The organism is Synechococcus sp. WC10meta, assembly GCF_047461475.1.
In genome coordinates this window covers 42,449-98,473 of sequence record NZ_JANSHF010000008.1, presented here as the reverse complement: position 1 = coordinate 98,473, position 56,025 = coordinate 42,449, and the positions used below count along the sequence as shown (strand labels likewise).

Sequence of the window (56,025 nt, the reverse complement as noted above, 5' to 3'; positions counted from 1 at the left end):
AAAGGTGGGGGAGGGAGATAGGCTGGGCGGGGGCACCATGACTTGGGAACAACGAAGGGACTGGCTGCAAGAGGGAGCGGAGCTCTACTTAGTGTCAACAGCGGCTATGGAGACGCTGAAGTCAGAGGAGCTGGGTTCTCCCCTTGAGCCGATAACAAGCCCTGCCTCTAGCTTGCCAGGGGGCCCAGCCGGGGATCCCTTGCCAGAGCCGCCTCCCGAGGATCCCAAAGAGAACAGCCCAACGGAGAAGCTAGAACAGGCGGATCCCCCTTTCTCAGGGACAGGCCTGGGAAACTTCGCGGCTGTGCTGGGCCGACGCAATTTCCTGCTGCTGTGGATGGGGCAGGTGTTTTCCCAGCTGGCCGACAAGGTGTTGTTGGTGCTGCTGATTGGGGTGACCTCCAAGCGGTTTCAGCCAGAGGGGGCTTCCATCAGCGGCTGGGTAGCGGCGGTTATGCTGGCCTTTACCCTGCCGGCAGTGTTGTTGGGCAGCTTGGCAGGGGTATTCGTGGATCGCTGGCCTAAGAAGGCCGTGCTGGTGCTCTCCAACGTGGTGCGCGGCATCCTAGTGCTGCTGCTGCCGCTGCTGCTCTGGCTGACGGCGGGGCGTGACCTTTGGCCAGGGATCCCTTTGGGCTTTGGCGGGCTGCTGCTGATTAGCTTTGCCGTCTCTGTCTTGACCCAGTTTTTTGCCCCTGCCGAACAGGCCACTCTGCCGCTAATCCTGCCCAGGCGGGAGCTGTTGGCGGCCAACTCCCTCTACACTACGACGATGATGGCTTCGCTGGTTGTCGGCTTTGCCATTGGCGAGCCGCTGTTGACGCTGGCGGATCGTTGGGTGCGCGCCTGGTTGCCTGGCTGGGAGGTGGGGCCAGAGCTGTTGGTGGGGGGAGCCTACCTTTTGGCGGGATCCCTGCTGCTGCTGTTGCAACCGCACGAGAAGCTAGACTCCCGCTCCTGGGAAGCTCCCCATCTCTGGGAAGATCTCAAGCTGGGCCTACAGTACATCGGGCAAATGCCCCTGGTCCGCGCAGCCCTGCTGCAGATGGTGGTGCTCTACTCGCTGTTTGCAGCGCTGGCGGTCTTGGCAGTGCGGATGGCGGAGGTGATGGCGGAGCTGGAAGCCGATCAGTTTGGAGTGTTGCTGGCTGCTGCCGGTCTAGGCATGGGGATTGGCGCCTTTTGGGTAGGGCACATAGGCCGAGGAGTAAGCCGTCGGGCCTGGAGCGGGCTGGGATCCCTCCTGCTGTCTCTGGCGCTGGTGGCTTTGTCGTGGACAGAGAGGAAGCTGTTTCCCAGCTTAGCCTGGATTGCCCTGCTGGGCTGTGGAGGGGCTTTGGTGGCGGTGCCGATGCAAACTCTGCTCCAGGAGGAAACTCCTGAACATCTGCGGGGCAAGGTGTTTGGGTTGCTCAACAATGCCGTTAACATTGCCCTCAGCTTGCCGCTGGTGTTGACAGGGGTAGCGGAAACCTATCTGGGCCTTTCCTGGACGTTTCTTGCCCTGGCAGTCTTAAATGCGTCGGCAGGAATGTACTTCTGGAGTTTGTTGAATAGAGAGGCTTGACTTCTTCGCCAGCTCTAGCTATGTTGCTCCTTCCCAGCAGCGGTGCCGGCCTCCCCAAGCCCTCCGCGCCGCTGACGGCAGTGCAAGGCAGAGCTTAGGAGCAGCCCCATAGCTACGCGCCGTCCTGCTGTCGGGCTGCTGCTAGCTTTCCCCCGCCAGGCAGCAAGCAAAGCGAGGATCCGCGTCTGCTAACCTTATGGGAGGTTTAACCGTTCTAGCAGCGTAGGGATCCACCCATGCACATTGCCTGGATAGGCAAGAAAACACCCTTTTGTGGCAACGTCACCTACAGCCGCGAGGTAACCAACGGCCTTTTGGAGCGGGGCCATCAGGTGAGCTTTTTCCACTTCACCAACGAAGAGGCCGCCGCTGAGGGGGGATCCCGTCCGGGGAGCAACTGGCGTGCCGAGCTGGAGGGGCGGGATGTCTCTCTGCCCTGTCTCTACAAGTCGCAGATCTACACGATCCCGGCTCCCAACGCCCGGCGGTTGCTGGAGCAAGCCCTGCGGGAATTGCAGCCGGATTTGGTGCATGCTTCTTTGACCATTTCGCCCATTGATTTTGCGTTGCCGGAGATCTGTGCTGAGCTCAACCAGCCCCTAGTGGCCACTTTCCACCCAGCTTTTGACCGACGGCGGCGCAACATCGCCTCCCGCACCCAATACTTGGCCTATCAGCTCTATGCCCCCTGTTTGGCCCACTACGATCGCACCATCGTCTTCTCGGAAACGCAGCGCCAGGTCCTGGTCAAACTGGGGGTGGGCAGCGAGCAGGTGGTGGTCATTCCCAATGGCGTCGATGTTGACAAGTATTCGCCGGGGCCCTCCACCCTCAAGCAACGGCTAGGGCTAGAGCGGGTCTTCGTCTACCAAGGGCGGATCTCGCCGGAAAAGAATGTCGAGGCCCTGCTCAAAGCCTGGAAGCAGGCTCAAATGGGGGAAAAGTGCGGCCTGCTCATTGTGGGGGATGGACCCCTGCTCAATACCCTCAAGCCCTTCTACACCCGCCAGCACGGGATCTACTGGCTGGGCTATGTTGCCGACGAGCAGGAGCGCATTGAGATCTTGCGGGGATCCGACGTGTTCATTCTCCCCTCCTTGATCGAGGGGCTGTCTTTGTCGCTGTTGGAGGCGATGGCCTGTGGGGTAGCGGCGGTGGCCACTGACGTCGGCGCCGATGGCGAGGTTCTGGCAGACGGAGCCGGGATCCTGTTGGATCCAAGCCGAGTGACGGTGGAGCTGCAAACGCTATTGCCCCTCTTGCGGGATCAGCGGGAGTTTACCCAACTGCTGGGAATGAAAGCCCGCCAACGGGTTCTGGAGCGCTACACCCTCAGCCACAACCTCAGCCTCCTAGAACAGCTCTACCGAGAGGTGTGTCAGGGATCCCGTCAGCCCAAAAGGGCGTAGCCGCCAATAACCTCGACAACATCTCGACAACATTAACTCAAGCAGAGCTCTTGGGAGAAGACGGGGTAGAGCCTGTGCTATCTTTGCTAGACTGCATCGTTATGTTTCTGAGGGATTGGCTCTACCTTCCCCATGGAGGAGCACAGCCCGCAAAAAGCTTTACCGGCCCAGCCGCCCGCCGGGCGGGCAGGTTTGTCCTGGTCGGACTCCTTGCTTCCTCCCAAAGTTCTGCCTGCCTCGCTGCCGTCCACAACCGACCCGAGCACTCCCAGCTCAGGGCAGGAGGATCCCCGCTCTAGGCTTGGCACTGCCAAGGAGAAGGAGCCGCCAGCCCTCTTGCCCAGTCGGGCCAACAAAGCTGAAGTGGGGGCAGACCAGCAGTCGATGCTGTACTTGTTGGGAGGATTGGCTTTTGCCCTGCGCTCCTTCAATAACCTCAACCAGATCCTGGAGTTCACGGCTTTTGTGGCCAGCCAACTCACTGGGGCTGAGGGGGGAGCGCTGGTGTTGTTTAACCCCAACGGCACTATTCAACTGGATCAACTGCACTGTTTCGATCTCGAGCGCCGCGAGCAGATTCGCGCCGAGATGGAGCAGATTGCCCAGGCCCTATCGGCTCAGGAGCCTCTTCTCAAACTAGAGGGATCCCTGGCGGTGAAGATCCCAGCTCTTGAACATCTTCTGGACGAGCGTCTGCGCCAGAGCCTGGGGCCGGATGGGCGCCTATTTGGCACGCCGCTGTTGATCCGTAACTCTGTCCAGGGTCGCTTGTACGTCTTCAGCCGCCAGCCCAACTACCACTGGACCGAGCCTCGCCAGCAACTTTTGCGCCTAGTGGCTGACCAAGCGGGTGTAGCCATCGAGAATGAGCGCCTGCGGACAGCCTTGCGCCGCAGAATGGCCCTGGAAAAAGAAATGGAGATCGGCTCCTACATCCAGACCCAACTGTTGCCCCGCCAATACCCCCAAGTTCGGGGCATTCGACTGGCAGCCCGCTGCCGCGTAGCCAGCAAAGTGGGGGGCGACTACTACGATTTCATCAAGATCCCGAAGGGGCCTGCCTCTGCAGAGCCGGCCAGCAACCGGGTGGAACCGCCTGAGCCCTCCGCAGACTCTCGCCTAGCGATTGTCATTGGGGATGTCATGGGCAAAGGTGTACCTGCCGGGCTGCTAATGAGCATGACCCGCGCCATGGTGCGGGCAGAAGCTCTTAACGGCCACTCGCCGGCCCGCGTTCTCCAACATCTCAATCGGGCCATGTACAGCGATCTCAAAAACTCCAGTCGCTTTATCAGCCTGTTTTACTCGGAGTACGATCCCTGCTCCCGTCGCCTGTGCTTTGGCAACGCCGCCCACAACCCTCCCCTCTGGTGGCAGGCCCGCACCCGTGAGATTCAGCCTTTGGATACAGAAGGGGCGCTGATTGGCTTGGAGGAGCACAGCCAATACTCAGAAAGCTGTGTGCAACTGCAGCCAGGAGATGTTGTAGTCTACTACACCGATGGCTATATTGAGGTTGCCAATACCCGCGGGGAGCGGCTGGAGACTGCCGGTCTAATGGATGCTATCCAGCGGGCTGCCAGCTGCTACGAGTCGCCAGAGGAGATCCTGGAAAGTCTCTTTGCGCAGATGGATGCTTTCCGAGGCCGCCAGGGAGTCCACTTTGTTGTCCCAGAGCCAGCGGTGGAGCTAGAGCTCCTGTTCCGGGAGGAAATTTCCCTGCGACCTATGCCGGTGGACGATACCACCCTGGTGGTGCTGAAGGTGTTGCCGGAGCCTGAGGCCGCCTAGCTCCAGAAGGTCTGTAGTTGGATGGCCAAGGGTAGGGCTACCGTTTGCGCTAGTGGGACGGAACCTCACCTGCCCTAGTGTGATGTGCAGAGTTTACAGTACTCTCTACCTAGGGGAATTTGTCCGTCTTTACTTGAGCTTTACCGGAGGTATGGGCATGAACTTCACTTCCTCTTACCTGCCAGCTCCGCCCGCCTTGCAGACAAAGGCCATCGTTGCCCAGGTGTTCCGCCAAGATGTGCTGGGCGATATCCGCAAAGGTTGGAACAACTTTGTGGAATCAGGCCAAATTTGGGCGCTTCTGATAGGGCTGGTGGCGGGCTACATGCTCAAGAGCATCACCAGCTCCCACTAAGGCTAGGTGGGCTTTGGCAGGGGTCTTCTAGCCGTTGCAAGGCAGGCTTTTGTTTCCACGGCAGTCATCTGGTTCCTATGCCTGAGCCAACCTCACCTTCCACCCCCCGTCCCTGGAGCAGCCGCTTCGAGGGATCCCTACACCCCCAAATTGCCCGCTTCAACGCCAGCATAGGCTTTGACATTCGCCTTTTGCCCTACGATGTGGCCGGATCCCTGGCCCACGTGCAGATGCTGGGGGCATGCGGCATCCTGAGCCGGGAAGAGGCGGAGCAAATCCGGCAAGGGCTGGAGCAGATCCAGAAAGAGGCAGCCGAGGGGAGTTTTCAGCCTGACCCAGAGGCTGAAGATGTCCACTACGCCGTCGAGCGCCGGCTGGTAGCGTTGGTAGGGGAGGTGGGGAAAAAGCTGCACACCGGCCGCTCCCGCAACGACCAAGTGGCCACCGACTTGCGCCTTTACCTGCGGGATCAAATTGACGTCATCCGCCATTCTCTCTGGGAGCTGCGAGGGGTTTTGCTGGAGTTGGCTAGCCAGCACGTGGAGACAATCCTGCCCGGCTACACTCACCTGCAGCGGGCCCAGCCCGTTAGCCTAGCCCATCACCTTTTGGCCTACGAAGAGATGTTCTGGCGGGACTGGCAAAGGCTGGGGCGAGTGCGGGAGGAGGTCAACGTCTGTCCCCTGGGATCCGGGGCGCTAGCCGGTACTTCCCTGCCCATCGACCGGCAGTTTGTTGCTCATCTGCTGGGGTTTGAGCGCATCAGTGCCAACAGCCTGGATGCAGTGAGCGACCGCGACTTCCTCGTAGAGTTCCACGCCGCCGCCAGCTTGATCATGGTTCACCTTAGCCGCCTCTCCGAAGAGATCGTCCTCTGGGCCTCGCAGGAGTTTGGCTTTGTCACCCTCACTGATACCTGTGCTACCGGCTCTAGCCTTATGCCCCAGAAGAAAAACCCCGACGTGGCAGAACTGGTGCGGGGCAAAGCCGGGCGGGTGTTTGGGCATCTGCAAGCCCTCCTGGTTACCCTCAAAGGGCTGCCCCTGGCCTACAACAAAGACTTGCAGGAGGACAAGGAGGGGCTTTTTGATACTGTCGATACTGTCAAAGCCTGCCTAGAGGCGATGCGGATCCTCCTGCGAGAAGGGATCCAGTTCCAAACCCAACGCCTGGAGGCCGCGGTGCAGGCAGACTTTTCCAATGCCACCGATGTAGCCGACTACCTGGTGCGCAAAGGAGTGCCTTTTCGCACTGCTCACGACCTGGTGGGGCGGATTGTGCGCACCTGTCTTGCGGAAGGGATCCTGTTAAAGGATTTGCCCCTGGAGCGCTGGAAAAGCTTTCACCCGGCCTTTGAGGAGGATATCTTTACGGCCATCGATCCCCGTCAGGTTGTGGCTGCGCGGCTTAGCCCCGGGGGAACCGGTTTTGCCGCAGTGCGGCAGGCCCTGCAGCGAGCCCATGCCCGCCACCAGCAACCAGACTAGCGTAAACTCTGGCTCAGCCCACCCTAGGAAGAGCTCCATATTGGAGGCAGGATGCAATTCTAAGCCACCTCCCTGCCCCCCTTTGCTCTGGGGGAAGTGGTAGAAGCCAACACCGCCACCTTTGTGGCCCAGGTCCTTGAGCTGGAACGCCTGGCCTTCCCGACCCTGCCTGCTCTATCTACGGAGTGGTTTGCTATGCAGCCATCACGCCTGTTGACCCAGTTCACCGACCCAGAGCTTTGGGTCTTTCCCCCAACAGCTGCGGGAGCAGCAACCCCAAGTTTTAGCGACTTCCGCGCCGCCATCGCCGGCTTTGTCAGTATCTGCCGCCGCGCCCGTCCCTATTCCTGCTCTGAGGGCAAGATGTGGGAGTAGTTTCTGTACACCCTGCTGCGCCTCAACGGCATTCCCAACAAGGAGTTGGTGGTTGCTGTCATCCGCCAGCCCTAGAGATCGCCACTGGTTAGTGCAGGCAGGGCGGCAGTTGAGCTGGCTGCGGCGGGAGGGTTACGAGCGCCTGAGTGCAATTTTACGAAAGATTGAAGCCTAGGCGAAGAAATATTGAGAACAGCTCTGAATCATGCCGAAATAGCCTCTGAGGATGGTAGCCTGAAACAGACTCTGGGAAACACTCTTTACCTTCTCTTGGGTTGAAATGTCTAACAAGTTTAACCCCTTTGACAAACCCTCCAAGGGTAATTGGGCAGGCCGCACTTTTTCTGCTGCTGTTGGCGCCTCCTTGGCTGCTGGGGTTTGCATAGCTCACGGCAAGCCCCTTCTCTTCTCGCTGCTGGTGGCCACTTGCGCAACGGTGTTTACTCTCATCTGTGACGAAATGGAGTGGATTTAAGCCTAGCAGTAGCTTTGCCTTCTCCCACAGCCAACATTTCTACTATCATTTTGTGCGATAAAAGCTGAAAGAAGATCGTTAAAACCCAACCTAAAGAGAGGGATTCTTGTTCCTCCGCTTCGACTTCGGGGGCTGCAGGATCCCTCTTCATCTGTTCTAGTGGGCGTGTGGAGGTGGAGCTGCCACCAGGTTGCCTGTTGACAGAGCTAAAGTGGGGCAGGTCTTCACGACAAGGGCGGCTATAGTCTCTGTTGAGAACCCTGCCGACCAAAGGCCCTCCGGAGCAGATTAGTCCATTGCCCTTGATCCCATGGCTTCCCCTCCTCTGGTTTCTGTAATCTTGGGTACGCGGCCCGAGGCCATTAAGCTGGCTCCAGTGATCCAGGCCCTGCGGGCCAGTCCCTACCTGCGCACCGAGGTCGTCCTGACGGGGCAACACCGAGAGATGGTGGATCAGGTGATGCGGCTTTTTGGCCTCCAGGCGGACTGGGACTTGGGGATCATGCGGCCTCGCCAAAGCCTAGCTGATATTACCGAAGCCACCCTGCGCGGCCTAGAACCCTACTTGCAGGGGAAACAGCCCCAACTGGTTTTGGTTCAGGGTGACACCACCACAGCCTTTGCTGCCGCCCTGGCTGCTTTTTACCAACGCATTCCCGTGGGGCATGTGGAAGCCGGTCTGCGCACCGACGATCTTTACCACCCTTTTCCCGAGGAGGCCAACCGCCGCCTCATCTCCCAGTTGGCTACCCTCCACTTTGCCCCCACGCCGCAGGCCGTGGAAAACCTCAAGCGCAGCCACGTGGTGGGATCCATCTACTGCACGGGCAACACCGTCATCGATGCCCTACAGCAGGTGGCTTCCCTTGGGATCCCTTGTCCTATCCCCGGCCTAGACTGGGAGCGCTATCGCGTTTTGCTGGTTACCATACACCGGCGGGAAAACTGGGGGGATCCCCTTCAAGCCATTGCCAAGGCTCTCCTGCGACTTTTGGCTGAGTTCCCTGATACGGCTATTCTTTTACCTCTCCACCCCAACCCAGTCGTGCGGGAGCCCCTGCAAGCGCTTTTGGGATCCCAGGAGCGGGTCTTTCTCACTGATCCCTTGGACTATCCCTGCTGGGTAAGCGCCATGCAGCGCTGTACTTTCATTCTCACTGATTCGGGTGGCATTCAGGAAGAGGCCCCTGCCCTGGGCAAGCCGGTGCTGGTGCTGCGGCAAACCACTGAACGCCCCGAGGCGATTGCTGCTGGCACCGCCCGCCTGGTCGGCACCCACCCCGAAAAAATCCTGGAGGCGGCTCGGGAGTTGCTTACCGACCCTCAAGCCTACGCCCGCATGGCACAAGCCAAAAACCCCTTCGGTGACGGCACAGCCGCCCAGCAAATTTGCCGCCTCATCGAGAGTCAGTTCACCTCAAGAGCTAGTATTCTAAGCGGAGATTAGCTTACAGGAAGACACCAGCCTGTTTTAAGGGCAACAGTCTATCTCCTTCAGCTCTATGTACTGTAGAGCATATGGGTTCGTAGGCAAGTTAGCATTCCTAGAAAGCTCAACTTCAAGGGGGGATGCGTAAGTAAAGTAGCGAACATAAAAGAGCCTAGACTATCCCAGTGAGGCCTTTTGGAAGCTGTTACCTGGCAAAAAACGTTTTTAACATTGGCAAAGAAGGGGAGTTGCCTTAGGATCGGCTAGGATGTTTAGCATTGGCTAGGATAATAAAGATATCCTGAGGGCTGATATGCCATCCAGTTGGTCTTATACCTCCTCCCCTCGTCCTGATCAGGGTCTGGAGCAGGCCCACTCAGCTTCCTCCTACTCCAGCAAGCCCTCCACGGGCGAAGGGCTGGCAGCCAACTTTGAAGGGAACGGGGCTCAGACTAAGGCGGCAGGTTATCCAGAGGAAAGCATGCTGAGCAATGCCGCAAAAATCAAGGTCGTGGGGGTGGGGGGAGGAGGTGGCAACGCAGTCAACCGGATGGCAGCTAGTAATCTCAAGGGCGTCGAGTTTTGGAGCATCAACACCGATGCCCAGGCGCTTGCCCAATCCTCAGCGCCAACAGTAAACCGTCTGCAAATCGGGCAAAAGCTAACTCGTGGACTAGGGGCAGGCGGCAATCCGGCCATTGGTCAAAAAGCGGCCGAGGAGTCCAGCGAGGAAATTGCCGCCATTCTCAAAGGGGCAGATCTGGTCTTCATTGCTGCTGGCATGGGAGGGGGCACAGGAACAGGGGGAGCGCCGGTGGTGGCCCAGATTGCCAAGGCTAGCGGCGCCCTGACCGTGGGAGTGGTGACGCGGCCTTTTTCTTTTGAGGGCAAGCGGCGCGCCAAGCAAGCTGAAGAAGGGATCCAAGCCCTGCAGGAGGCAGTGGATACCTTGATTGTAATCCCCAACGACAAGTTGCTCTCGGTAATCTCTGAGCAAACCCCCGTGCACGAAGCCTTTCGCGTCGCCGATGATGTCCTCCGCCAGGGAGTGCAAGGTATCTCGGACATCATTCTCATCCCCGGCATGATCAACGTGGATTTTGCCGATGTGCGCAGCGTCATGGCCGACGCCGGGACTGCCCTGATGGGCATTGGGATGGGATCCGGTAAGTCCCGTGCCCGCGAAGCCGCCATTACTGCTGTGTCCTCTCCCCTTTTGGAAACCTCCATCGAGGGGGCCAAGGGCGTACTCTTCAACATCACGGGCGGACTGGATCTGTCGTTGCACGAGGTAACGGTAGCAGCGGAGATCATCGCCGAGGCTGTAGATCCAGAGGCCAACATTATCTTTGGCACGGTGCAAGACGAGCGCATGCAAGGCGAGGTGCGCATCACCGTTATCGCCACAGGTTTTGACCGCTCGCGATCGGCTGCTAGCCCTCCCGCGGCGAAGACCTCCACCGCTAACTTAGGGGGAACGCGCAAGCCCTCCTCAGAGCCAACCCCTCGGCAGCCCCCTGAGCCTGAGCCCCCGACTTCTGGGGGGTTGGACATCCCCGAGTTTTTACGCCGCCGCCGTCCCACCCTCTAGCCAGGGGAGGGGACAATGCTGCGGAAAGCTTTGGAGGTGGGGAGGAGTCATGAACATTGTTGTACTAGCGGGAGGCCGTTCGGCAGAACGGCAGATCTCCTGGGTAACAGGGAGAGCCTGTAAGCGGGCTCTGGAGGACTTGGGTCATCGGGTCAAGCTCATCGACCCGGAGGAAGATTTGCCCCTGCGTCTCTGGCAGGAACGGCAATCTGGCTGCGACTTCGTCTGGATTGCCCTGCATGGTCCGGGTGGCGAGGATGGTGTGGTGCAGGGGATGCTGGACTGGCTGGGCCTGCCCTACCAGGGATCCGGGCCGCTGGCCAGCGCCCTAGCTATGGACAAGCTGGTCTCCAAGCAGATCTTTCGTGCCGAAGGGGTCCCTACCCCTGACTGGTTGGTCTGGGATGAGGCACAGCCGCTCTCCTGGGCTGAGTGTGCGGCGCGCTTGGGATCGCCGCTGGTGGTAAAGCCCAGCAACAGTGGCTCGACGCTGGGGATCAGCATTGTGCAGGATGAGGAGTCGTTTGCCCAGGGGCTGGAGTTGGCCCGCTCGATCTCAGCGCGGGTTTTCCTGGAGCGCTACATTCCTGGCAAGGAGATTACCCTTGCTATTCTCTCCGGCCAAGTTCTGCCGGCCATTGAGATCATCCCGGCGCGGGGGGATTTCTACGACTACGAAGCCAAGTACGCCCCCGGCGGCTCGCGGCACTTGATCCCCTGTTCCCTCAGCTCGTCAGGATTAGCCCGCTGTGAGGCCGTGGGCCTCGAGGCCTATCGGGTGCTGGGGTGCGAGGGTTTGGCGCGGGTGGATCTGCGGGTGGACGCCGACGAGAACCCCTGGGTGCTGGAGGTGAATACCTTGCCTGGCATGACTCCTACCTCCCTCTGTCCTGAGGCAGCGGCGGCTCTGGGCTGGACGTTTACAGAGCTGGTAGACCGGATCTTGCAAGATGCCCTGCAGAGAGCGGCTGCAACTCGCTCAGCCTTGCCTGCATCTCGGTCTTCTCCGCTGGGTTCGCCAGCCTGATAGGAACGCTGGCTTTCTGGTAGCAGCGCCTCCAAAAGTGGCGGCAGCGGCTTCGGGGTAAAATTGGGCAGAAAGGCCCCCGGCAGAGGGGGTTTCCCTGCAAAGGCAGGGCAGCGGTGGGTTCTATGCAAGAAAAAACCATTGTCCGCAATTATTTCAACACCGTTGGCTTCGAGCGCTGGCGCCGCATCTACGGCGAAGAGGAAGTCAACTTCGTCCAAAAGGACATCCGACTGGGCCATGCCCGCACGATTGAAACGGTGTTGCAGTGGCTGGGGGATCCCTCCGGTTTGCGCATTTGCGATGCCGGGTGTGGGGTGGGCAGCCTTAGCCTGCCTCTGGCTGCTCGTGGGGCGCAGGTGTTTGCCAGCGACATTTCCGAACAAATGGTCAACGAAGCACGTCGCCGGCAGCAGATCGAGCTGGGATCCCTGGACAACCCCCAGTTTCAGGTCTTGGATCTGGAGGAGCTAACGGGGCAGTACGATGTTGTCATCTGCCTGGACGTGATGATCCACTACCCCGAAGCCGACGCCCTGCGCATGCTTAAGCACTTGACCAGCCTGGCCAAGTCCCGCCTGATCTTCAGCTTTGCTCCCAAAAGCCCCTGGCTGACGCTGCTCAAGAAAGTAGGGGAGTTCTTCCCTGGATCCACCAAAACCACCCGTGCCTACCTCCACCGCGAGGCCACCTTGGTCAGCCACCTTGTCGGGTGGGGCTGGAAAGTCCAGCAACGACAAGCCATTCAAACCCGCTTCTACTTCGCCCGTCTGCTCGATCTGGTGCGCTAAATCCGGCGGAGGGGAGCCGATAACTTTTGCAGGACAAGCCGCGCCTTGTCCTACACTTCCCAATCGGGTGTTGGCAACTGGAAACGGCGGCCTCTTGGCCAGGGAACGGTCGGGATCCCTAGTTTGCAGCTGGCTTTGGACTTCCCGGCACCCGCAGCAGCTCCGCCCCTTCGAGTACCCGCGCCGAGCGGATGACATCTCCCACCTGGATGCGCTCCACCCACTCCATGCCACTGGTGACATAGCCAAACACGGCATAGCGCCCATCCAAAATTGGCAGAGCAGAGAGGGCGATATAGAACTGGGAAGAGGCCGAATCCAGAGGGCTGGAGCGGGCCATGCCCACCGCCCCTAAGCGATGGGGCAGAACCAGCTTGCTCAGGGTTACGGGATCCTCGATCAGGGTGTTGTAGCGGGGGTAGGGTTCTCCGCGCACCTGGATTTCCAAAGGGATAGTGCGCAGGCGGTTGCTGCCTGGCTCGGTGGCGCCACCGGTGCCATCCCCTCGGGGATCTCCTCCCTGCACCACAAACGGTTGGGGATCTTTCTCCACCCGATGGAAAGTCAAGCCGTTGTAGAAGCCCCGCTGCACTAAGTCGACAAACTGGCCAGCCGTAAGAGGCGCCGCATCGCCGCGGATCTCCAGAAGCACCCGCCCTAGGCCTTCAGCGGTCTCGATTTCCAGTTCCACCACTGCCTTGCCCTGCAGCTGCGGGCGATCGGCATAGGCTGCCGGGATCCCCTTTGAGGCTTCCGGTGCAGGAGGCATGCTGCGGCAGGCCAGCAGACTGAGACAAACATATCCCAACACGCAGGCAATCCCCGCCCTGCGACGGCTTCCTTTCCCCAGCCTGCCCACTGCCATCTGTGCGCTTCCCTCCTAAATTGACTGAGGTAACCCCAACTGCAGGGTAACGCTGCGGACACCATTGCTCACGGCCACCCCGTGGGCGCTGATGGAGGTGACCCGCCACTCGCCTTTCACCCTCTGGCCAACCGGCACCTGCCGCATCACTTTGTCCACCAAGATCAAGGCCTTGGGAGCGCCTGGATCGTGGATCAACCCCACCAATTTCATCTGCGGCGGTGCTGGAGGCGGAATCCGTGCGGGCGGATTAGACACGCGAGCGGAAGGGGGAGGGCCGGCTGCCAGGGCAACCGGGGGACTGGTGGCCGCTGTCAACCTTGCCGAGGGCGCCTCTGGCTTCTTCCCTCTTGGCTCTTGAGACGGAACCTTTTCAGGCAACTTAGGAGGGTTTTCATCCTTCAAAGCCAAGGAGAGCTCTTGGGCTGGTAGGGAAGCAGAGTAGACAGGCTCAGGCCTCTCGTGGCCGGGATCCCTCGTCGGTACAGAAGCAGCTGGGGAGAAAACCCGTGGCCGAGAGTCCAGGGTCATCCAAAAGGCCAGACCTGCCACCAGCGCGGCTGCCGAAGCCAAGCCCAGCAGCAGTCCACCTCTCGCTGAAGAACGGCGGGGAAGCAAAGGGGGGCGTGTACCCCAATAGGGATACTCCTCCGCCCCCTCTTCCTCTAGGCTTTGCTCCAACTCCTCCAAGAGCTCATCCAGTAGAGAGTCTGCTTGAGTTGTGTAGCTGGACAAGGCCCACGGAGAACAACGGCTCCTGGCTGCTGAAGCATCAAACCCAGACACGGAAACAGGCCCTCCCTACCTTGGACGTCAAGGAGCCCGTGGCTTGAAACACCCCAGCCGCCGACCGCCGTCTCCCTAGCCCAGCGACCTTAGAGGAGCCGCATTTCTGGGTACTCGGTCAACAGCGCCTCTGCCGACAGGGTGTCTCCTTCTAGCTGCGGCGTCCACAGCACCTCGATGGCCACAATCCGCTCGGCAGGGATGGAGGCCAACTGCATCAGCCACTGCCGCAGCTCTGCCACGGACTTAACTACAGGTAGTGTACCTAAGTTACCGCGATACGCAACCAGTAGAGTGACGACCAGGTACTCGCCAACCTCGGGGATCCCGGCAGCCGCCCGCCGCAGAGCTGCTTGAGGAAGCTGCTGGATCTGGTTGTTGCGGTTGGTGAGGGTTTCGGCGCTAAACTTGCTCCGCTCTTGCAAAGAGGCTTGATAGAACAGGGATTCGGCGCGGGAGAGGGGCAGCTTCTCCGCCTCGGCATAGCCATAGGCCCAGTAGTCGCTGTAGCGCATCAAGCCAAGGCTAACCTCTTGCAACAATTGGCTCAGCCCCTCTGGCGACTGGGTATCCGCTTCCAGAGCCAGCGCATTGATCTCCTTTTGCAGTTGGCGGGCGCTGGCCAGTAGGCCCACCTTCACTTGGGCAACGGTTACCTGCGGGTCGCCAACTTCCTCTTCTTCGGCAACAGCCGAGCGCAAGCTGCGCACTAGAAAGCTACCGGCCCCAATCAAGAGCAGCAACGCCAGCAGGCTGCCACCGCCTCCCCAAAACAAGGGCACCACCAGCGGAAAGCCAAACCCCCCGCCATAGCTGGGGTACACGGGAGCCGAGCGAGGGCCGACAGAGCGGGGAGCCGAGAAGGTCGGGGAGCGGAAAGAGCCGCCGCCAATGCGGCCACCGCTGCGCGCCCAGACAGCGCTCACAGGGGCCAAAGCCAGGATCAAAGCCAGGGCAAGAGCCAACAGAGAGCGGCAGGTGCGACCAATTTGTTTCAGCATGTTCACAGTTTATCCATCACAGGGCTAGTCCTTACTCAATTGTAGGCTTTCTCCTCAGGCGCTAGAGGCCAAGGACGCGCTCCGCTTAACCAGCAGCTTGGAGCATTACAGACCATTACAATCTGTAGCGAGCCCCCTAGAGGTGGGCACTAGACCCCTAACCCATGGGCAAATAGGGGCCGGCAGGCGGTCAAGAGGAGGAGCAATGCAAGTGGAAGTGCCAGTTCAAGAGCGATCTCTTCAGCCCTTGGCCCAGAGGAAGATTCGGCTATTGGTGTTGGACATCGATGGCACGCTGGCGGGGCCTTCCAACCAGGTTTCGGAGCCAGTGCGGCAAGCCATTCAAAGGGCCAAAGCCGCAGGCGTGCGGGTGGCCATTGCCACCGGTCGGATGCATTGTTCTGCCGAGCGATTTCACTATGAGATTGGAGCCGATATGCCGCTCTGCAGCTACCAGGGGGCACTCATTCGCGATCCCGATAGCCAAAAGACGTTAAAGCACTGGTGCTTGGACTGGTCGCTGACTGAAGAGTTGTTGCAGCTGCTGCAGGATCTGCCGGTGGGGGTGCACCTCTACATCGACGACCAGCTCTACTTGCGGGAGCTCAACCCCTTGAGCCGCGCCTATGCCGAGCGCTCGCAGGTGCCGTTTCAGATCTTTTCTCCTGCCCAACATGGGCAAAGACCCACCAAGATCCTGGTGGTTTCGGAAGATACGGAGTTTTTGCAGGAACTCCAGAGATCCCTGCGGCAGCGGTATTCTCCCGAGCAGCTCTACCTCACGCGGTCAGAGCCCATTTTCTTGGAAGCCACCCACCCGGCAGTCAACAAGGGCAATGCAGTGCGCTTTTTGGCAGAAGAGGTGTTGGGGGTGTCGGCAGAGCAGGTCATGGCCATTGGCGATGGCGACAACGACATCGAGATGCTGCGGTATGCAGGGATCGGGGTGGCCATGGGGAATGCCTCGCCGGCCTTGCTGCCCTATGCCGATTGGGTTGCCCCTCCTGTTACTGAAGATGGGGTGGCGGTGGCCATCGAGACCTTTATCCTCAACTAGACAGGGAGGCAGGGCGTGGCAGCTTCTCCTTTCCCCCAGCTCATCCTGCGCCCGGAGCAGCAACAGGTCTTGGCCTATCAATCGGGGCAGCTGGGGATTGCTGCTGTTCCGGGAAGCGGCAAGACGTTTATCCTGGAGCTGCTAATTGTCGATCTCATCCTCAAGCGCGGCGTCCCACCGGAGCGCATCGGGGTGTTTACCTACATGCGTTCGGCTCGGGTTAACTTGCTGCGCCGTATCAACCAACGCCTACAGGAGGCGGGCTACCCAGATCGCTTTACCCAAGCCTTTACCTTGCATTCGCTGGCACTGCGGGTGTTGCGGGAGGCCCCAGGCCCTTGGGAAGAGCTGTCCATCTTGGAGGGGTATGAGCAGGAGCGCCTCCTCACCCGCCTTTGCCGCGCCTGGCTCAACTCCCACACCCACCTCTGGGAGCCCTTGATCCCTACGGATGAGAATTTCCCCCAAAAGGTAGCCCAAAACCGGCGGCGGTTCCGGCGCAGCTTCCAGGAGATGGTGCAGGCGGTAATTAGCACGGCCAAGAATCTCCGCCTAGGGCCGGAGGCGCTCCCTCGCGAGGGCTACCTAGGCTGGGCGGCTCCTGTGTACGATGCCTACCAAGCGGAGCTGCGCCGCCGCGGCCAGCTGGACTACGACGACCTGGGCTGGCAGGCCATGGATCTGCTGGAGCGCGACGCGGAGCTGCGGCAGCAGGTGCAAAGCTGGTACGACTACCTGTTCGAGGACGAGGCCCAGGACAGCTCCCCCCTGCAGGAAGAGCTGCTGCGGCTGCTCAGCCAGCGCACGGGCAACCTGGTGCGGGTAGGGGATCCCAACCAGAGCATCATGGGCACCTTCACCACGGCTGAGCCACGGCTGTTTCGCGCCTTTTGTCAGGCCAGCCCCCAGATCATCTCCCTGCAGGAGTCCAGCCGCAGCGCTCCCCAGATCCTGGAGCTAGCCAACCGTCTGGTGGACTGGGTTACTCGGGAACACCCAATCCCAGCCCTGCGCACTGCCCTGGCCCCCCAGCCCATTCGCCCAGCCAGTGCCGGCAGCCCAAATCCCCCAGCCAGCGAAGGACAGGTGGAGTTTCGCTGCGTCAGCGGCACCCCCGAGCGGGAGCTGCAGGAGGTGGCCCAGTGGGCTCTGGCAGCCGCCCAAACCTTCCCCGACCAGACAGTGGCTATTCTGGTGACCACCAACGAGCTGGGGGGCAAGGCCCTCGACTACCTGCGGGAAATGGGAGGGGAGCGGGTTGTCGACCTGTTGCGGGGCAGCCCCAGCCAGCGACGGGTGCTGCTGCAGCTCAAGGGGGTAATTGACTGGTTGGCCGAGCCCACTTCCTCTGCTCGGCTGGCTGCGGCAGTGGATCGCCTGGCCGATTGGGCCGGGATCTCGCGAACTGAGCTGGAGCCAATGCTGGGCTGGATCCGCGCCTCGCTGCCGGAGCGGCTGCTCTTTCCCCAGTTTGATCCAGCCCCCGTGCTGCCTGAGAGCCCCTCTTGGCAGAGCTTGGGCCGCTTGCTGCGCACCCTGGCCAGTTGGCTGCGGGCCGGGCGGTCTCCCTGGCCGGAGGTGCTGAATGTCATTGTCCAAAGCCTCTACCGCAAGCCGGAAGAGCTGTTTGTGGGCTGCTATGTCCTTAGCCAGCTGGAGCAGGTGCTGGGATCCCTGCCCGAGACCGATTGGCAAGAAGTTGCCCAGGAGTTTCAGGTAATTCTGGATCGCCGCCTCCACAACCTGCCCTCGGAGATCTTGGCCTTCAACCCCGAGCCGGGCACGATCACGGTTGCCACTCTGCACCGGGCCAAGGGTTTGGAGTGGGATCAGGTTTTCATCCCCCAGGTGTCGGCCTACGAGTTTCCTACCCACTACGAGGAGCGACCGGTGGGGCTGAGGTTTTTGGAAGACGTCGATATGAAGGCAGAAGCCCTAGCCCAGTTGCGGCAGCTCAGCCCCAGAAGCTACTGGGATCTGCAGGCCAACTCTCCTACCGAACAGGCCTTTTTGGACTTGGCTGCCGAGCGGTTGCGGCTGCTGTATGTGGGCATCACCCGCAGCAAACGGCGGCTGACCCTCTCGGTCTCTACCCAATCTTCCTATGGCAAAGAGCAGAGCCCAGCTTTGGCCTTTCGCGTGCTCAGGCACAGTTTCGGGCTCAATTAGCCCCAGTCCAGCCCTCCCACGGCCTGCTAACATAGCTAAGCCCACGGGGGCAGTCGTTACAGGCCATGGGTGTTTTGCCATGCAACCTCGGCGTGTTGCCCGCGAACTGGCCTTGCTGGGGGTCAGCCAACTGCCGACCACGGCGGCCAAACTCAGCGAAAAACAATTGGAAGATTTGCTGTTGGCAGCTATCCGCACCTTGCAGGAAGAAACCCATGAAACCCTTGCAACCGCAGCAGCGGAGATCCAGCGCAGCGACCGCCTGTTGCAGGAGAGCGATCCCCTGTTGTTGGCCGTTTCTGAGGCGAAGGAGGAGAGCGGATCCCGTTCCCTGGCTCTCCGTCTTCAGCAGGCCCAGCGGCAGCTGCAGCGTCTGGAAAGGGCTTTGCAGGAGGTCGCTGTGCCAAAGGAGTTGCCGGAGCTGGTCTACCAGGCCCAGGTGGCCCTCGGCAACGCGGGTCAAGCCCTAGAGCACCTGGAGCAGCGGCTGCAGAGCGTCCGCCACATTCTGGAGGAAGTTGTTCAGTTGTCCCAAAAGGCCGTCAACCGCCTGGGGGCTGCCCTCTCCATGCCGGAGCTGTTGCACATTGTCCAAGCGCCGGAGGTGCGCGCCTATGCCCTGCAACTGTTGACTGCCCTGCACACCCACAAGGAAGCTATCGATGCGCGCCTGCAGGGGGTCTTGGTGGGCTGGCAACTGCAGCGGGTGGGGCGGATCGAGCGCGATATCCTGCGCCTGGCGGTGGTGGAGATGGAAATACTGGCCAGCAGCCCCGTTAAGGTCGCCATCAACGAAGCTGTAGAGTTGGCCAAAAAGTATGGGGATCCGGAGGCTGCCGCTTTCGTCAACGGCGTGCTGCGACGAGTGGTGGACAGCCAGGAGGCACTTGCTGACAGTTCCCCCGGCTAAAGCCGGGATCCCAAGATCTGCCTTGGACAATGGCAGGGGATCCCCCCCAAGAAACCTCTTGCACGGCTGCTGCTTATTCGCCTCTAACCTGTTCTTGCCGGGCCTGCTCCCGCTCTTGCTTGAGGTGGGCTACCTCGGCTTCCAGCTCTTGAATGCGGTGCAGCAACTGCTCAATTGCCCGTCCTACCGGGTCGGGCATGAGGTGGTGGTCGAGGTCAATGCCGTGGGCGGGGATGCGGCGCTGATGGGGTGGGAGGACTGCCCGGCCTGGGATCCCAACCACCGTCATCCCAGGGGGCACATCGTGAATCACGACGGCGTTGGCTCCAATGCGGGCTCTAGCGCCAATGCGGACTGGGCCAAGGATTTTCGCTCCTGTGCCTACGATTACCCCGTCTTCCAGGGTAGGATGCCGTTTGCCCTTTGTCCAAGAGGTGCCCCCCAAGGTAACGCCGTGATAGATGGTAACATCGTCGCCAATTTCCGCAGTCTCGCCGATGACCACGCCGCAGCCATGGTCGATGAAAAAGCGCCGTCCAATCCGGGCTGCTGGGTGAATTTCAATCAAGGTGAGGGAGCGGGAAATAGAACTAATCAACCGGGCCAGCAAGAAGCAGCGCCGCTGCCACAGCCAATGGGCGATGCGGTGCAGAAACAAAGCGTGGACGCCTGGGTAGGTGAGGAGGACCTCCCAGCGGTTGCGAGCTGCCGGATCCCGCTCAAAGACACAGTCGACATCTTCCCAAAATTGCTGCCAGAACCCCAGCTTTGGCTTTGGCTGGCTGGAGGGGGGAGCCTCACCTCTGTCTAGTTGGGAGCTTTCTGCCGCCGACTGCTTGGCCTCAGTCAGCATGAACGGTCTCCGATAGGGAACCTCCACTTCTCCCCTTCTAGCACTTTTTGTTGCCAGTGGGAGGGATCCCTGGCAGCCTACACCTGTTGACCAAGAAAACTGGGTTCAAGCCCCGCCCTTAAGGCCTCCGGCCCGAAGAGCGCGAGAGGGCGGCTTTTGCTAGAATGCGAGAACTGCTCCACCCATTCATAGGAGGGTGCAGCGCACGGCTAAACGTATCTGGGCTTAGGCCCAGTAGTTGGGGCTATGGCATCCCCCATAGGGTTGAGGTTTAAGCCTCATGCTCTTTCGCCTACGGCGGCGCGGAGCGCTTTGTAGCTCAGCCAGTAGGAGGCATCCTGCTGTCTGAGAAAGAATCCCTGCCCTTTAGGGCAGGGAGAATGTCAAGCCACCTAGAAGTGAACGAAAATGAGATCACGGCTAGTGCTTAACTTGCAGGCGGCTATGCTAGACCCTCTTTTGGAAGAGAAAATCCGCGAGCAAATTCGCACCCACAAGGTGCTGATTTACATGAAGGGCACCCCGGAAATGCCCATGTGTGGGTTTTCCTACACAGCTGTGCGCATTTTGGACAGCTTGGGCTTCCCCTACACAGCTATTAACGTGCTCGAGGATCCGGAAATTCGGCAAGGGATCAAAGAGTTTTCCAACTGGCCAACCTTCCCACAAATCTATATCAACGGGGAGTTCATTGGCGGCTGTGACATTCTCCAGGAGATGCATGCCCGCAACGAGCTGCGCCCCCTGGTGGAAGCCGCCTTTGCCAAGGCTGATCCTTAACCTTGAGGGATCCCATGCTCACCTTGGATGGCCTGCGGCAGCTCCTGGCTGAAAAGCTGCAAGCTCTCTACGTCCACGTGGAGGACGAGTCGCACCGCCATGCTGGCCATAGGGGACGGCACCAGGGAGCGGGAGGACACTACCGCGTACAGGTGGTGTCGCCTCTTTTTACTGGCAAAACGCTTTTGCAGCGCCATCGCCTAGTGTACGCCGCCCTAGCCGAGCAGATGGGGCAGAGCATCCATGCCTTGGCCCTGCAAACGTACAGTCCCGAGGAGCTGCCGGCCTCCGAGATGTCTCACATTGAAATAGCATAGAGGGCGAAACGGCTACCCCAGCGAGGGAAGGGAGAAGGTATGGCAGCTCTTTTAGCCACCTGGCTGATGTCGGCCTTGAGCGTGATGATCTTGGCTTGGCTTTTGCCTGGGATCCACGTCTCCGGGTTTGGAGGCGCCTTGGTAGCGGCGCTAGCCATTGGTTTGGTGAATAGCTTGGTGAAGCCACTCCTGCAGTTGATTACCCTACCGCTTACGATCTTCACTTTTGGTCTGTTTTCCCTAATTTTGAACGCCATTTGCTTGCTCATTGCCGACAAGCTTGCCGGTGACGCCTTCAAGGTTGACAACTTCGGCTGGGCACTGGTTGGGGCAATTGCCCTCTCCATCATTAGCAGCTTGGTTCGGAGCATTTTTGAACAAGCTGCTTAGTTTCCTTGCAGAACAAGCCGAGTTAGCCAGCAAGTTGCCCCTACCCCCACCGCTCAAGCCCGAGCTTTGGAGACAGCCTCCAGCAGGGTGGGATGGGATTGTTGCTTCTGGGGAGCAGCTTCAGCCTTCTTGGCCCGCTTGGCCGCCGCTGGTCGGCTGGCTTTTGCCTGGCCCTTGCCCTCTTTTTCCGCCAGCAGTTCCAGAGCCATCTCCAGGGTCACGGCTGCAGGGGAGAGATCTTTGGGCAGCGAGGCGTTGACTTTGCCGTGCTTGACGTAGAGCCCATAGGGGCCGTCGTGGAGAGTTACGGGCTTGCCATCCTCGGGGTGGGATCCCAGCTCGCCTAGGGGTTTGGCCGAGGCGCGACTGCGGCTCTTTTTGGGCTGGGCCAACAGCTCCAGGGCCCGCTCCAAGCTAATGGTCAGGACATTCTCATCGGGGGGCAGCGAGCGAAACTCCCCGTCGCAAGCCACGTAGGGGCCGAAGCGGCCAATACCGGCCTGCACCTTTTTCCCCGATTTGGGGTGTTCGCCCAACGTACGGGGTAGGCTGAGCAACCCCAGGGCAATCTCTGGAGTGACGTCCTCCGGCTTTAGCCCTTTGGGCAGGGAGACGCGCTTAGGCTTTTGGTTTTCCTCAGAAATTTCCCCCAACTGGACATAGGGTCCGTAGGGGCCCTGCGGGATCACGTAGATTGGCTCTTGGGTCTCTGGGTGGAAGGCGATGGGCTTGGGGCCTTCCTGCTTGCGCCGGATAAGCTCCTCGATGTGTTCAAGGGTCAAGTCGGCAGGGGGAATATCCTCAGGTAGGTTGGCACGTACCTCTCCTGCTTCGGTTTCGACCACCACATAGGGTCCGTAGGGGCCAATACCAATCTTGGCGGGCAGGTTTTCTAGGTGAATGGAGCGAGCCAGGTTGGGGTCAATTTCTAGCTCCCGTGCCTTCACTTGCCCCTCAAGGCCCTGCTCACCCAGGAAGAAGTGGCGCAAATAGGGCAGCCACTCTGCCTGGCCAGAGGCGATGTCGTCCAGGGTTTGCTCCATCTCGGCAGTGAAGTGGACGTTGACGAGGTTGGGGAAGTATTTTTCCAGCAGCTCGGTAACGGCAAAGGCCGTGTAGGTGGGCACAAGGGCGCTTCCCATCAACCTCACGTAGCCCCGACTCTGGATGGTACTCAGGATGGTGGCATAGGTGCTGGGCCGGCCAATCCCCTCCTTTTCCAACACCTTCACCAGGGAGGCTTCGGTGTAGCGGGGCGGAGGTTGGGTTTCATGAACCACCGGCTCCAGCCGCAGGCAGTCCACTTGCTCCCCTACCTGCAGCAGGGGCAGGTGCACCTCTTGATCTTCCAAAGCCGCCTCTGGGTCGTCGGATCCCTCTACGTAGGCGCGGAAGAAGCCGGGGAAGTCAATGCGCTTGCCGCTGGCCCGGAAAACCGCCTCGTCGACCGTAATGAGCACAACCGTGTGGGTTTGCCGCGCCTCAGCCATTTGACTAGCGACGGTACGCTTCCAGATGAGGTCGTAGAGGGCCAGCTCCTGCCCCGTGAGCGGGGTTTGGCTGGGCAGGCGAAACTCCGAGCCAGCAGGGCGAATGGCCTCGTGGGCTTCTTGGGCCCCTTTGGTTGTAGTGGTGTACTGCCGCGGCTCAGGGCTGAGGTACTCCCTGCCGTACATCGCCTCCACGCAGGCGCGGGCAGCACGGATGGCCTGCTCTGACAAATGCACCGAGTCGGTGCGCATGTAGGTGATGTAGCCCTCCTCGTAGAGCTTTTGGGCAATGCGCATCGTCTGCTGGGCTGACAGGCGCAGCTTGCGGTTGGCCTCTTGTTGCAGCGTGGAGGTGGTGAAGGGAGGGGCGGGCTTGCGGATGGAGGGGCGCTCTTCTACAGAGCTGACCACCCAGACTTTCCCTACTAAGTGCTCTCGCAGGGACTCCGCCTGGGCCTGATCCAAGAGCACTACCTCTCGCCCGGCTATCAGCTGCCCCGTGCTGGGATCGAAGTCTTGTCCACTGGCTAGCCGCTTGCCACCCAGGCTCACCAGCTCTGCCGGGAAAACCGTCGCCGAGCCAGCGCCCTTTGACTGCAGCTCTGCTCGGAGATCCCAGTAGAAGGCTTTCTTGAAGGCCCGCCGCTCCCGCTCCCGATCCACCAAGAGCTTAACCGCCACCGACTGCACCCGCCCGGCTGAGAGTTTGGGGCCAATCTTTTTCCACAGCAGCGGCGACAGAGTGTAGCCCACCAGGCGATCCAGGATGCGGCGGGTCTCTTGGGCCCGCACCAGCTGCTCGTTCACCTCGCGACAATTTTGCAGGGCCTCCTGAATGGCCTCGCGGGTGATTTCGTGGAACACCATGCGGCGGGTAGGCACCTTGGGCTGCAACACCTGTTGCAGGTGCCAACTGATGCTTTCTCCCTCCCGGTCTTCGTCGGTGGCCAGGATCAGCTCATCTGCTTTCTTGAGCGCCTCCTTCAGCTCCTTGACCACCTTTCTTTTGTCTTTGGGGATCACGTAGAGAGGCTCGAAGTTAGCGTGGACATTGACCCCTAGGCGGCTCCACTCTTGGTCTTTCACCTCCTCGGGAATGTCGGCAGCCGACTCGGGCAGATCGCGCACATGCCCCATTGAGGCCTGCACCTCATAGTCGGCGGGCAAGAAGCTGCGGATGGTACGAGCTTTGGTAGGAGATTCAACAATGACCAGCTTGGGCATGATGAGGTCTAAAAAGACTGACTGCAGCTATCGCGCCCCCCACTTTTGGCGGGCTAGGGCGTGCTGTAAGAGTTGCTCAAGAATCAGGGACTCTTCTCTGGAGCGTAGCAAGTCTGCCTGCGCTTGACTAGGCAGCTTTCGCTAGGCCTCCTCCTAAGACTCCAGTTTCCAGATCTGGGGACACTCCTGACCATGCACCACTTTTCGATTCGCACTGCCGATATCTTCCGCTCCATGGCCTTCTACGAGAGGCTGGGCTTTAAGGTGGAAGAACGGTTCACTGCCGGGATCACTTTGGCCTGCTGGATGCGCGGTCCCTGGGGCCGCCTGGAGCTGATTCAGGTACCCCAGCCTCACCCTGCCCCCGATCCCTTTGGGGATCCCCACTATGTGGGCTACTACCACCCCTCTTTTGAGGTGGGCCCCGAATGGGGATCCCTGGCCACCTACCTAGAGCATTTACAAGCGCAAGGGCCCCTAACCGTGGTGTTGCCGCCTCAATGCCAGAAAATTGGGTCTCAAACCTACGAGGTGGCTTTCATTGCCGATCCCGATGGCCTGCCGATCGAGCTTATCCGTCTGCAGGGATCCCTAGCGTCAAAAGCGGAGCCGGCTTAACCAAGGCTGCCGCCAGCTAAGGCCCAGGGCCCAAGGAGCGCAAGCAGGCTTCAGCGCCATAGAGGAGGTGTTGCCCAGCGCACCCTTGAAAGCATCCCCGCCCTTGGGGGCTGGGGGGAACGTCAATTGGGTTTATCCTGGACGTAGGTTGTGTTGCCCTTGGAGAGGATAAGGCTTATGGAGATGGATCTCCGTCCCCTGCTCATTCTGGCTCCTGTTGTTTTAGCTGTAAGCTGGGCCGCTTACAACATCATCAAGGCTGCCATCAAGGGGGAAGCCAAGCTCTTTGGCGAGAGGGGTAACAACCCCTTTGGCAAGAGCAACAGCTAGGATCCGTTGGCAGCTCCTAGACTCCCTGTATGTCGGACGCAAATCCCCCAGAGGCAGGGCCGTCGCCTGCGCTGGCTGACCGGAAGTCAGCGGATGTCATTGTTGTCGGAGCAGGGGTGGCCGGCTTAACCTGCGCACGGCAACTGTTGCGGGCAGGGCTGCAGGTTCTGGTACTGGAGAAATCGGCAGGCCTTGGCGGGCGCATGGCCACTCGACGGGTTCAGCACGCTGGACAGACAGTGCCCGTAGATCACGGAGCGCAGTACCTGACTGCCGATTCCGATGGCTTCTATCGCTGGGTCAGGGAGCTCCTGGGCCTAGGACTGCTGAGGGAGTGGACTCGTTCCTTGCATCTGCTGGATCAGGAAGGGCTGCACCTAGAAAATGCCAACGACCAGAAGCCGCGCTATGTCTCTCCCCAGGGCATGACGGCGCTGGCTAAGCAGCTAGCTGCTCCCCTAGCGGTTTACACCCAAACTCGGGTAGTGGGCCTCGAGCCCCAGCCAACCAGTTGGCAAGTGCAAGCCGAAGATGGCCAGTGCTACGAGGCTGCGGCCCTGGTGATGGCCATCCCCGCTCCCCAGTTGCTGCCTTTGCTGCGAGGAAAGATTGCTCCTGGGGACAACCTGTTATCCCTTCTGGAATCCGCTGCCTACCAGCCTTGCGTTGCCGTGTTGGCTAGCTACGCCGAAGACACGCCGCTGCCCCCCTGGAAAGGGATCAAGGGTTTGGACGATCCCCTATTGGCTTGGGTGGCCCTAGACAGCAGCAAGCGGCCCCAGCCCCTGCCGCCGCTGGTGGTTTTGCACGGGGGAGCGGAGTGGTCGTCGCTGTATCTCGAGGCCGCGCCTGAGGAGCTGGAAAAGGCCGGTCGAGAGCTGCTGGCCCATGCCGCCCAGCGCTTGGGATCCTGGCTGGCCTCGCCGCAGTGGATCCAGGTTCACCGCTGGCGCTACGCTCTTCCTGGGGAGGCGATAGGTCTAGCCAGCCTTGGCACCTACGTTCCTACGGGTTCCGGCAAGAGACTCCCCCTGGTGTGCGCTGGCGATTGGTGCGCTGGAGGTCGCGTAGAAGGGGCCTGGCTCTCTGGCCAAGATGCTGCTAGAACCTTGCTGGAGATGTTGGGAATGGGAGGGGCGCTCCTAAGCAGTTAGACTAAACGGGGGCCGAAAATTCCAGCCGGGTCAAACTGCTGCTTCAGCCTCTGCATCAAGGTTGCTGTCGGGCCAAAGTTGGGGGCTAGGGCGGTTTTTAGAGCCGGCGGCGCCTCCAAGAGCACAAGAAACCCCCCCGCAGCCTGGAGATGGCGCTGCAGTTGCAGCAGAGATCCCTCCTCAGGCTGAGGGATCCAGGCTCGCCCCAATCCGCAGCCGCGGTGCAGTTGCACCTGGGCGCTAGGGAAAAGGGATTGGAACTGCTCCAGAGTTGCCAGGCTTTGGCTGGGCAAGCAGCCAAACTTGGCCAACACCATCCCCGAACGGGGCAAGGGCAGAGGCGGAGCCCCAGGCCTTACCTCTTGCCAGCTCAATCCCGCAGGAGCTAGCCGCTGCACCAGAGCCGTCTGTTGGGCAACTACCCGCTCCGAGCCGTGGAAGTGGATCCAGAGCTGGGATCCCTCCCCCCTTAGCCAGAGATCCACCCCCGCTGGGCTGACCGGCGCATTCAGCACCTGCCGAGCCAGGACCTCCAAGTCGGCCAGGGCTCCTGTGGCCAGCAAGGTTGCTTGGGCCGCCGGCAAAGGATAGAGCCGCAGGGTTACCTGCGTCAGGATCCCCAAACTGCCCAGGGATCCAGTAAACAACCTCGTCAGGTTGTAACCGGCTACGTTCTTAACCACCCGTCCCCCTGCTTTAGCCACCTCCCCGTCGGCCCGCACCCAGGTGATGCCCAGCACGAGGTCGCCAATGCTGCCGTAGCGCCAGCGCAGCGAGCCCGTATCGGCGGTGGCGATAATGCCGCCCACTGTGGCCCAGTCAGGGTAAAGGGGATCCACCGGCCACCATTGCCCTTGCTCGGCCAGGATCTGCTGCAGCTCCGCCAAGGTCATGCCGGCCTCTACTGTTACGGTCAGGTCGGCAGCCGCATGGTCAATGAGGCGGCGCAGCCCCCGGGTGGAGAGGATGAGATCCACTGTTTCCAGGCAAGGGGCCCATCCCCACTTGCTCCCCTGCCCCAGCGGCAGCACCTTCCGCCCCTGGCACTCCCTGAGGATTTGAGCCAGTTCCGCAACGGTCGAGGGAGTTTGGATGGGGATAGCAGTGGCTTGGCTGGAAAGAAAAGCCGCCAGCGCAGGAGAAAAAGCCATAGTTGCCCCAAGATTTTTTTCGTAGGCAGAGAGCCTAGAGGCTGGCCTCGGCAGGGCGAGATTCTTTCTCCCCAGAAGGGGAGGAGGCAAGCCTTTGCTGCTCCACCAGGCGGGCAAACTCCTGCTCGAAGGTCACTAGGGCGCGGTTGGTTTTGCCCCCTAGGTAGAGTCCTGCCTCCGTCTCCAGGGCCCAAACCTGGCTGTAGCTGAAATAGCTCATCACCACTCCCAGCATCAGCAGCCCAAACCCAAGGTAGACAAGGGGGATCCCTGGATCCGATTTAATCTGCAGGCCGGTTGCACCGATAACCTCATCCAGGTGCAGGGTGAGGCGGTTGGGGAAGCGCTGCGGGGCAACTTCGTCGAGAGCTAGACTCATGCCCTGGCGCAGGGATCCTATCCACTGGCCCTCGGTGTCGTAGAGGAGAGCTGTCCCCTGCAGATCCGGCAGTAACAGCGTCAGGCCCTCGCTAAGATCTGGCCGAGTGGGGATAAAAGCGCCCCAGAGCTTGTTGCCCGCCTGGTTGGGCACCCGCACCACTGGGATCTGGAAGGGGGGGCTGTTGTTGAGGCGGATGCGGATGCTATCGATGCTCCAGTCGGCCTGGTAGAGGGTCACACCCTGGTAGGAGAGGGGATGGTTGACAGAGATGGTCTGGCGTTTGACCTCCTGGCCCCCAGCCAGAATGGAGAGGTCAGAATAAAACTGCTTCACCCGCCCGTCGGGAGCATAGTCAATCCAGAAGCGGTTGACCCGAATCTGCCAGATGGGCAGACGAGCCAGATCCCCTGCGCCGGTGATGTGTTCGATGGCGGCAACCCCGCCGCTGGGAATCAGCTCCTGGGCCTTGAAGCCAGCAAGGCTGCCCCAGATGGCCCCCAACAGGATGAGCAGCAGGCTAGCATGCACCAAGATGGGGCCAAACCGCCCAATCAACCCCTTGCGGGCGTAGAGGCAGGATCCCTCCTGAAACACAGCGTAGCCCCCTTGGCGCAGCCGCTGCGGCAATCCTTGCAGGGATTGCTTGGGCAGATAGGTCCAAAAGGGCAGCCGCTGGAAGGAAGGGGGGCGGGTGAGGTAGCTCCAGCGACGGGCCACCTTGAGCATCGGCCATTGGCGCGTGAGAGAACAGGCAGCCAGGCTGCTGCCAAGTAGGATCAAAAGAGCCAGAAACCAAGGGGTGCGATAGACGTGATCCAGCCCCAGCTTGAGGATCAGCCGCCAGGTGAGAAAGCCAAACAGGGCCGGCTGCTCAGGGTAGTGGGCCCGATAGAAGGCCACCGTTTCCTCTTGCTCGATTACCGTGCCGATGGCACTGAAAACAGCAATTGCCAAGAGAAGGCCAATGGCTAGCCGCAAATCCGCCAGCAGCGGCAGCAGTTCATGGCGCAGATAGCGCCGCAGGGGGGAAAGCCACCGCGCCAGCGGGGCAGAATCCTTGGACATACAAGCTCCCCTAGGTCCAAGCCGAGAGGATGGTGACGGTGCCGAACCCCACCAGCACCAGGCCACTGGCATAGGTAAGCCAGCCCGACCAGCGCCGCAGGGCCAGCAGTTGCTTAATCGCGCCGGTAAACACCCCCGCCAACAGCAGCGGCAAGACCAGCCCTAGGGCGTAGGTCAGCAGTAGCCCACCCCCCACCCAGGGCTGCCCTGTGGTGGAGACCCAGCCTAGCAAGGCCACCAAAACTGGCGTACTGCAGGGAGAGGCTGCTAGACCAAAGGTGGATCCCAGCAACACCGACCGGCCTAGTCTGGGCCACTCGCCAGGGATCTCCAACCCGTTAAACCAACTGGGAAAGCGCAAGGGGACGACCTCCAGCAGGTTCAAGCCCATGAGGATGGCGATCCCGCCCGCTACTAGAGATCTAAAGGGGGTGGTTTGTCCGTAAACCCGGCCTAGCAAGGCGGCTCCCAAGCCCAGCAGGCTGAGGGCCAAAGCCACACCAACGGCAAAGCCCAGGGATTGCACCCAAACCTGCCGGCGCACCTCTCCGGCCGCTGCGGGGGCGCTGGGAGTGTAGCCGCCGATGTAGCCAATGATTACCGGCACCATGGAGAGCATACAGGGGGAAAGGCTGGTAACCAGACCTGCTAGACCCACTGCCAGCAGGCTCAGGGGAGAGAGGTGCTGCAATTGACCTTGAACCAGCTCCGCTGCCCACTGCTCCAGGTGGTAAAGGATATCCGCCATAGAAGAAGCCGTCGCGTCTAAACCTAGGCTAGCTCAAAGAACCTGGAGAACTTGGCGCTGACTGGCCAGCGCCCTCGACGGCAGCTCCAGCTTGGAAAGCCTGGGGAGCTACTTGGGCTGTTGGCAGGCGGCAATGCTGCTGGCGATAACGGCCTCGGTTTCGGCCAGGCCTTTCCAGCCCAGAATCTGGGTTTCTTTCTTCTCCAAGCGCTTGTAGGTGGCAAAAAACTCAGCAATCTCGTCCAGGCGGTGCTGGGCAATATCTTCCAACTTGGTTACGGAAGCGTAGCGAGGATCCTTAGCCGGCACACACAGCAACTTCTCATCCGGCTCCCCCGCGTCGATCATCTGCAGCATGCCCAGCGGGCGCACCGCAATCACACACCCCGGAAAGGTCGGCTGATCCATGATCACCAGGCCATCCAAGGGATCCCCGTCCCCTGCCCGCGTGTTGGGCACAAAGCCGTAGTCGTAGGGGTACTGCACCGAGGAGTAGAGCACCCGGTCTAGGATCATCACGCCCATCTCTTTGTCAAACTCGTACTTGTTCTTACTGCCGCCAGGGATCTCGATCAAAAGGTTGAGCAAGCCTGGCTCTGGTTGGGCAGGGATCCGCGACAGGTCGATCACAGCCAATACCCTCGGAAGACGTGACGAAGAAACAGCCAGAGGGCATTATACCCCCTGGCTTGAGATTTCAGCTAGCAAGCTCCTCGGGCAAGATTCGAACTTGCGACCAATCGGTTAACAGCCGACCGCTCTACCGCTGAGCTACCGAGGATCGAGACATATCCCATCATAGGGAAAAAACCGCTGCAAGGCAACTCCTCAGTCGGGCACCGCTAGAGCAGCAGCAAGGCGCTCTTTCAGGGTAGCCACCACCGCTTCAATGGGAAGATCCACGGCCTGACCGGTGGCCCGTTCCGCCAATTCCACCTTGCCCTGCTTGAGGCTGCGCCCCGTAGTTAGGCGATAGGGGATCCCGATGAGATCGGCATCTTTAAACTTGACGCCGGCTCGCTCATCTCGGTCGTCCCAGAGGGTCTCGATGCCAGCAGCGTCCAGCTCTTGCACCAATTTTTCTGCCACCTGCATCTGCTCCGGGTCAGCAGTGTTGGGCACTACCACCACCACGTGGTAGGGGGCAATGGCCACCGGCCAGATGATGCCGTTGGCGTCGTGGGACTGTTCCACTGCCGCCTGGGCTAGTCGCGATACCCCAATGCCATAGCAGCCCATCCACAGCGGCTGCTCGGCGCCGTGCTCGTCGGCAAAGGTAGCCCGCAGCGGCAGCGAGAACTTGAGGCCCAACTGGAAGATATGGCCAACCTCAATGCCCCTTGCCCCCTGGAGCACCTGGTCAGGGTTGAATAGACAGCGATCTCCTGGTTGGGCTTTGCGCACGTCAACCACCTCCGGCAAGGGGTACTGCTCCCCCCAGTTGGCTCCCACCACGTGTCGCCCCACCTGGTTGCTACCGGTTACAAAGTTCTTCAGCGAGGCTGCTGTCTGGTCAGCTAGGCGCAAAATCTTGGGGGCAAAGTGTTCCTGCGGGCCCAGGCAGCTATCGGGCAGGTCAGGGGCAATGTAGCCCACGGGAACCGGATCCCCTTGCCAGCTTTTTTGGATCTCAGCATCTGCCAAAGTGAGTTTGAGCAGCTTCTTGGCTTGGTAGCGCTCCGCCAGACGGTTGAGGTGGTTGGCCAATTTCACTTCATTGACCTCTTGATCCCCGCGGATGCTTAGTAAAACCACCACCCGCAGGCCGTTGTCGTAAAGGGCCTGGTAGAGCACATTCTTGACGATCAAAGTGGGGGAGATCTTCAAGAAAGCCGCCAGCTTCTCGATGGTTTCCGTTCCCGGCGTATCCAGAACCTGGAAGGCTGTGTAGGGAGACTCGGCTGCCGGCGGCGGAAGGGAGACGGCTTTCTCCACATTGGCAGCATAGGAGCCATCGGGGGTGTAGAGGATCTCGTCTTCCCCGGCAGAAGCCAGCACCATGAACTCCTGGGACATTGCCGAGGGCCCGCCAATGGCGCCCGCATCGGCCTCCACCACGCGAAACTGTAGCCCGCAGCGACGCAGGATGCGGCTGTAGGCGCGGTACATATCCTGGTAGGTCTGGCGCAGGCTCTCTTCAGTGGCGTGGAAGGAGTAGGCGTCTTTCATGAGGAATTCCCGGCCCCGCAGCAAGCCAAAGCGAGGTCGGATCTCGTCGCGGAACTTGGTCTGGATTTGATAGAGGATTTGCGGCAACTGGCGATAGGAGCGGATGAGATCCCGGGCCAGCAGGGTAATCACCTCTTCGTGGGTGGGGCCCAGGGCCAGCTCGCGCCCCTGGCGGTCTTCGAGGGCAAACATGATCCCTTCTGCCTGGGTATACACCTCCCAGCGGCCCGACTCCCGCCAGATCTCCGCTGGCTGCAACTGGGGCAAGAGACACTCCTGGGCCCCAATGGCGTTCATCTCTTCCCGAATGATGTTCGAGATCTTCTGCAGCACCCGCCAGAGCAGGGGCAGATAGGTGTAGATCCCGGAGGAGAGCCGCCGGATAAAGCCGCCTCGCAGCAGCAGCTTGTGGCTGGCCAGCTCTGCTTCGGCAGGATCCTCCCGCAGGGTTACAAACAACATCTGACTCAATCGCTGGCTCCGCTGCATTCCTCCCTTCCCCTTGACAACTGCCTCCACTGTTCTCGAGCAAATCCTCCCGCTGGGAGGGGAGGCCGCCCAAATGACTAGGCAGGCGCTAGGGTCCGCCGCTTGGTAACCATCTGGTAGACCTCGATAATGTCCCCTTCTTGCCAGGCGTCGAACTTCTCGATGGCGATCCCACACTCGAAGCCGGCAGTTACCTCCCGCACGTCGTCCTTGAAGCGTCTGAGAGAGTCGAGGCGCCCCTCGTAGACTACCTCTCCTTTGCGGCGAACCCGCACCAGGGCATTGCGCTGCACTTTGCCGGAGAGCACGTAGCTGCCGGCAACGGTGCCGCGGCTGATGGGGATGACTTTGCGCACTTCCGCCTGGCCCAGCGGCTCTTCTACCTCCTCCGGCTCCAGCAGGCCTTCCATAGCTGCCCGCAGGTCGTCCAGCAGGTTGTAGATGATGTCGTATTCGCGCACATCGACCCCCTTCTCGTCGGCAGCCCGCCGCGCGCCAGGGGCAAAGGTGGTGTTAAAGCCCAAGATAATGGCGTCGCTGGCTGCTGCCAGATCCACGTCAGTCTCGGTGATCTCCCCAGGAGCTGCCAGAAGAACCCGCAGGCGCACCTCCTCTTGCGGCAGATCCTGCAGGGCCGTCTGGATGGCCTCGGCGGATCCCTGGACATCTGTTTTGAGGATCAGGTTCAACTCTTTGAGCTGGCCTTCCTGAGCTTGAGCTGAAATGCTAGCCAGGCTGACGCGGCGAGAGAGCGACGCCTGTTGCAAGCGGCTCTGCCGCAGCGCCTCCGCCCGCTCCTCAGCAATGCGGCGTGCTTCTTTCTCATCGCTGTAGACCTGAAACTCATCCCCTGCCGCCGGCACCTCCTCCAAGCCCAGCAGTTGTACCGCTGAAGAGGGCCCGGCCTCCTGTAGCCGTTGGCCACGGTCGTCCATCATTGCCTTGACGCGGCCAAACACTGCGCCCGCCACCAGCGTATCCCCCACCCGCAGGGTGCCGTTTTGCACCAATAGAGTGGCCACTGGCCCCCGCGCTTTGTCCACGTGGGCCTCGATGACAGTGCCGCGAGCGGGACGATTGGGGTTGGCCTGCAGCTCCGCCACATCCGCTACCAACAGGATCATCTCTAGCAAGGCGTCTAGGTTGCGGCGGGTGAGAGCGCTGACCTGCACCATGGGCGTGTCACCACCCCACTCCTCCGGCACCAGCCCATGCTCTGCCAGCTGTTGCTTGACGCGCTCCGGCTGGCTGCCGGGCTTGTCAATCTTGTTGATGGCCACAATGATGGGCACCTGGGCTGCCCGCGCATGGCTGATGGCCTCCAGCGTCTGCGGCTGCACCCCATCGTCGGCAGCCACCACCAGGACAGCGATGTCAGTAACGCTGGCACCGCGGGCGCGCATGGCCGTGAAGGCCTGGTGGCCAGGAGTATCCAGAAAAACAATGCGCCGCTTTTGGCCCTCAAAGTCTACATCCACGTGGTAGGCGCCAATGCGCTGGGTGATCCCACCTGCTTCTTGCTGGGCCACGTTAGTGTGGCGGATGGCATCGAGCAAAGTGGTTTTGCCGTGATCCACGTGACCCATGATGGTGACCACCGGCGGACGGGGCACCAGGTGGTCAATGTCCTCCAGCTCAAGCATCTCGCTTTTCTTAGCTTTGGGCTCCGTCTCCGGCCGGCGGATCTCATAGCCCAACTCTTTGGCCACCGTCTCAGCCAGCAACTCGTCTAAAACCTGGTTGATGGTTACCTTCACCCCCTTAAAGAAGAGGGTTTTGATGATCTCAGTTTCCGACACCCGCAGGCGCTGGGCTAGTTCCTGCACACTGAGGCTGCCCTCAAGAACCAGAACCTTCTCTTGCGGCGGCAATTCCGCCGTCTCCTCAGGGGGGCTAGTTTTAGCAGAGGTGGATAGCTGCGGGGAGCGCTCAGCAGCTGGCCGAGGGCGCGGGGTTGAAACAGCCGCTGTCGGCGGGCGCTGGGCAGGGGGCTTGGCAGTGGGACGGGGCAAGGGCTGGATGGCGTTTAGCTGCGCTTGCTTGACGGTGGAGATCGCCGTCAGAGAATCCAAATCCAAGCCATCTCCATCTCCTTCCTCGCGTCTGCGTTTGCGCTTGCGCTCGGCCTGGCTGCGGCTGGATCGCCGTTCGAGGGCTTTTAGCTCCTCATCCTCCTCTTCTTCCACCGTCTTGCGCTTGACCTTGGGCGTGGCAGGCCGCCCAGGAGCCTCGACCAGCACGGGAGTGGAGATCCCTTCTGGCAAGGGGGGAGAGGATGCTGACTCGGCGGAAACCGTTTTAGCCGTAGGACGGGTGGGGGGCCCCACCAACTCCAGCCGCCGCTGGGGACGGGGAGCCTCCTCCACTTGGCTGGGGCTGTCTTCCTTTTTGGGAGCTGCTGGCTGGCGCTCGGGAGGACTGGCAGGGCGAACCGGTGGGCCCACAAGCTGGGGACGCGGTTGCTGGGCAGTTGGGGGAGGAGAAGCCTTCGCTTCTGCAGGACCAGGAGCAGGGCTGGGCTCGGAAGCCGCTTGAGGCGACTCAGGCCGTCGTGGAGGGGGGAGCACCGTTGGGCGCTTAGCCGCCGGAGCAGGGCCAGCCTGGGGGCTAGCTGCTTTGGCTACAGCCGGCTCAGGTCGAGCTGGAGGGGGCGTCGGCTGTGGCCTTGTCTCACCCACGCGAGCAACTGGTGGCTGCGGCGGGCTGACTGCAGGAGCCTCTTTTGGCGGAGGGATACGCTCAGGTCGCTGCAGCAGCGTTTTGGGAGGACTGGCTTCACTAGAGGGGGCTGGCTGCTGAGGAGGAGCGGGCCGGCGAATGCCAACAATAGCCTGAGGGCGCTCGCTCGCCTTGGCTTCCGCCGCCGGCTCAGCTGGCGAGCTTCCTTGCGGCTTGCTCCGCGGGCGAGGTGGTTTCACAATAGGGGACTTGCCCAGCTTGCTACGCACCAACTCAGCCTGCTCTAGGGAAATGGTGCTGCTGTGGCTCTTGAAAGGGATCCCCAGCTGCTCACAAACCTCCAGCACCTCGCGATTGTCACGCCCCAGTTCGCGGGCAAGGTCGTACAGTCGAACTTTGTCGGTCATTCCTCTGCTTGCCTCTGCTCCTCTCTCCTTGTCAGTTTTACAGGAGTTGAATCAACCTCAATTAACGGATTGAGACTAAACCTGCTGCAGCATAATTCCAGGGGGAATCTAAGTCCAAAAGGGCCGGGGGGCATAGGCAACTAGGGCAGGAAGCAACACCGACAGTGCCTTTTTAGGATAGCCCTTCTACAGTTCCCAGAAGTTGGCCACGGCCGACCCCCCCCAGCCCCATTCTGACAGCTAAGAGGGGCTACCGTGTAGCTGGAACGGAGTGAACCCGGTACCTTGACCGATTCAGGGCTACTGAGGTTGCTCTGAGACTCGCCCCTCTGGGACTGATGTCTCCTGGAGGCTTTCTGCCTCAGAACTGCGCAGCAATTCCTGCTCCAGCAGTTGCCACAGCGAGTCGGGCACCGGCGCCTTGAGGGCTCTACTCATCTGGTGCCTCCGCCGGGCTGCCTGCAAGCATTCTAGCCGGCGACATAGGTAGGCAGAACGACCCATGCCTCTGCCCAAAAGCACCTGGTGAGTGTCGTATTGCCTAACCAGCCGCCACAACTGGGAGCGGGGAAACAATTGGCGGCAGCCTACACAGCGCCGTAGAGGATCTGCGCCTGCCAAAGGATTTGCCTTGAGGAGCCTACTGGGCCTAGTCTACTTCAACTGGGGCAGCCGTGACTGCAGAAACTCGAAGAAACGCTCCACCAAGTAGGGATCCCGCCAGCCCTTGGCTGTTTCTTCCCGCAGGATGTCCATGGCCTCTTGAACGGTGAAGGCGCGCTTGTAGGGTCGCTCCGAGGTGAGGGCGTCGTAGATATCGACAATCTGGAAGATGCGGGCCACCAGCGGGATCCCTTCTCCCCTGAGGCCATCGGGATAGCCGCTGCCATCCCAGCGCTCGTGGTGGTGGCGGATGAGGGGCAGCACATCTCTCAGGGTGCGCAGCGGGCGGCAGATCTCCTCTCCAATCAAGACATGGGATTTCATCACCTCCCACTCTTCCGGCGTATGCTTGCCCGTTTTGCCCAAAATCGCATCAGGTATACCCACTTTGCCGATATCGTGCAGGTAGCCTCCCCAGGTCAGCACCTTGATTAGAGGACGGGGTAGCTGGAGAAACTCGCCAAAGCTTTTGGCCAGTTGTGCCAGGCGCTCACAGTGATCCCCAGTGATGGGATCCCGGCTTTCCACAATGCGGGCAATGGCAAATAAAGCTTGGGCGGCATGATCCAAGTCTTCGTTCAAATGCTTCTGGTGAACGAGGGAACGCACCCGCGCCAGCAATTCCGCCTCGTCAAAGGGCTTGCCGAGAAAATCATCGGCCCCCGCCTCAATGCCCCGCAGGCGATTTTTGCGGTCGCTAGCGGCTGTCATCAGCACCACCGGGATCAAGCGCGTCTCCCCATTGGCCTTGATGCGCCGGCAGACCTCAAATCCGTCGAGCCCCGGCATCCTTACATCCAACAAAATCAGATCCGGCTGCAGGGTTTGCACCATTTGCAGGGCCTGCTGGCCGTTTTCCGCCTCGCTGACCTGGTAGTTACTGCTCTCCAGCAATTTCCTCAGCAACAGGCAGCTGTCGCGCTGATTGCCCACGATGAGGAGGTGACCAGCTCCCCCTTTCTCCGTTGGAGGGGTTACCTCAGGGATCCCAACCCCCCCAAGCCTCTCAGCTTCAGCCGAGTGCATTTTGGCAAAGACTGTCGCTCGCTCACTGCTTCCACGGTAATCTCACCTTCCACCTGCAAGCATCCGCCTTTTCGCTGAGTTTGCCAAGGCTTTAAGTAACTGCCAATGCTTGAAAAAGCACTGGCAAACCCTAAGACTTCTCCTGAAGCAAGGGATCCCATTCCTCGGCCACAATAGGGATAATGAAGGTAGTCTTGGCTACGTTTTTGGCGCCCGTTCTGCTAGCTTCTTGGCAACTTTACTATGTCGTCTTTTTCCTCTGAGTCTCTGCGGGAGCAGGTGCGCCGCATTGATGACCAGCTTTCCCGCCGGCCCCTGGAGCTAGACCCGGCAGGTTACTTTGTCATCTATGTGGATCGACAGCAGCAGCTCATTTGCGCCAAGTACTACAGCACCGTGATCAATGAACGGGGGCTGGCCACTGACCCGGAGACTGGAGCGGTGATCCCAGCGCGAGGGCCAGTCAATCGCCCGCCGCAGCGGGTGTACGTTGGGCGGACGGCCAAAGAGTTGTGTGTCCAGATCTTTGAAAAGGAAAGCGAGAAGGTAGTCTCCCAGCTTAGCCACGCTGCCTACCTGGGGCGGGAGTTCCAGAAGGCAGAGGCGGCCCTCATCTCCGGCGAAGAGTACGTGCAGGACTAGGGGCAAGCTCGCTGCAGGGGAGCAGCTTGTGGCAGAATCGAGCCAGCTTGCTGTGACCAAGGTCACAGCGGGGCAAGCTGGGCTATGGAAGACAAGGTTAAGCCGGGAACCCTTCTGCGGGGACGCTACGAAATCCTTGGCCTTTTGGGGCAGGGGGGCTTTGGGGTTACCTACAAAGCGGTGGATCGCGACACTTTCAATACTCCCTGCGTGGTCAAGCGCCTGCGCCCCCTCTCCACCGATCCCTACACCCTGGCCACGGCCCGCAAGCTGTTCGAGCGGGAAGCCAAGGTTCTCAACCGGCTCAACAACTACGACCGGGTGCCCCGCCTCTTGGCCCACTTCGAGCAGGATCAGGAGTTCTACCTGGTTGAGGAGTTCATTGCTGGGCACGATCTCGGCCAAGAGCTGGTGGCTGGCCAGCCTCTAAGCGAGGCGGAGGTCGTCAAACTGCTGTGGGAGATTCTGGAGATCCTCCACTACGTCCATGCCCGTCAAATCGTGCATCGGGACATCAAGCCAGCCAACCTGATGCGCCGCGACGCCGATGGCAAGCTGGTGCTGATTGACTTTGGGGCGGTGAAGGAGGTGGGACGGCTAGGCAGCCCTGCCCCTGGCCAAACCCAGTTGGCGACGGTGATTGGCTCAGTGGGCTACATGGCCCCGGAACAGCTCAGCGGCAAGCCCCAGCCCTGCAGCGATATCTATTCGGTTGGGGTGCTGGCCATTCAGGCGCTCACCGGCCGTCCCCCCACCAAGATCCCAGACGATCCGTGTACTGGCCAGCTCCTCTGGCGGGATCTAGTACCGGTTAGCGATGCCCTAGCGGAGATTCTGGATCGCATGGTCTGTCCCCGCTGGCAGGAGCGCTTTCAATCGGCGGCTGAGGTAATGGAGGCGCTGCGGCCTCTCCTGCCTACCCCCACCGAAGGTGTAGCGCCTGCTCTTTCCCAGCTTTCGGTGGATCAGCTCTTGGCGATGCGCTTGGTAACCCGCGGCCAGGAAAAAGCTCGCCAAGGGGATCTGCAGGGGGCGATTGCCGACTACACGTTGGCCATCCAACTGGATCCCCAGAATGGCCGCGCCTATAGCCAGCGGGGCAGTGCCCGCTACAAAAGTGGCGACTGGGCAGGAGCTGTGGAGGACTTCACCCAGGCCATTCAACTGACAGGGGATGCCCGTGCCTATGTCAACCGCGGCATCGCCCGCTACCGGCTGGGGGACTATGAGGGGGCAGTTGCCGATTACACCCACGCTCTCCACCTCAACCCCAACTGGGCCGTGGCCTACTACAACCGCGGCAACGCCTACCGGCAGCTCGAGCAAAACCAAAAGGCCATCGAGGACTATTCCCGCGCCCTTGAGCTCAATCCCGAGGAAGTACGGGCTTATTTCAACCGCGGCGTGGTGCGCGGCCATCTGGGAGATGCGCAAGGGGCTGTGGCCGATTTTTCCGAGGTCATCCAACGAGATCCCCAGGATGTGGAAGCCTATTTCAACCGGGGCGTGGCGCGGGCGCAGTTGCTGGACTTTCAGGGAGCGATTGAAGACTACACCCAGGCGCTGCAGCGGGATCCCGCCCACTCTAAGGCCTACTACCACCGCGGCCTAGCCCGCCAAGCTTTGGGGGATCCCCAGGGGGCCATCGAGGATTTTTCCCAAGCCATTGCGCTGCAGCCTGCTGGGGCCTCTGAGGCAGGGGTGGCAGCGCAGGCGGAGCTCTATCTGCAGCGGGCTATAGCCTACCTGGGCAACAACGCCCTGGAGGCAGCGCTGGCTGACTGCGAACAGGCGCTCCGCCTTAACCCGGAGCTGGCGCCGGCCTATTTCTACCGAGGGCTGGCCCGCCAGGAGTTGAGAGATCCGGCAGGCGCCTTAGCCGACTTCAACCGCGCCCTGGAGTTGGATCCCCAGCTGACCAAGGTCTACCTCAACCGTGGGATTGCTCATCTGGATCTGGGCCAACTGGAAGCGGCTCTTGCCGACTTGAACCAGGCCATTGCTTTGGATCCCAGCGATGCCAGGGCCTACAGCAGCCGCGGGCAGGTCCACAGGCTTTTGGGGGATCCCTTGGCGGCCCTGCAGGACTACACGGCTGCCCTAGAGCGGGATCCGAACAACCTGCAGCTCTATTTCCACCGTGGCCAGGCCCATTTCGACCGAGAAGATTGGCCGGCAGCCTGTGCGGATTTCTCCCAGGTGCTGCAGGCGGCAGCCCAAGCTGAACCAGAGCTGCTAGCCAGTGCCCATCTGCGCCGGGGCATGGCGCGGCAACGGCTGGGGGACTGGCAAGGGGCCCTGGCGGATTTCACTGCCCTAATCCAAAAGCAGCCGCAGGCGTCTCAGGGATTCGCCCTGCGGGCGGCGGTACATCTGGCTTTGGGCAACCAAGAGGCAGCGCTAGCCGATCTTGACCAGGCTTTGAGCTGCAACTGCGACTGGGGGCTAGCTGATGCCGCCCTGGCCTACTGTCAGCGGGGGGATCTGCACCGCCAGGCCAACCGGCCGGAGCAGGCCATTGCCGACTACACCCAGGCCCTGCTCCTGAACCCCCAGGAGCGTCAGGCTCTCTTCTGGCGGGCCCTGCTGTGGGATCAAAGGGGGGAGACCGACAAAGCGCTGGCCGACTACACGCAACTGTTGCAACTGGAGCTAGAGCCCCAGGAGCGCCTCTTGGCCCTGAACAACCGCGGCTGGGCCCATGCCCAACAGGGAGATTTTGCAGCGGCCCTCCAGGATTACACCCAAGCCATCGCTCTGGATCCCGCCCACTTCAAGCTTTACCTCAATCGCGCCCTGGCTCGTCTTGCCCTCGGCGATTGGCAGGGAGCTTGCCAGGACTTCCAAACGGCTCTCCAGCTGCAGGACTACGACGGACGGCTCTTGGAAGCAGCGGCAGGGATCCCTTCACTTGCCCCTACAGGACAACTCTGATTTGCCCACGCCGCTCCTCAAAGTCGCTGATCAAGAGTCGCACCTCAATCTGCCATTCTCCCCCTAATGTCAGGGGCACATTCTCAACCGCAAACTGGCCGGGCTTCTTCGGCAGCATTTGTCGGCGCAGAGGTGGGATCCCGCGTTCGGGCAGGGAAAAGGCCAAGTTCAGCTCCTGGGCTGGGATCTTTTTAACCTCCACTTGAACCCGGTTGTTGCCGGGTCGACAGGGCAAGATCCGCAGGGAGAGGCTGCCTTCTGGCCAGCTCAATTCCTCTTGGCAAGACGGCTCTGCAGGGGAGCTCCTCTCCTGTCCAGGCGGAGCTTGAGCTACCAAAAAACTGGTCAGGGCCAGCACCAGGATCAGTCCCACCAGCTCCAGGCGGACGATCTGGCGTAGCAACCGGCCCACCGCCTGCCCACCCTGCCGTAATGCTGGCACCAGCCGAAACTTGTTGTGGGCGCCCAGCCCCACCATCATTAGCACTATCAGCAGCTTGGTCCAAAGGTATCGCCCATAGGGATGATCCCAGTCCCAGCCGCCGTGAATCCCAGCCATTCCCACCCCCGCTAGGATAAGCCCCGGCACTGCCCAGGTGGCTACGTCAGAAAACCGTTGGATAGTGCCTACAGATGGGTAGGGAGCAGATTCCCTGCTCAGCAAGCGCTCCAGCCCCCATAGCCCCCCTAGCCAAAAAGCCGAGCCGGCTAGATGTAGCCCCAGCAGCGCCATCGTTCCTGCCGGATACTCGCTCGTGAGGGCATGGCCAATGGGCAGAAACGATCCAATGACCAACACCGAGCCCACACTGCTGGCCCAGGCGGCACCTCCCTCGCAGGCCCAGATCAGAACTCCTAGCCCCACTAGCCGCAGTGCCGTACCCCAGCCGTAGGGAGAAAGCATCACACTCAGCAGCTTTTGCCCATTGAGGTGGGGGTAAAGCTGGGCCAAGTGCAAACTGAAGGCCACCAGAGTCAAACTAAGGGTGAGCCAAGCTGCCACGAAAGCCCAGGCCTTAAAGGACTCCGTCCTGCTGGCGCGAACAGAGAGCTCTATTCCATTTGCCCCCAAAACGCTCGAACGCCCCTGCAACAGCCGCCACCAGCCCAACACCCCCACCACAAAGAGGCTGCCCAGGTAGATCCCCCAGCGCACACCTACCAGCGGCCAATATAGGGGATCCCTTCTTCGGAGGTGGGCCGCCCTCACCGCTTGAACCAGCTCTGGATCTGCAGTCCCCACCTGGAAGACAAACGAGCCACTCACCGGATGGGAATCAGCGGAAATGGCCCGCCAACTGACAAGGTAAACCCCCGCTGGGATTCCCTGGGGCAAATCCCCCTGAAGCGCCTCGCCCCTGCTCACCAGGTTTTCCAGGGGCAATACCTGTCCATTTCCGTCCAAAACCTGGAGCTGCGTAAGCTGCACCGGCTCATTGAAAACCAGCCGCACTTGCGTCGGCGCTTCCTGGAGCACCGCTCCATCTTCCGGGAAAGTGGAGAGCAAGCTGGCATGGGCGAAAGCGGGCGAGATCCCAGCCGTCCACAGCAAGAAGCCGAGGATCCCAGCCCAAATCCCAGCAAAGACCCTTCTAGGGCGAGACATCCTGCCCAGCAGGCCGCCTAGCGACTGCCGTGACCATGACCCTGTCCACTACCTCCACCTGTCAGCTTCAGCAGCGGGGCCGGCTCCGGCAAGCTCTTGGGATCCTCGCCCGGCTGCGCCACCTGGATCCAGCGGTGCATGCCTTTTTCGCACTCCTGGATCACCGGGATGGGGATGACCTCGCCGGGCCGATTCGGCAGCTTGGCGCTGATGCTGAACTCATCCATGAGGCCATCGGGCAGCGAGCCGCCACTCCAAATCACCTCGGCAACCGTTTCGGTGATCATCTTCCCGTGGGACTCGTATGGGGTCTTCAGCGGCCTTTTGACCGTCTCGATTTTCCACAGAGGGTGCACCATCGGCTTCACGGAAACAAATCCCTCTGGGATCTGCACCCGCAAGCGCTTGGTTGGGGAGCCATCACATCCATGGGGTACGCGAAAGGTGAGCTTGGTGTAGCTGCCTGCCGGGGCTTCTTGGGGATGGACGGTAACATGAGCCCAGGCAGAAGAAAGAGGCAAAAAGCTCATACCCAAAGCCAGCAGAGATTTTCTGGCTAGAGCTAGGTAACTTTGCAGATGCAGACCCATTTCCAATCTCCAGAGCTAAGTAACTTTGCAGACCCATTTCCAATCTCCTTTTTTTCCAATTTCTTTAGTTTTCCAATTTCTTCAGGGATGGCGATGGGATCCGTGGGATTCCATCAGGCTCATGCTGTGCTGGCCCCAACTGGAGAGACCCATGGACACCAGGCCGGCGCTGGCCAAGCCCATGGACACCAGCCCAAAGGAGAGAGCGCCCATGGCTACTAGGCCAATGGAGAGGATGCCGTGGGTTACCACACCGATGGCTACCACCCCATGGGCAGAAATGCCCACCGCCACCAGCCCATGGGCCCCTATGCCCACTGAGAGAAGCTGGCAGCGGGATCCCTGGACTTGACGGCCCTGCTCCTGCAGCGCCTGAGGTGCCACGGCCACTTCGTCCTGGGCCATTAGCCCTTACTCCAGTTGTGCTCAGCGCGATCCAAGACGTAGGCGGCCACCGCCTCGATCTCTTCTGGCTTGAGGAGCTTGCCAAAAGCAGGCATGGCCCCTTTGCCGTTGCGCACCTGGGCTTGGATTAGCTCTAGCGTATCCACGTGGTACTCGTGCAGGGCAGCTAGGGAGAGATTTTTAGCCGGCACTATCGAGTTGCGCCCGTTCAAGTGGCAGCCCACACACTTGGCCTGAAAGACCTTGGCTCCTAAAGCCAAATCCGGCTCAGCAGAAGCCACTTGCGGGCTCCAAAAGACAGCGGCACCGACAAGCAAAAGCAGCAAGAAAAGTTTAACGATCCGCATTTTCCTCTCAACAATTTGCAAAAGACTGTTCATGGAAAAATCTAGTTTTTGAAGCTAGACCATTATCTCTGGCGGGTCAGGCCACGTCAAAAGACAGCCTGTCAAGTCCCCCCAGCTACCATAGGGTGGAGGATCCCTAGGGCCATGAGCAGTCTGCCGCCGGAGTTCATCCAGTTAGTGCGCCAGAAGGCCGACATCGTTGAGGTGGTGGCCGAAAAAGTGGTGTTGCGCAAGCGGGGGCAAAACTTTGTCGGCCTCTGCCCTTTCCATGACGACCACAAGCCCAGCTTTCACGTCAGCCCCAGCAAGCAGATCTACAAGTGCTTCGCCTGTGGCGCCGGGGGAGATGTCATCCGCTTTGTTATGGAGACCGAGCGCCTTTCCTTTGCCGAAGCCGTGCGCTGGCTAGCCCGCCGCTACCATGTGCCTGAGCCCAAGGGATCCTTCTCCCCAGACTACGAACGCCAGGTCTCGCGTCAGGAAAAGCTGCTGGAGGTCTTGGCCATGGCCGCCGACTTCTACCGGCACGCCCTCCACTCCCCGGTGGGATCGGCGGCTAGGGAGTATCTGCATAGCCGCCGCTTGAGCGAAGAGACCTGTCAACAGTTTCAAATCGGCTTTGCTCCCTCCGGATGGCAGTCGCTCTACGAGTACCTGGTTAACCAGAAGCGCCAGCCGGTCAAGCTTCTAGAAGAAGCCGGCCTGCTGGTGCCGCGCCAGGGAGGAGGCCACTACGACCGCTTCCGCAACCGCATCATGCTGCCCATTTTTGACCTGCAGGGGCAGGTCATCGGCTTTGCCGGCAGGGCTTTAGGAGAGGAGCAGCCCAAGTACCTCAACTCCCCAGAAACGGAGCTTTTCAACAAGAGCCAGGTGGTCTATGGCCTCAACTTTGCCCGCGAGGCCATCGCCAAAGCCGACCAAGTTTTGGTCGTGGAAGGGTACTTTGATGTGATCGCCCTGCACCAAGCCGGCATTGCCTATGCGGTAGCCGCCATGGGCACGGCCCTGACGCCGCACCAAGTCAAGGCTCTGCTGCGCTACACGCCGTCCAAGCGGGTCATCCTCAACTTCGACGCCGACCGCGCTGGGTTGAATGCCGCCCTGCGGGCTATTCAAGCCGTTGAGGAGCAGGCGCGGCGGGGGGAAATCGAGTTGCGCATCCTCACCCTTCCTGCTGGGAAGGATGCCGACGAATTCCTGCGGCAGCACCCGGCTTCCCAACTAGAGGCCCTGCTGGCTCAGGCTCCCCTATGGCTGGACTGGCGGATTGAACAGGTGCTGGCCGGTCGGGATCTCAGCCAGGCCGCCGATTTCCAACAGGCCTATCAAGCGCTGGTGCAACTGCTGGCCGGTCTAGGTGGACAATGGCGCTCCTTGTATATCCACAAAGTGGCGGAATTGCTCAGCCGGGGCAGCGCTCGCCTCAGCCGCAATCTGGAAGAGGATCTGCGCCGCGCCGTGCGCCAGTACCGCTGGTCAAAACCCCAACAACCTGCTGCCGACCGGGGATCCAAACTCTTGCAGTCCGAGTCCCATCTTCTGCAGATCTACTTGCATTTTGCCGAGTACCGCCGCGAGATCCGCCAAACCTTGATGGAGCGGGAGCTGCAATTCAGTTTCCGTCCTCACCGGGAGCTGTGGCAGCGGATCTTAGAGCTGGTCTCGGCTCAGCCGGAGCTGGAAGACGAGGAGGAGGGTCTTTTGACCGCCCTGCGCACTCTCTGCGCCCAGGACGACGCCCTCAACGAGCGCCTCAGCCACCTGCTCTGGCAGGACGAAACTACCCGCGTAGCTCTGATGCGTCCACGCCTGGTGGTGCGGGCTGCTCTAGCCAACATGGAGCTGGAAATTCGTCAGAAGCGCTACCGCTACTGGACACAGCTCTGGGAGCAGGCCTTTTCCGAAGGCAACACCACTCTAGCTGCCGAATACCAGGCCAGCATTCACCAGGAATATCAGGCTATCTTGGCCTTGCAGCGCCAGGTGCAGCTTAACCTGGAAGATTTGCCGGAGACAGCGCTAGCGGAGGAGTGGACTTAAGCAGTTCCGGGTCCGCTCTCCCTCAAGAGAAGGGGCAGGGGGGGAGGGCGCAGTGAAGCGCGCCGGCGAGAGACTGGGGAGCCACTCATCCGCCTGGCCATACGCCTGCTGGGCAAAGCGGCGGGCTAAGGCCGGCAGGATGGCCAAAGGGCTGCTGAAGCCAGAAAAGAGTTGTAGCCCTTCCCAGCCGGGCAGGGATCCCACCAAGGGATAGTGATCGCCACTGAAGGCCACCAAGCAGTGACACCAGCGCCCGGGCAAGTGGGCCACTTGGGGTAGGTAGCGCCCCACCTGCGCCCGGATTTGCGCTTCGCCGCTAGTGGCATCCAGCTGGGCTTGAGGATCCGTCAGCACCCGACTGATCTGGCCCAGGCGAATGCTGCCGTCCAGAAACTGCAGGATCCCGACATCCAGGATGGGCGGGCAGAGCTCCTGCCCTGGCTTGTCCCAGAGGGGATCCCGGTCGGGGTGAGCCGCCTGCCGCTCCAGCTCCAGGCGCTGCACCGGCGCGCTCATGACAATGGTTCTCAGCCGCACTGCCGCAGGCTCTAGCTCGAGGGATTCGGCGTGGGTGAAGTAGATAGGGGCATAGATGCCAGCTTGACGCAACAAAGCCCGTGTCCAGCCGCCGGCGCACACCACCACCTGGGCTGCCCCGTGGAAGTCGGCGGGTGTCTCTACGCCGGTGACCCGCTGCCCTTGCCGCCGCAAGCCAGTTACGCTTTGCAAAAGCAGGGATCCCCCCAGGCGTTGGAAAGCCCTCCGAAAAGCCAGGGTCGTCAGCCAGGGGTGGATGTGGCCGTGCTGGGCCCAGAGCACGCCCTCCAGGGCCGCCGGCTGCAAAAGGGGCTCCAGCTCACAGGCCGTCTCCACCGGAATCCGCTGGGGTGGGATGCGACAGTCGGCTAGATCCGCCTCCACCGTTTCCACTGAGTAGCCAGGAGCAACCAATAGGAGCAGATCTAGCTCGCGAAAGTGAATATCTGCCTCCAGCTCCTCTGAGAGAGTGCGGTAGCGCTGGATCCCTTCTTCCCCCAGAGCTTTGAGCAGGGGAGTTTTTCCAGCCCAATGAGCCAAGCCACCGTAGCTATAGCGGGTGGCACTGGCGGGCAGCGCCTCCTTCTCAAGGAGAAGAACGGATCCCCCCTGGCGGGCCAACTCATAGCTTAGGGCTGCTCCGGTGATCCCGCCGCCGACAACAATCCAGTCATAGTTGGCCATGCCTGTCGCGCTCCTCGGTTGGCAATTGCTCCGCCCTTGCCAGGAACACAAAAACAGGCAGGGATCCGCCCCTGCCCTAGAATGGCCTGCCTCAGGCTTTTTTAGGACTCCTGCGCCAGACGGGCATAAAACAGGCCCTGAACGCGAACGGTGCGAGGTTCCAGTGCCCCTTGCTCGGTACTAGACGGCTGAATGCTCACAAAGGAGCCAGCGATTTCTCCAGTGCTGGAATCTACGCGAGCAATGCGCAGCGACATTTTCCCCCGGGAAATCTCGTCCACCTTGCGGTTGGCCGCAAAGTCCTCCTTGGCCGCCTGCAGCCCCACAGCCGTGTCGTAGCCAGTGCTAGAACCCCGCCCCCGCGAGTCGAGGAAGCTGCTGGTACGGTAGCCAGGTACCAAGAACTCGCCTTCAAAGTCCGTTGAGGGATCGATGACCGACCCTTGAGCGGTGGCCACCAAGTCTTTCACGCTAAACAAAAAGGGCACCAGCTCGCGGCGAGGCAACTGACCGGTGGTTGGCTGGAAGGTGATCCCATCCACCACTTTGAACTCCAAGCCGCCCTCTTTGGCAGTGACTTCCGCTTTAATCGGCCCCAGGGTAGCGGCCGAGATCATGATGTTCTTGGCTTTGATAAACTCTTTTTCCCCGTTCCGTTTTTCTTCTTCCACCTCAATTTGCACGGGCTGGAAGCAGACATCGGTCAGCTTTAGGGATTCGCCCTGGGGCACCTCAATGCGGCCGCGGGCATTGTCCGAGACCGACGGGCAAATAGCCGCCTTGCCCGTGTTGCGGATCTGGTCGTAGGTTAGAGGGGCCTTGGCTGCCTCAGCCCGAAAGGCGAAGACGCCTAGACAAAGCGCCAGCAGGATGGCGAGCAGGGGACGGTACCGCATAATCAACCTCGAAAAACCTGTTTTGAATCTCTTGGGAAATAAACCAGTGCCCCCATTGTACGCAATCGCAATCCGCTCTTTGCTAAGCCAAGCAAAGTTTCTTGACTGGGCAAGAACTAAAGCTGGCTAACCGCTAGAGATCCCAGCCAGTGCTCTCGGATTTGGGCCACCAGTTCACCGATGGGCTGCTGGTTGACCCGGTAGCTGGTGGGATGGGCAATCAGGCGGGCTGTGCTCTCGAAGAGACAGTCCCGCTCCACCAGGCCATTTTCCCGCAGGGTGCGGCCGGTGGCCACCAAGTCCACAATGGCATCAGCCATGCCCGTGAGGGGAGCCAGCTCCACTGAGCCGGCAAGGGAGATGAGCTCCACCGGCAAATCCAGGCGGTCGAAATACTCGCGGGCACAGCGGACAAACTTGGAAGCTACCCGGGCATAGGGCGGCAACTGGGCTGCTGAGGTGTAGGGGCTGTCTTGGGGAAGAGCCACCACCATGCGGCAGTAGCCAAACTTTAGGTCCAACAGGTGGGCTACCCCCGCTTCCCTGCCGGCATAGCGCTCCCGCAGGACATCGTAGCCGACAATCCCCAGCTGGGCCTGGCCGTACTCCACGTACACCGGCACGTCCTGGTTGCGCACCAGCAGCGCCGCGTAGCGCTGTCCCTTGAGCTGGGTAGGGGATTCAATGCGCAGGAGGCGATTGGCCGGATCCAAAAAGCGGCTAAAGTCGATCCCTACCTGCTGCAGACAGCGGATGGCATCGGCTAGCAAAGCTCCCTTGGCTAGGGCAATGGTGATCGGCTGACGGTCGGGAGGATGAACTTGGCAGTCGTGCAGCTGAAGATCCAAAGCTGTCGACATGAAGGGGGCCGCTGTCCCAGGGCAACTCCCAATCCTAGCAACTGCTAGGTCATCTGTGCTCCCGAAACTGGGCAAGAGCACGGCACAGCCCCGGGACAGCCTCTGCTGGCCAGAAGCCCTCGCCGCGCCGGCCCTGGTGCAACTGTAGGTAGAGATCCCAGGCAGCGGGGCTGCCGTGGGCAATCAAAGTTAGCGAGGGGAAGGTCTGCTCCAGGGTGAGGCTCTCTTCGGCCATCAGTTGGGAGGCCATGGCCTCCATATCCCGCTGCAGGCAGTACACCCCCTGCCCAAAAGCTTGCCACTCCTCTTGAGTTAGCTCCAGCGCCCAGGTTTCTCCTCCCACAAGGGCCACAAAAGGAGAGCGCCGGGGATCCCAGCCCAGTCGCCAGCCGGATCCCTTGCAGAGAGGAGAGGGGGTAGAAGAGAAAAAAGCCTCCATGCTGGGTTAGGCCAAAAAGATGCAGGTAGAATCAACGGGTGCGTTACCAGCATAAAGCGCCGATGCTCAGTTACCAACCTCCCCCCACCCAGCGGCGGCTTCCTCTCCAGGGCACGCTCGGCTGGGGTGTGCTGCTTGCGGCTTTGGCGTTGCGCGCCACAGGGGATCCCGGAGGAACCTGGGCCACGGTGGCTACCCCGCAAAACCCGATCTTACGGGTGGGCATCCTGCAGCAGTTTGGTCGCTCTGAACAGGATCAGGTGGAGTTGGCAGCGCCAACCGGGTCGCTACTGACGCTGGAATTTCCCCAGGCCGACGGCAGCACCCAGAGGCAGCGCACTCCGCGCGTAACTGTCGGGATCGTCAACCGCGCCTTGGCCACTCCAGAAACCGTGTACCGCCTTGTTCTCAGCAGCCACAAAAGTTTTGAGAGCGCCGAGGCCAGCGCCAAGCGTTGGCAGGCTTTAGGGATCCGCACCGAGATTGCCCAGCCGCAGGAGTGGCAAGTGTGGGCCAGCCGCGCCTACACCCCTCAGCAGTTGGCCCAGATTCAGCGCTATGCCCAGGCCAAGGGGATCCCCCAGGTGCGGCTTGAGGTCCAGCAGCGGCGCCAACAGCCCCAGCTAAGCTGGGTGCATGGCCACTTTCGCTACCACCGCACCCGGCTTCAGGTAACCTCGGACGCGGGCTATCTGCGGGTAAACGACCGCTACTATGCCGGCTCGATTACCATTCAGCCTAACGCCTACGGCAGCTACACCGTGGTCAACGCCGTGCCGCTGGAAACCTATCTGCGGGGGGTGGTGCCCCACGAAGTAGGGCCGGGAGCTCCCTTTGCCGCCATGGCCGCCCAGGCAATTCTGGCGCGCACCTACGCCCTCAAGAACCTGCACCGCTTTCAGGTCGACGACTACCACCTCTGTGCCAACACCCACTGCCAGGTCTACAAGGGGCTGACGGGAACCCATCCGCGGGCGGACGAGGCCGTTCGCCAGACCAGCGGCTTGGTGCTTACCTACAATGGCAAGCTGGTGGATGCTGTGTATTCTTCCTCCAACGGCGGCATCTCGGCAGGCTTTGAAGAAGTTTGGGACGGCGAGCCGCGCCCTTACCTGCGCCCCCGCGCTGACCTCGCCCACCAGCCCGCTCAGCCCTTTGATTTGCGGCGGGAGAGCGACTTCAAGGCTTTTCTGGAGCAGCGGGAAGGTTTCCATGAAGCAGGGGTATCCCGCCTTTTCCGCTGGGAGTTCTCCCAATCCCTGGCGGAGCTCAACGCCCAGCTGCGGGCTGCCCAAGAGTACCTCGGGATCCCTCTCCCCGAGTGGACGACCATCCAGGGGCTGCAGGTTCTGGAGCGCTCGGTCAGCGGTCGGGTTCAGGCGCTGCAAGTGGACCTGCAGACACCCCAAGGATCTCACTCGCTGGTTTTGCGCAAGGATCAGGTGCGCCTAGCTTTTCCCCGCCTCTACAGCACCCTGTTTCGCGTCGAGCCCCTAAAACAGGGCAAGGAGCTAGCGGGCTACCGCTTTATCGGCGGCGGCTTTGGCCATGGGGTGGGGCTGAGCCAGTACGGCGCCTACACCCTAGCCCGTCGGGGGTTGAATGCAGCCGAGATCCTCGCTTTCTACTACCCTGGCACGACCCTGGCCAAGCTGGGATCCCTCCCCGAGGCTTCGCTGGCTGACCAGTCCTTGTCCGTCCAGAAGTAGCGTTCCCCATGGCAGCAGAGCAGCAGAATGCCGGCCATCCTCCGCTTGAGGAGCAGGAGATCTCAGCCCCGCTGGAGCCCGTTCAAATAAGGGGGTTGGAGCCCTCTGCCCTCCCCGCGGCCCCACCAGGGTTTAAGTCGGGGTTTGCGGCGCTCATTGGACGGCCCAATGTGGGCAAGTCCACTCTCATGAACGCCCTGGTAGGTCAAAAGATCGCCATCACCTCCCCTGTGGCCCAGACCACTCGCAACCGCCTGCGCGGGATCCTCTCCCTCCCCCAAGCCCAGATCATCTGGGTGGATACTCCTGGCATCCACAAGCCCCTCCACCGACTGGGGGAGATCTTGGTGCACAACGCCCAGGCCGCCATTGGGAGTGTGGACGTCGTTCTCTTTGTGGTGGATGGCTCAGTGCCAGCAGGTCGCGGTGACGCTTTCATTGCGGAGCGGATCCCTGCCACTACCCCCTGCATCCTTGTCTGCAACAAAGCCGATCTCCTCAAAGACGCTGCCACGCGCCAAGCTCACCAGGAGAGCTACCAGGCCCTGCGGCCCGCTGCGCCGGTGGTTTGGGTGTCTGCCTTGGATCCCGGCAGCTTGCCACCCCTTATCCAAGTCACCGTCGACCTGCTGCCGGCTGGGCCCTACTACTATCCGCCAAACCTGGTCACCGATCAGCCAGAGCGATTCATCATGGCGGAGCTCATCCGGGAACAGGTGCTGCTGCACACCCGCGAGGAAGTGCCCCACTCGGTGGCCGTAACCATCGACCAGGTGGAGGAAACCCCCAAGGTTACCCGCGTCTTGGCCACCCTCTACGTAGAGCGGGACTCGCAAAAAGGGATCCTCATTGGCAAGGGAGGGGAAAGGCTCAAGCAAATTGGCCAGGCTGCCCGCCTTCAGATTCAAAAGCTCATTGCCGGCAAGGTGTACCTGGAGCTGTTTGTCAAGGTGCGGCCCCACTGGCGGCGCTCCGAGCACCTCCTGCGCGACTTCGGCTACCGCCTCGAGACGTAGGGATTGAGCAGAGCGGCGGTTGCGGCTAATCATGGAAATGGCAATGCTTCCCGTGGAAGGCTAAGAACCATGCTGCGACTGTACGGGATCCCCACCTCTGGCAATTGCTACAAGGTGGAGCTACTTCTGAGGCAGCTGGGGATCCCCTATGAGACGGTTGAGGTGAACTCCCGCACCGGCGAGAACCGCCGCCCCGAGTACCTGGCCAAGAACCCCTTGGGCCAGATCCCGGCCTTGGAGCTAGAAGACGGCACGGTCTTGGCCGAGTCGGCTGCAATCTTGGTCTATCTAGCAGAAGACACCCCTCTCTATGGCCAAACGCGGCTAGAGCGGGCTGAGATCCTGAAATGGCTGTTTTTTGAACAAACCCGCATTGCTCGCTACATTGCCACTACCCGCTTCCTCGTGCGGACTGGCCAGGCCGAGGCCAACGCCGAGCTGATTGCCCAGAACCTAAAACTGGGCACGGAGGCCTTGGAGATCATGGAAGGCCATCTGAAGGGGAAAGAATTCTTTGTGGGCAACCGCTACACCATCGCCGATCTGGCCCTCTTCACCTATACCCACGTGGCGGAGCAAGGCGGATTTGACCTCAAGCCCTTCCCCAACATCCGCGCCTGGTGTGAGCGGGTCAAGGCCACCGAGCGCTTTTTCCCTCTCCCTGGAGCCTAGAGGTCCCCCTGCAGCCGATTGACGGAGAGTTGCCGGGCAGCTACCCATCGGAACTACCGAGAGCTTGGCAGGCCTTAGCGCCCCTTGAGCTCGCGCTGGATTTCCCGCCGCGTCTCCCGTTCCTTAATGGCTTGCCGCTTGTCGTGAAGCTTTTTGCCGCGGGCCACGCCCAGGTGGGCTTTGATCCAGCCGCGGTTGAGCACGAGCCGCAGGGGAACCACCGTCAGGCCCTTTTGCTCCACCAAACCCCGCAGGCGATCAATCTCACGGCGGTGCAGCAGCAGCTTGCGGCGGCGGGTGGGATCGTGGTTGAACTCCTTGCTGGTAGTCCCGTGGGGGGCAACATGCAAGTTGTGCAGCCAGGCCTCGCCATCGCGAAAGAGCGCAAAGGCATCTTGGAGATTGGCTTTGCCTGCTCGGATGGACTTGACCTCCGTGCCGGTGAGTTGGAGCCCAGCTTCGTAGGTCTCCAAGATCTCATACTCAAAGCGGGCGCGGCGGTTTTCCACTAGAGTTTTGACGTTGGGATCCACAGCCATAGACTTTTTTGAGGTTTGGCTAACTCCAATCCTAGGGGGAGGCCAGGGATCCCTCCAGCTTGCGCACTTCCTGGGCCACCCGCCGCTCCGACTTGCCGCGCCAGACAAAGCGGAGGGGAGTGCCGGCAAAGTCTAAGTTTTGCCGGAAGTGTTTTTCCAGGTAGCGGCGGTAGTTTTCTTTGAAGAGATCGGGATCGTTGACGAAAAGGAGGAAAGTGGGGGGCTGCTCTGCTATCTGAGTGCCGTAGTAGATCTTGCCCTGCCTGCCCTGGCGGTTGGCGGGGGGCGATTGCCAAGCAAGGGCTTCCTGCAGCACTTCGTTGACCACGGAGGTGGGGATGCGTTTGCGATGGGCGGCTACCACGGTGTTGACCTCGGCGAAGATCTTGTGGGTGCGCTGCCCTGTGAGGGCGCTAACAAACAACAGGGGCGCCCAGTCGATGAAGTAAAGCCGCTCGCGGATCTCGCGGGTGTACTCGTTGATGGTGTAGGTATCCTTTTCCACTGCATCCCACTTGTTGACGACGATAATGCAGGCGCGGCCCTCTTCCTCAATGCGGCCAGCCAGCCGCTGATCCTGCTCGGTTACCCCCTCCAAGGCGTCAATGACCAGCAGCACCACGTCTGAGCGCCGAATGGCCTTGAAGGCCCGGTTGATGCTGAAAAACTCCACCCCGTACTCCACCCGGCTTTTCCTACGGATCCCGGCTGTGTCGATGAGGCGGTAGGTCTGCCCCTCCCACTCCACCAGGGTGTCGATGGCATCGCGGGTGGTGCCGGCGATGGGGCTGACAATGGCCCGCTCGGATCCTACTAGGCGGTTGAGCAGGCTGGACTTGCCCACATTGGGCCGGCCAACAATGGCCACGGCAATGGGCTCTGCTTCAGTTGCGGCTTCCTCCCCTCCTGGCAGATGGGGCAGCACTGCCTCCAGCACCTCTGCCACGCCATTGCCGTGGAGGGCAGAGCAGGGGATCGGCTCGCCCAGCCCCAGCTTCCAGAAGACTGCCGCCTGGGCCAGGCCCAGTTGCCCTGACTCGCACTTGTTGACGGCCACCACCACTGGCAGGGGTTGTTTGCGCAGCCAATCGGCCAATTCTTTGTCGGCGGGGGTCAGCCCTTCGCGGCCATCCACCACGAAGATCACCGCGTGCGCTTCGGCCATCGCTGCCATGGCCTGCTGGCGAATATGGGGCAAAAATTCGCTGTCGTCGCCAAAGACCAGTCCGCCCGTATCCACCACCCGCAGGCGGCGCCCATTCCACTCCACCTCTTGGTAGAGGCGATCCCGCGTTATGCCAGGCTCGTCGTGGACAATGGCCGCCCGTACCCCCGCCATGCGATTGACGAGGCTGGACTTGCCCACGTTGGGGCGACCCACAACAGCTACTAGAGGTAAGGGCACGGCTGCTGTTGAGAAAGCCAAAGCTGGATCTCTATCCTAGCCGTTGGCTTTCCTGCCGCCCAAGACTGGCCTTGCTCTAGATTGCCTTGGGAGCCGCTCTGGCGGTAAGCTGTGCAGTTAACCCCAATTCCGTGGCTTTATGAACCTTGCCCCTGCCCAACGCCTGCGCAAGCTGCCTGCCTATGTCTTTGCCCGGCTGGACGAGCTCAAGGCCCGCGCCCGCCAGCAGGGGCTGGATTTGATCGATCTGGGCATGGGCAACCCCGATGGCCCCACCCCCCAGCCGGTGGTGGAAGCAGCCCAGGCGGCCATTGCCGATCCCCTCCACCACGGCTACCCTCCCTTCGAGGGCACGGCTAGCTTCCGCCAGGCCATTGCCGAGTGGTACTGGCGCCGCTATGGAGTAGAGCTAGATCCCAATGACGAGGTGCTGCCTCTTCTGGGATCCAAAGAGGGCCTGACCCACCTGGCCTTGGCCTATGTGGATCCCGGGGATCTGGTGCTGGTGCCTAGCCCCGCCTACCCGCCCCATTTTCGCGGCCCCTTGATTGCCGGCGGCCAGATCTACCCGCTGCTGCTGCGTCCGGAAAAAGGGTGGCTCATTGACCTGCAGGAGATCCCGCCGGAGGTGGCTAAGCAAGCGCGGCTGCTCTACTTTAACTACCCCAACAACCCGACAACGGCGGTGGCGCCCCGCTCCTTTTTTGAAGAAGTGGTGGAGTTTGCCTGCCGATACGACCTGCTCTTGGTGCACGACCTGTGCTACGCCGAGCTGGCCTTTGACGGCTATCGGCCCACCAGCCTGCTGCAGATCCCCGGTGCCAAGAACCTGGCAGTAGAGTTCCACACCCTCTCCAAAACCTACAACATGGCCGGCTGGCGGGTAGGGTTTGTGGTGGGCAACCGCCAGATCATCCAGAGCCTGCGCACCCTAAAGACCAACCTCGACTACGGCGTTTTTGGAGCTATCCAAAAGGCCGCCGAAACTGCCCTGCGCCTGCCCAATAGCTACTTGGAGGAGGTGAAAGAGCGCTACCGCCGCCGGCGCGACTATCTCATTGCCCGCCTGGCGGAGTTGGGCTGGCAGATCGAGCCGCCGCGGGCGACGATGTACCTCTGGATCCCCACCCCCCGCACCGCCGACGGCACCCCCGAAGGCTCGACGGAGTTTGCCCTGCGGCTTTTGGAGTCCACAGGCGTGGTCGTAACCCCTGGCAACGCTTTTGGAGAAGGGGGAGAGGGCTACGTGCGGATTAGCCTCATTGCCGACTGCGAGCGCATAGGGCAGGCCATCGACCGCTGGGCCGAGGCCGGGATCCGCTACTGCTGAGCCTCAGTCTTTCGGAAGGTGATACTGCTCCACAATCCGCCGGGCAAAGGGAGGGACATGCCGCTCCAGCTTGTGGGGATAGTGGCGGCGCACATAGAGATAGTTGCGGACAAAGTGGGAGTCGATGGAAAAGCGGGCATACTCCAGGCCGCGGGGCCCAAAGCGCTGGATGGCTGCCCCCAGGATCCGAGCCAGCCATAGGGGCAAGCTCAAGGCTTGCTCATAGGCTTGGATCCCCTGTTGCACTGCCGCTTGCCGCGATCCCTGCGAGATCACCGGTTGGGTTTCCAGCTCTTCCCAAACCAGATCCAGGAGCTCCCGCCCGCGCGAGTCTGTCTCTTATACACATCT

General features: G+C 61.0%; 50 protein-coding genes, 1 tRNA gene and 1 pseudogene. 27 read left to right on the top strand and 25 right to left on the bottom strand.

Annotation, left to right across the window (positions count from 1 at the left end; translation table 11 throughout):
* The first annotated feature begins 37 nt into the window (after positions 1-37).
* The 11 genes from NW804_RS06025 to bchM all read left to right on the top strand — a co-directional run bounded on the left by NW804_RS06025 (position 38) and on the right by bchM (position 12,297).
* Complete coding sequence (locus tag NW804_RS06025) at positions 38-1,567, top strand: MFS transporter (RefSeq protein ID WP_414409649.1); 1,530 nt, start codon at positions 38-40, stop codon at positions 1,565-1,567.
* 236 nt (positions 1,568-1,803) lie between these two features.
* A complete protein-coding gene (locus tag NW804_RS06020) occupies positions 1,804-2,976 on the top strand; it encodes a glycosyltransferase family 4 protein (protein ID WP_414423108.1) in 1,173 nt (390 codons plus the stop codon).
* A 336-nt stretch (positions 2,977-3,312) separates the two neighbouring features.
* A complete protein-coding gene (locus NW804_RS06015) occupies positions 3,313-4,767 on the top strand; it encodes a PP2C family protein-serine/threonine phosphatase (RefSeq protein ID WP_414423107.1) in 1,455 nt (484 codons plus the stop codon).
* Positions 4,768-4,849: 82 nt separating this feature from the next.
* Positions 4,850-5,122 carry a hypothetical protein gene (locus tag NW804_RS06010; protein ID WP_414409647.1) on the top strand — a complete coding sequence of 91 codons (273 nt, stop codon included), beginning with the start codon at positions 4,850-4,852 and terminating at the stop codon, positions 5,120-5,122.
* 77 nt (positions 5,123-5,199) lie between these two features.
* Positions 5,200-6,609 (top strand): argininosuccinate lyase, encoded by a 1,410-nt coding sequence (gene argH, locus NW804_RS06005; RefSeq protein WP_414423106.1) that lies wholly within the window; start codon positions 5,200-5,202, stop codon positions 6,607-6,609.
* Between the two features lie 96 nt (positions 6,610-6,705).
* The gene (locus NW804_RS06000) at positions 6,706-6,984 is read left to right on the top strand and encodes a hypothetical protein (protein ID WP_414423105.1); all 279 of its coding nucleotides are present in this window, start codon (positions 6,706-6,708) and stop codon (positions 6,982-6,984) included.
* Between the two features lie 280 nt (positions 6,985-7,264).
* A complete protein-coding gene (locus tag NW804_RS05995; protein WP_414409645.1) occupies positions 7,265-7,459 on the top strand; it encodes a hypothetical protein in 195 nt (64 codons plus the stop codon).
* A gap of 310 nt (positions 7,460-7,769) precedes the next feature.
* Positions 7,770-8,906: a non-hydrolyzing UDP-N-acetylglucosamine 2-epimerase gene (wecB, locus tag NW804_RS05990; RefSeq protein WP_414423104.1), complete on the top strand. Its 1,137-nt coding sequence runs from the start codon at positions 7,770-7,772 to the stop codon at positions 8,904-8,906.
* A 463-nt stretch (positions 8,907-9,369) separates the two neighbouring features.
* A complete protein-coding gene (ftsZ, locus tag NW804_RS05985; protein WP_414423103.1) occupies positions 9,370-10,479 on the top strand; it encodes a cell division protein FtsZ in 1,110 nt (369 codons plus the stop codon).
* 49 nt (positions 10,480-10,528) lie between these two features.
* Entirely contained in the window at positions 10,529-11,506 is a 978-nt protein-coding gene (locus NW804_RS05980) for a D-alanine--D-alanine ligase (RefSeq protein ID WP_414423102.1), read from the top strand.
* Positions 11,507-11,631: 125 nt separating this feature from the next.
* Entirely contained in the window at positions 11,632-12,297 is a 666-nt protein-coding gene (bchM, locus tag NW804_RS05975; RefSeq protein ID WP_414393348.1) for a magnesium protoporphyrin IX methyltransferase, read from the top strand.
* A 118-nt stretch (positions 12,298-12,415) separates the two neighbouring features.
* Here the strand turns inward: bchM and NW804_RS05970 are convergent, their stop codons facing one another.
* The 3 genes from NW804_RS05970 to NW804_RS05960 all read right to left on the bottom strand — a co-directional run bounded on the left by NW804_RS05970 (position 12,416) and on the right by NW804_RS05960 (position 14,949).
* Entirely contained in the window at positions 12,416-13,162 is a 747-nt protein-coding gene (locus NW804_RS05970; protein ID WP_414409640.1) for a peptidylprolyl isomerase, read from the bottom strand.
* A gap of 15 nt (positions 13,163-13,177) precedes the next feature.
* Positions 13,178-13,375, bottom strand: coding sequence for a hypothetical protein (locus NW804_RS05965; protein ID WP_414423101.1), 198 nt, complete (start codon positions 13,373-13,375; stop codon positions 13,178-13,180).
* Positions 13,376-14,037: 662 nt separating this feature from the next.
* Positions 14,038-14,949 (bottom strand): DUF1517 domain-containing protein, encoded by a 912-nt coding sequence (locus NW804_RS05960; protein ID WP_414393354.1) that lies wholly within the window; start codon positions 14,947-14,949, stop codon positions 14,038-14,040.
* 205 nt (positions 14,950-15,154) lie between these two features.
* Between NW804_RS05960 and NW804_RS05955 the strand changes: the two genes are divergently transcribed.
* The 3 genes from NW804_RS05955 (at position 15,155) to nusB (ending at position 19,085) form a co-directional block, all read left to right on the top strand.
* Positions 15,155-16,006 (top strand): Cof-type HAD-IIB family hydrolase, encoded by an 852-nt coding sequence (locus NW804_RS05955; protein ID WP_414420325.1) that lies wholly within the window; start codon positions 15,155-15,157, stop codon positions 16,004-16,006.
* A gap of 15 nt (positions 16,007-16,021) precedes the next feature.
* The gene (locus tag NW804_RS05950) at positions 16,022-18,175 is read left to right on the top strand and encodes an ATP-dependent helicase (RefSeq protein WP_414423100.1); all 2,154 of its coding nucleotides are present in this window, start codon (positions 16,022-16,024) and stop codon (positions 18,173-18,175) included.
* A gap of 79 nt (positions 18,176-18,254) precedes the next feature.
* Positions 18,255-19,085: a transcription antitermination factor NusB gene (gene nusB / locus NW804_RS05945; protein ID WP_414420327.1), complete on the top strand. Its 831-nt coding sequence runs from the start codon at positions 18,255-18,257 to the stop codon at positions 19,083-19,085.
* A gap of 73 nt (positions 19,086-19,158) precedes the next feature.
* On the opposite strand, the gene cysE is transcribed toward nusB, so the two are convergent.
* A complete protein-coding gene (gene cysE, locus NW804_RS05940) occupies positions 19,159-19,938 on the bottom strand; it encodes a serine O-acetyltransferase (protein WP_414405409.1) in 780 nt (259 codons plus the stop codon).
* Between the two features lie 444 nt (positions 19,939-20,382).
* On the opposite strand from cysE, the gene grxD reads away from it, so the two are divergent.
* The 3 genes from grxD to NW804_RS05925 are packed head-to-tail and all read left to right on the top strand — an operon-like array spanning position 20,383 to position 21,425.
* Complete coding sequence (grxD, locus tag NW804_RS05935) at positions 20,383-20,718, top strand: Grx4 family monothiol glutaredoxin (protein WP_414409719.1); 336 nt, start codon at positions 20,383-20,385, stop codon at positions 20,716-20,718.
* Between the two features lie 14 nt (positions 20,719-20,732).
* Positions 20,733-21,035, top strand: a complete 303-nt coding sequence (locus NW804_RS05930; RefSeq protein WP_414409637.1) for a BolA family protein — start codon at positions 20,733-20,735, stop codon at positions 21,033-21,035.
* 39 nt (positions 21,036-21,074) lie between these two features.
* Positions 21,075-21,425 carry a phage holin family protein gene (locus NW804_RS05925; protein WP_011429463.1) on the top strand — a complete coding sequence of 117 codons (351 nt, stop codon included), beginning with the start codon at positions 21,075-21,077 and terminating at the stop codon, positions 21,423-21,425.
* Between the two features lie 53 nt (positions 21,426-21,478).
* Here the strand turns inward: NW804_RS05925 and topA are convergent, their stop codons facing one another.
* Complete coding sequence (gene topA / locus NW804_RS05920; RefSeq protein WP_414423099.1) at positions 21,479-24,139, bottom strand: type I DNA topoisomerase; 2,661 nt, start codon at positions 24,137-24,139, stop codon at positions 21,479-21,481.
* Positions 24,140-24,331: 192 nt separating this feature from the next.
* On the opposite strand from topA, the gene NW804_RS05915 reads away from it, so the two are divergent.
* The 3 genes from NW804_RS05915 (at position 24,332) to NW804_RS05905 (ending at position 26,241) form a co-directional block, all read left to right on the top strand.
* Positions 24,332-24,757 carry a VOC family protein gene (locus NW804_RS05915; protein ID WP_414409634.1) on the top strand — a complete coding sequence of 142 codons (426 nt, stop codon included), beginning with the start codon at positions 24,332-24,334 and terminating at the stop codon, positions 24,755-24,757.
* A gap of 177 nt (positions 24,758-24,934) precedes the next feature.
* A complete protein-coding gene (locus NW804_RS05910; protein ID WP_414393370.1) occupies positions 24,935-25,087 on the top strand; it encodes a photosystem II protein Y in 153 nt (50 codons plus the stop codon).
* 29 nt (positions 25,088-25,116) lie between these two features.
* On the top strand, positions 25,117-26,241 hold the full coding sequence (locus NW804_RS05905; protein WP_414423098.1) for an NAD(P)/FAD-dependent oxidoreductase: 1,125 nt from the start codon (positions 25,117-25,119) through the stop codon (positions 26,239-26,241).
* On the opposite strand, the gene NW804_RS05900 is transcribed toward NW804_RS05905, so the two are convergent.
* The 9 genes from NW804_RS05900 to NW804_RS05860 form a co-directional block, all read right to left on the bottom strand.
* Entirely contained in the window at positions 26,238-27,392 is a 1,155-nt protein-coding gene (locus NW804_RS05900) for an FAD-binding oxidoreductase (RefSeq protein ID WP_414423097.1), read from the bottom strand. The genes NW804_RS05905 and NW804_RS05900 overlap by 4 nt on opposite strands.
* Before the next feature lie 34 nt (positions 27,393-27,426).
* On the bottom strand, positions 27,427-28,839 hold the full coding sequence (locus tag NW804_RS05895; RefSeq protein ID WP_414423096.1) for a cytochrome c biogenesis protein: 1,413 nt from the start codon (positions 28,837-28,839) through the stop codon (positions 27,427-27,429).
* 10 nt (positions 28,840-28,849) lie between these two features.
* Positions 28,850-29,587, bottom strand: coding sequence for a cytochrome c biogenesis protein CcdA (locus tag NW804_RS05890; RefSeq protein WP_414423095.1), 738 nt, complete (start codon positions 29,585-29,587; stop codon positions 28,850-28,852).
* 108 nt (positions 29,588-29,695) lie between these two features.
* Entirely contained in the window at positions 29,696-30,214 is a 519-nt protein-coding gene (locus NW804_RS05885) for an inorganic diphosphatase (RefSeq protein ID WP_414393789.1), read from the bottom strand.
* Positions 30,215-30,296: 82 nt separating this feature from the next.
* A tRNA-Asn gene (locus NW804_RS05880) sits at positions 30,297-30,368 on the bottom strand.
* Positions 30,369-30,415: 47 nt separating this feature from the next.
* Complete coding sequence (locus NW804_RS05875) at positions 30,416-32,245, bottom strand: proline--tRNA ligase (protein WP_414423094.1); 1,830 nt, start codon at positions 32,243-32,245, stop codon at positions 30,416-30,418.
* 77 nt (positions 32,246-32,322) lie between these two features.
* The gene (infB, locus tag NW804_RS05870) at positions 32,323-35,331 is read right to left on the bottom strand and encodes a translation initiation factor IF-2 (protein ID WP_414423093.1); all 3,009 of its coding nucleotides are present in this window, start codon (positions 35,329-35,331) and stop codon (positions 32,323-32,325) included.
* Positions 35,332-35,631: 300 nt separating this feature from the next.
* The gene (locus NW804_RS05865) at positions 35,632-35,952 is read right to left on the bottom strand and encodes a YlxR family protein (RefSeq protein ID WP_414393383.1); all 321 of its coding nucleotides are present in this window, start codon (positions 35,950-35,952) and stop codon (positions 35,632-35,634) included.
* Between the two features lie 33 nt (positions 35,953-35,985).
* Positions 35,986-37,020 carry an HD domain-containing phosphohydrolase gene (locus NW804_RS05860; protein WP_414423092.1) on the bottom strand — a complete coding sequence of 345 codons (1,035 nt, stop codon included), beginning with the start codon at positions 37,018-37,020 and terminating at the stop codon, positions 35,986-35,988.
* A 243-nt stretch (positions 37,021-37,263) separates the two neighbouring features.
* Here NW804_RS05860 and NW804_RS05855 point away from each other — a divergent pair, with 243 nt between their 5' ends.
* Together NW804_RS05855 and NW804_RS05850 are read left to right on the top strand one after the other, a co-directional pair.
* Positions 37,264-37,662 carry a DUF4346 domain-containing protein gene (locus NW804_RS05855; protein WP_414405420.1) on the top strand — a complete coding sequence of 133 codons (399 nt, stop codon included), beginning with the start codon at positions 37,264-37,266 and terminating at the stop codon, positions 37,660-37,662.
* An 84-nt stretch (positions 37,663-37,746) separates the two neighbouring features.
* Positions 37,747-40,596, top strand: coding sequence for a tetratricopeptide repeat protein (locus NW804_RS05850; protein WP_414423091.1), 2,850 nt, complete (start codon positions 37,747-37,749; stop codon positions 40,594-40,596).
* On the opposite strand, the gene NW804_RS05845 is transcribed toward NW804_RS05850, so the two are convergent.
* The 4 genes from NW804_RS05845 to NW804_RS05830 form a co-directional block, all read right to left on the bottom strand.
* Positions 40,580-42,202, bottom strand: coding sequence for a copper resistance CopC/CopD family protein (locus NW804_RS05845; RefSeq protein WP_414420339.1), 1,623 nt, complete (start codon positions 42,200-42,202; stop codon positions 40,580-40,582). The genes NW804_RS05850 and NW804_RS05845 overlap by 17 nt on opposite strands.
* Positions 42,203-42,219: 17 nt before the next feature.
* Entirely contained in the window at positions 42,220-42,792 is a 573-nt protein-coding gene (locus NW804_RS05840; protein ID WP_414409624.1) for a YcnI family protein, read from the bottom strand.
* A gap of 81 nt (positions 42,793-42,873) precedes the next feature.
* A complete protein-coding gene (locus tag NW804_RS05835) occupies positions 42,874-43,197 on the bottom strand; it encodes a hypothetical protein (RefSeq protein WP_414409623.1) in 324 nt (107 codons plus the stop codon).
* On the bottom strand, positions 43,197-43,544 hold the full coding sequence (locus NW804_RS05830) for a c-type cytochrome (RefSeq protein ID WP_414393791.1): 348 nt from the start codon (positions 43,542-43,544) through the stop codon (positions 43,197-43,199). The genes NW804_RS05835 and NW804_RS05830 overlap by 1 nt, the downstream gene beginning before the upstream one ends.
* A 144-nt stretch (positions 43,545-43,688) precedes the next feature.
* On the opposite strand from NW804_RS05830, the gene dnaG reads away from it, so the two are divergent.
* Positions 43,689-45,587, top strand: coding sequence for a DNA primase (gene dnaG, locus NW804_RS05825; protein WP_414423090.1), 1,899 nt, complete (start codon positions 43,689-43,691; stop codon positions 45,585-45,587).
* Here the strand turns inward: dnaG and NW804_RS05820 are convergent.
* The 4 genes from NW804_RS05820 to NW804_RS05805 all read right to left on the bottom strand — a co-directional run bounded on the left by NW804_RS05820 (position 45,567) and on the right by NW804_RS05805 (position 49,003).
* The gene (locus tag NW804_RS05820) at positions 45,567-46,808 is read right to left on the bottom strand and encodes an NAD(P)/FAD-dependent oxidoreductase (protein WP_414423089.1); all 1,242 of its coding nucleotides are present in this window, start codon (positions 46,806-46,808) and stop codon (positions 45,567-45,569) included. The two genes, dnaG and NW804_RS05820, sit on opposite strands and share 21 nt — an antisense overlap.
* A gap of 101 nt (positions 46,809-46,909) precedes the next feature.
* Positions 46,910-47,704 (bottom strand): photosystem II manganese-stabilizing polypeptide, encoded by a 795-nt coding sequence (locus tag NW804_RS05815; RefSeq protein ID WP_414393399.1) that lies wholly within the window; start codon positions 47,702-47,704, stop codon positions 46,910-46,912.
* Positions 47,705-47,820: 116 nt separating this feature from the next.
* Complete coding sequence (hisG, locus tag NW804_RS05810) at positions 47,821-48,564, bottom strand: ATP phosphoribosyltransferase (protein ID WP_414393400.1); 744 nt, start codon at positions 48,562-48,564, stop codon at positions 47,821-47,823.
* A gap of 49 nt (positions 48,565-48,613) precedes the next feature.
* A complete protein-coding gene (locus NW804_RS05805) occupies positions 48,614-49,003 on the bottom strand; it encodes a DUF1818 family protein (protein WP_414393402.1) in 390 nt (129 codons plus the stop codon).
* Between the two features lie 62 nt (positions 49,004-49,065).
* Here NW804_RS05805 and NW804_RS05800 point away from each other — a divergent pair, with 62 nt between their 5' ends.
* The 3 genes from NW804_RS05800 to NW804_RS05790 all read left to right on the top strand — a co-directional run bounded on the left by NW804_RS05800 (position 49,066) and on the right by NW804_RS05790 (position 52,400).
* Positions 49,066-50,712 (top strand): SpoIID/LytB domain-containing protein, encoded by a 1,647-nt coding sequence (locus NW804_RS05800; RefSeq protein ID WP_414423088.1) that lies wholly within the window; start codon positions 49,066-49,068, stop codon positions 50,710-50,712.
* A gap of 8 nt (positions 50,713-50,720) precedes the next feature.
* The gene (era, locus tag NW804_RS05795; RefSeq protein WP_414393405.1) at positions 50,721-51,728 is read left to right on the top strand and encodes a GTPase Era; all 1,008 of its coding nucleotides are present in this window, start codon (positions 50,721-50,723) and stop codon (positions 51,726-51,728) included.
* A 69-nt stretch (positions 51,729-51,797) separates the two neighbouring features.
* Positions 51,798-52,400 (top strand): glutathione S-transferase family protein, encoded by a 603-nt coding sequence (locus tag NW804_RS05790; protein ID WP_414393407.1) that lies wholly within the window; start codon positions 51,798-51,800, stop codon positions 52,398-52,400.
* 74 nt (positions 52,401-52,474) lie between these two features.
* Here NW804_RS05790 and smpB read toward each other — a convergent pair whose 3' ends face one another.
* The gene (smpB, locus tag NW804_RS05785) at positions 52,475-52,939 is read right to left on the bottom strand and encodes an SsrA-binding protein SmpB (RefSeq protein ID WP_414393409.1); all 465 of its coding nucleotides are present in this window, start codon (positions 52,937-52,939) and stop codon (positions 52,475-52,477) included.
* Between the two features lie 31 nt (positions 52,940-52,970).
* Entirely contained in the window at positions 52,971-54,344 is a 1,374-nt protein-coding gene (gene der / locus NW804_RS05780; RefSeq protein ID WP_414423087.1) for a ribosome biogenesis GTPase Der, read from the bottom strand.
* Between the two features lie 139 nt (positions 54,345-54,483).
* On the opposite strand from der, the gene NW804_RS05775 reads away from it, so the two are divergent.
* Complete coding sequence (locus NW804_RS05775) at positions 54,484-55,674, top strand: aspartate aminotransferase (RefSeq protein ID WP_414423086.1); 1,191 nt, start codon at positions 54,484-54,486, stop codon at positions 55,672-55,674.
* Positions 55,675-55,677: 3 nt separating this feature from the next.
* Here the strand turns inward: NW804_RS05775 and NW804_RS05770 are convergent.
* Positions 55,678-56,007: pseudogene (locus NW804_RS05770) on the bottom strand (hypothetical protein); the annotation flags it as partial.
* Positions 56,008-56,025 lie beyond the last annotated feature (18 nt).

What these genes read in the sequence shown, in the direction of transcription:
- NW804_RS05955 (WP_414420325.1), top strand. Translation starts at nt 15,155, where the DNA reads ATGCAAGTGGAAGTGCCAGTTCAAGAGCGATCTCTTCAGCCCTTGGCC.
- argH (WP_414423106.1), top strand. Translation starts at nt 5,200, where the DNA reads ATGCCTGAGCCAACCTCACCTTCCACCCCCCGTCCCTGGAGCAGCCGC.
- NW804_RS06020 (WP_414423108.1), top strand. Translation starts at nt 1,804, where the DNA reads ATGCACATTGCCTGGATAGGCAAGAAAACACCCTTTTGTGGCAACGTC.
- dnaG (WP_414423090.1), top strand. Translation starts at nt 43,689, where the DNA reads ATGAGCAGTCTGCCGCCGGAGTTCATCCAGTTAGTGCGCCAGAAGGCC.
- smpB (WP_414393409.1), bottom strand. Translation starts at nt 52,939, where the DNA reads ATGGCTGTGGATCCCAACGTCAAAACTCTAGTGGAAAACCGCCGCGCC.
- NW804_RS05980 (WP_414423102.1), top strand. Translation starts at nt 10,529, where the DNA reads ATGAACATTGTTGTACTAGCGGGAGGCCGTTCGGCAGAACGGCAGATC.
- NW804_RS05965 (WP_414423101.1), bottom strand. Translation starts at nt 13,375, where the DNA reads ATGAAATTGGTGGGGTTGATCCACGATCCAGGCGCTCCCAAGGCCTTG.
- infB (WP_414423093.1), bottom strand. Translation starts at nt 35,331, where the DNA reads ATGACCGACAAAGTTCGACTGTACGACCTTGCCCGCGAACTGGGGCGT.
- NW804_RS05845 (WP_414420339.1), bottom strand. Translation starts at nt 42,202, where the DNA reads ATGTCTCGCCCTAGAAGGGTCTTTGCTGGGATTTGGGCTGGGATCCTC.
- hisG (WP_414393400.1), bottom strand. Translation starts at nt 48,564, where the DNA reads ATGTCGACAGCTTTGGATCTTCAGCTGCACGACTGCCAAGTTCATCCT.
- NW804_RS05930 (WP_414409637.1), top strand. Translation starts at nt 20,733, where the DNA reads ATGCTCACCTTGGATGGCCTGCGGCAGCTCCTGGCTGAAAAGCTGCAA.
- NW804_RS05775 (WP_414423086.1), top strand. Translation starts at nt 54,484, where the DNA reads ATGAACCTTGCCCCTGCCCAACGCCTGCGCAAGCTGCCTGCCTATGTC.
- NW804_RS05815 (WP_414393399.1), bottom strand. Translation starts at nt 47,704, where the DNA reads ATGCGGTACCGTCCCCTGCTCGCCATCCTGCTGGCGCTTTGTCTAGGC.
- era (WP_414393405.1), top strand. Translation starts at nt 50,721, where the DNA reads ATGGCAGCAGAGCAGCAGAATGCCGGCCATCCTCCGCTTGAGGAGCAG.
- NW804_RS05915 (WP_414409634.1), top strand. Translation starts at nt 24,332, where the DNA reads ATGCACCACTTTTCGATTCGCACTGCCGATATCTTCCGCTCCATGGCC.
- NW804_RS05970 (WP_414409640.1), bottom strand. Translation starts at nt 13,162, where the DNA reads ATGGCAGTGGGCAGGCTGGGGAAAGGAAGCCGTCGCAGGGCGGGGATT.
- topA (WP_414423099.1), bottom strand. Translation starts at nt 24,139, where the DNA reads ATGCCCAAGCTGGTCATTGTTGAATCTCCTACCAAAGCTCGTACCATC.
- NW804_RS06010 (WP_414409647.1), top strand. Translation starts at nt 4,850, where the DNA reads ATGTGCAGAGTTTACAGTACTCTCTACCTAGGGGAATTTGTCCGTCTT.
- NW804_RS05820 (WP_414423089.1), bottom strand. Translation starts at nt 46,808, where the DNA reads ATGGCCAACTATGACTGGATTGTTGTCGGCGGCGGGATCACCGGAGCA.
- NW804_RS06025 (WP_414409649.1), top strand. Translation starts at nt 38, where the DNA reads ATGACTTGGGAACAACGAAGGGACTGGCTGCAAGAGGGAGCGGAGCTC.
- NW804_RS05900 (WP_414423097.1), bottom strand. Translation starts at nt 27,392, where the DNA reads ATGGCTTTTTCTCCTGCGCTGGCGGCTTTTCTTTCCAGCCAAGCCACT.
- nusB (WP_414420327.1), top strand. Translation starts at nt 18,255, where the DNA reads ATGCAACCTCGGCGTGTTGCCCGCGAACTGGCCTTGCTGGGGGTCAGC.
- NW804_RS05995 (WP_414409645.1), top strand. Translation starts at nt 7,265, where the DNA reads ATGTCTAACAAGTTTAACCCCTTTGACAAACCCTCCAAGGGTAATTGG.
- bchM (WP_414393348.1), top strand. Translation starts at nt 11,632, where the DNA reads ATGCAAGAAAAAACCATTGTCCGCAATTATTTCAACACCGTTGGCTTC.
- ftsZ (WP_414423103.1), top strand. Translation starts at nt 9,370, where the DNA reads ATGCTGAGCAATGCCGCAAAAATCAAGGTCGTGGGGGTGGGGGGAGGA.
- NW804_RS05805 (WP_414393402.1), bottom strand. Translation starts at nt 49,003, where the DNA reads ATGGAGGCTTTTTTCTCTTCTACCCCCTCTCCTCTCTGCAAGGGATCC.
- wecB (WP_414423104.1), top strand. Translation starts at nt 7,770, where the DNA reads ATGGCTTCCCCTCCTCTGGTTTCTGTAATCTTGGGTACGCGGCCCGAG.
- NW804_RS05895 (WP_414423096.1), bottom strand. Translation starts at nt 28,839, where the DNA reads ATGTCCAAGGATTCTGCCCCGCTGGCGCGGTGGCTTTCCCCCCTGCGG.
- NW804_RS05840 (WP_414409624.1), bottom strand. Translation starts at nt 42,792, where the DNA reads ATGGGTCTGCATCTGCAAAGTTACCTAGCTCTAGCCAGAAAATCTCTG.
- NW804_RS05800 (WP_414423088.1), top strand. Translation starts at nt 49,066, where the DNA reads ATGCTCAGTTACCAACCTCCCCCCACCCAGCGGCGGCTTCCTCTCCAG.
- NW804_RS05910 (WP_414393370.1), top strand. Translation starts at nt 24,935, where the DNA reads ATGGAGATGGATCTCCGTCCCCTGCTCATTCTGGCTCCTGTTGTTTTA.
- grxD (WP_414409719.1), top strand. Translation starts at nt 20,383, where the DNA reads ATGCTAGACCCTCTTTTGGAAGAGAAAATCCGCGAGCAAATTCGCACC.
- NW804_RS05850 (WP_414423091.1), top strand. Translation starts at nt 37,747, where the DNA reads ATGGAAGACAAGGTTAAGCCGGGAACCCTTCTGCGGGGACGCTACGAA.
- NW804_RS05830 (WP_414393791.1), bottom strand. Translation starts at nt 43,544, where the DNA reads ATGCGGATCGTTAAACTTTTCTTGCTGCTTTTGCTTGTCGGTGCCGCT.
- NW804_RS05860 (WP_414423092.1), bottom strand. Translation starts at nt 37,020, where the DNA reads ATGCACTCGGCTGAAGCTGAGAGGCTTGGGGGGGTTGGGATCCCTGAG.
- NW804_RS05905 (WP_414423098.1), top strand. Translation starts at nt 25,117, where the DNA reads ATGTCGGACGCAAATCCCCCAGAGGCAGGGCCGTCGCCTGCGCTGGCT.
- NW804_RS05960 (WP_414393354.1), bottom strand. Translation starts at nt 14,949, where the DNA reads ATGCTGAAACAAATTGGTCGCACCTGCCGCTCTCTGTTGGCTCTTGCC.
- NW804_RS05835 (WP_414409623.1), bottom strand. Translation starts at nt 43,197, where the DNA reads ATGGCCCAGGACGAAGTGGCCGTGGCACCTCAGGCGCTGCAGGAGCAG.
- NW804_RS05790 (WP_414393407.1), top strand. Translation starts at nt 51,798, where the DNA reads ATGCTGCGACTGTACGGGATCCCCACCTCTGGCAATTGCTACAAGGTG.
- NW804_RS05875 (WP_414423094.1), bottom strand. Translation starts at nt 32,245, where the DNA reads ATGCAGCGGAGCCAGCGATTGAGTCAGATGTTGTTTGTAACCCTGCGG.
- NW804_RS05890 (WP_414423095.1), bottom strand. Translation starts at nt 29,587, where the DNA reads ATGGCGGATATCCTTTACCACCTGGAGCAGTGGGCAGCGGAGCTGGTT.
- NW804_RS05925 (WP_011429463.1), top strand. Translation starts at nt 21,075, where the DNA reads ATGGCAGCTCTTTTAGCCACCTGGCTGATGTCGGCCTTGAGCGTGATG.
- NW804_RS05855 (WP_414405420.1), top strand. Translation starts at nt 37,264, where the DNA reads ATGTCGTCTTTTTCCTCTGAGTCTCTGCGGGAGCAGGTGCGCCGCATT.
- cysE (WP_414405409.1), bottom strand. Translation starts at nt 19,938, where the DNA reads ATGCTGACTGAGGCCAAGCAGTCGGCGGCAGAAAGCTCCCAACTAGAC.